The 57,671-nt window shown below is 63.5% G+C and carries 46 protein-coding genes and 2 riboswitches (1 of these 48 cut by a window edge); of the genes, 33 read left to right on the top strand and 13 right to left on the bottom strand.

The window, feature by feature from the left end; genetic code table 11:
- Positions 1-231 precede the first annotated feature (231 nt).
- From GMST_RS00705 to gltX, 14 genes are all read left to right on the top strand, one after another.
- Entirely contained in the window at positions 232-1,272 is a 1,041-nt protein-coding gene (locus GMST_RS00705) for a DHH family phosphoesterase (protein ID WP_246399132.1), read from the top strand.
- A gap of 50 nt (positions 1,273-1,322) precedes the next feature.
- Entirely contained in the window at positions 1,323-2,468 is a 1,146-nt protein-coding gene (locus GMST_RS00700) for an aminotransferase class V-fold PLP-dependent enzyme (RefSeq protein ID WP_183352681.1), read from the top strand.
- 138 nt (positions 2,469-2,606) lie between these two features.
- A complete protein-coding gene (locus tag GMST_RS00695; RefSeq protein ID WP_183352680.1) occupies positions 2,607-3,923 on the top strand; it encodes a PhoH family protein in 1,317 nt (438 codons plus the stop codon).
- Positions 3,924-4,092: 169 nt separating this feature from the next.
- Positions 4,093-5,121 (top strand): tRNA (adenosine(37)-N6)-threonylcarbamoyltransferase complex transferase subunit TsaD, encoded by a 1,029-nt coding sequence (gene tsaD, locus GMST_RS00690; protein WP_183352679.1) that lies wholly within the window; start codon positions 4,093-4,095, stop codon positions 5,119-5,121.
- Positions 5,122-5,946 carry a 16S rRNA (adenine(1518)-N(6)/adenine(1519)-N(6))-dimethyltransferase RsmA gene (gene rsmA / locus GMST_RS00685; RefSeq protein ID WP_183352678.1) on the top strand — a complete coding sequence of 275 codons (825 nt, stop codon included), beginning with the start codon at positions 5,122-5,124 and terminating at the stop codon, positions 5,944-5,946. It abuts the gene before it with no gap.
- 120 nt (positions 5,947-6,066) lie between these two features.
- Positions 6,067-7,416 carry a UDP-glucose dehydrogenase family protein gene (locus tag GMST_RS00680; protein WP_183352677.1) on the top strand — a complete coding sequence of 450 codons (1,350 nt, stop codon included), beginning with the start codon at positions 6,067-6,069 and terminating at the stop codon, positions 7,414-7,416.
- A gap of 169 nt (positions 7,417-7,585) precedes the next feature.
- Positions 7,586-8,521, top strand: a complete 936-nt coding sequence (locus GMST_RS00675) for a UDP-glucuronic acid decarboxylase family protein (RefSeq protein WP_183352676.1) — start codon at positions 7,586-7,588, stop codon at positions 8,519-8,521.
- A 2-nt stretch (positions 8,522-8,523) separates the two neighbouring features.
- Positions 8,524-8,895, top strand: a complete 372-nt coding sequence (locus tag GMST_RS00670; RefSeq protein WP_183352675.1) for an FtsB family cell division protein — start codon at positions 8,524-8,526, stop codon at positions 8,893-8,895.
- 64 nt (positions 8,896-8,959) lie between these two features.
- Entirely contained in the window at positions 8,960-9,133 is a 174-nt protein-coding gene (locus GMST_RS00665; RefSeq protein WP_183352674.1) for a hypothetical protein, read from the top strand.
- Positions 9,130-10,794: an arginine--tRNA ligase gene (gene argS / locus GMST_RS00660; RefSeq protein ID WP_183352673.1), complete on the top strand. Its 1,665-nt coding sequence runs from the start codon at positions 9,130-9,132 to the stop codon at positions 10,792-10,794. The genes GMST_RS00665 and argS overlap by 4 nt, the downstream gene beginning before the upstream one ends.
- A 12-nt stretch (positions 10,795-10,806) precedes the next feature.
- A complete protein-coding gene (locus GMST_RS00655) occupies positions 10,807-11,499 on the top strand; it encodes an SPOR domain-containing protein (RefSeq protein WP_246399130.1) in 693 nt (230 codons plus the stop codon).
- Positions 11,500-11,567: 68 nt separating this feature from the next.
- A complete protein-coding gene (locus GMST_RS00650; RefSeq protein ID WP_183352672.1) occupies positions 11,568-12,410 on the top strand; it encodes a response regulator in 843 nt (280 codons plus the stop codon).
- A 91-nt stretch (positions 12,411-12,501) separates the two neighbouring features.
- Positions 12,502-12,690 (top strand): DNA gyrase inhibitor YacG, encoded by a 189-nt coding sequence (locus tag GMST_RS00645; protein ID WP_183352671.1) that lies wholly within the window; start codon positions 12,502-12,504, stop codon positions 12,688-12,690.
- 140 nt (positions 12,691-12,830) lie between these two features.
- The gene (gene gltX / locus GMST_RS00640; protein ID WP_183352670.1) at positions 12,831-14,234 is read left to right on the top strand and encodes a glutamate--tRNA ligase; all 1,404 of its coding nucleotides are present in this window, start codon (positions 12,831-12,833) and stop codon (positions 14,232-14,234) included.
- Positions 14,235-14,481: 247 nt separating this feature from the next.
- Here gltX and GMST_RS00635 read toward each other — a convergent pair whose 3' ends face one another.
- On the bottom strand, positions 14,482-15,909 hold the full coding sequence (locus GMST_RS00635) for a radical SAM/SPASM domain-containing protein (protein WP_246399128.1): 1,428 nt from the start codon (positions 15,907-15,909) through the stop codon (positions 14,482-14,484).
- 192 nt (positions 15,910-16,101) lie between these two features.
- Positions 16,102-16,494 (bottom strand): hypothetical protein, encoded by a 393-nt coding sequence (locus tag GMST_RS00630; protein WP_183352669.1) that lies wholly within the window; start codon positions 16,492-16,494, stop codon positions 16,102-16,104.
- Between the two features lie 204 nt (positions 16,495-16,698).
- Here GMST_RS00630 and GMST_RS00625 point away from each other — a divergent pair, with 204 nt between their 5' ends.
- On the top strand, positions 16,699-17,061 hold the full coding sequence (locus tag GMST_RS00625; RefSeq protein WP_183352668.1) for an MbcA/ParS/Xre antitoxin family protein: 363 nt from the start codon (positions 16,699-16,701) through the stop codon (positions 17,059-17,061).
- 118 nt (positions 17,062-17,179) lie between these two features.
- Here the strand turns inward: GMST_RS00625 and GMST_RS00620 are convergent, their stop codons facing one another.
- The gene (locus GMST_RS00620; protein ID WP_183352667.1) at positions 17,180-18,451 is read right to left on the bottom strand and encodes an N-acetylmuramoyl-L-alanine amidase; all 1,272 of its coding nucleotides are present in this window, start codon (positions 18,449-18,451) and stop codon (positions 17,180-17,182) included.
- A gap of 34 nt (positions 18,452-18,485) precedes the next feature.
- Positions 18,486-21,095, bottom strand: a complete 2,610-nt coding sequence (gene mutS / locus GMST_RS00615; protein ID WP_183352666.1) for a DNA mismatch repair protein MutS — start codon at positions 21,093-21,095, stop codon at positions 18,486-18,488.
- A gap of 313 nt (positions 21,096-21,408) precedes the next feature.
- On the opposite strand from mutS, the gene GMST_RS00610 reads away from it, so the two are divergent.
- Positions 21,409-22,779, top strand: coding sequence for a putative sensor domain DACNV-containing protein (locus GMST_RS00610; protein WP_183352665.1), 1,371 nt, complete (start codon positions 21,409-21,411; stop codon positions 22,777-22,779).
- Positions 22,780-23,003: 224 nt separating this feature from the next.
- On the opposite strand, the gene dinB is transcribed toward GMST_RS00610, so the two are convergent.
- The 3 genes from dinB to lexA all read right to left on the bottom strand — a co-directional run bounded on the left by dinB (position 23,004) and on the right by lexA (position 25,376).
- Complete coding sequence (gene dinB, locus GMST_RS00605; protein ID WP_246399179.1) at positions 23,004-24,233, bottom strand: DNA polymerase IV; 1,230 nt, start codon at positions 24,231-24,233, stop codon at positions 23,004-23,006.
- A 287-nt stretch (positions 24,234-24,520) separates the two neighbouring features.
- Complete coding sequence (locus GMST_RS00600; RefSeq protein WP_183352656.1) at positions 24,521-24,766, bottom strand: hypothetical protein; 246 nt, start codon at positions 24,764-24,766, stop codon at positions 24,521-24,523.
- 4 nt (positions 24,767-24,770) lie between these two features.
- Positions 24,771-25,376, bottom strand: coding sequence for a transcriptional repressor LexA (lexA, locus tag GMST_RS00595; RefSeq protein ID WP_183352654.1), 606 nt, complete (start codon positions 25,374-25,376; stop codon positions 24,771-24,773).
- A gap of 203 nt (positions 25,377-25,579) precedes the next feature.
- On the opposite strand from lexA, the gene GMST_RS00590 reads away from it, so the two are divergent.
- Positions 25,580-26,899, top strand: coding sequence for a porin (locus GMST_RS00590; protein ID WP_246399126.1), 1,320 nt, complete (start codon positions 25,580-25,582; stop codon positions 26,897-26,899).
- A 120-nt stretch (positions 26,900-27,019) separates the two neighbouring features.
- On the opposite strand, the gene GMST_RS00585 is transcribed toward GMST_RS00590, so the two are convergent.
- From GMST_RS00585 to GMST_RS00570, 4 genes are read right to left on the bottom strand one after another with little or no spacing between them, the layout of a single operon-like run.
- Positions 27,020-30,409, bottom strand: a complete 3,390-nt coding sequence (locus GMST_RS00585) for a CxxxxCH/CxxCH domain c-type cytochrome (protein ID WP_183352652.1) — start codon at positions 30,407-30,409, stop codon at positions 27,020-27,022.
- A gap of 43 nt (positions 30,410-30,452) precedes the next feature.
- A complete protein-coding gene (locus GMST_RS00580) occupies positions 30,453-30,974 on the bottom strand; it encodes a hypothetical protein (RefSeq protein WP_183352650.1) in 522 nt (173 codons plus the stop codon).
- Between the two features lie 20 nt (positions 30,975-30,994).
- Positions 30,995-33,709 carry an Ig-like domain-containing protein gene (locus GMST_RS00575; protein WP_183352648.1) on the bottom strand — a complete coding sequence of 905 codons (2,715 nt, stop codon included), beginning with the start codon at positions 33,707-33,709 and terminating at the stop codon, positions 30,995-30,997.
- Between the two features lie 41 nt (positions 33,710-33,750).
- Positions 33,751-34,989, bottom strand: coding sequence for a CxxxxCH/CxxCH domain-containing protein (locus GMST_RS00570; protein ID WP_183352646.1), 1,239 nt, complete (start codon positions 34,987-34,989; stop codon positions 33,751-33,753).
- Between the two features lie 124 nt (positions 34,990-35,113).
- Positions 35,114-35,189, bottom strand: a riboswitch (cyclic di-GMP riboswitch).
- Between the two features lie 133 nt (positions 35,190-35,322).
- A riboswitch (cyclic di-GMP riboswitch) is annotated at positions 35,323-35,397 on the bottom strand.
- Positions 35,398-35,727: 330 nt separating this feature from the next.
- Here GMST_RS00570 and GMST_RS00565 point away from each other — a divergent pair.
- The 3 genes from GMST_RS00565 to GMST_RS00555 all read left to right on the top strand — a co-directional run bounded on the left by GMST_RS00565 (position 35,728) and on the right by GMST_RS00555 (position 39,260).
- Positions 35,728-37,803, top strand: a complete 2,076-nt coding sequence (locus GMST_RS00565; RefSeq protein WP_183352644.1) for a M1 family metallopeptidase — start codon at positions 35,728-35,730, stop codon at positions 37,801-37,803.
- A gap of 805 nt (positions 37,804-38,608) precedes the next feature.
- The gene (locus GMST_RS00560; RefSeq protein WP_183352642.1) at positions 38,609-38,932 is read left to right on the top strand and encodes a hypothetical protein; all 324 of its coding nucleotides are present in this window, start codon (positions 38,609-38,611) and stop codon (positions 38,930-38,932) included.
- Positions 38,933-39,041: 109 nt separating this feature from the next.
- The gene (locus tag GMST_RS00555) at positions 39,042-39,260 is read left to right on the top strand and encodes a GSU3473 family protein (RefSeq protein WP_183352640.1); all 219 of its coding nucleotides are present in this window, start codon (positions 39,042-39,044) and stop codon (positions 39,258-39,260) included.
- A 146-nt stretch (positions 39,261-39,406) separates the two neighbouring features.
- On the opposite strand, the gene GMST_RS00550 is transcribed toward GMST_RS00555, so the two are convergent.
- Both GMST_RS00550 and GMST_RS22110 read right to left on the bottom strand, forming a co-directional pair.
- Positions 39,407-40,123: a CAAX prenyl protease-related protein gene (locus GMST_RS00550; protein WP_183352638.1), complete on the bottom strand. Its 717-nt coding sequence runs from the start codon at positions 40,121-40,123 to the stop codon at positions 39,407-39,409.
- A 230-nt stretch (positions 40,124-40,353) separates the two neighbouring features.
- Positions 40,354-41,010: a PEP-CTERM sorting domain-containing protein gene (locus GMST_RS22110; protein WP_246399125.1), complete on the bottom strand. Its 657-nt coding sequence runs from the start codon at positions 41,008-41,010 to the stop codon at positions 40,354-40,356.
- A 670-nt stretch (positions 41,011-41,680) separates the two neighbouring features.
- Here GMST_RS22110 and prsT point away from each other — a divergent pair.
- The 13 genes from prsT to GMST_RS00480 form a co-directional block, all read left to right on the top strand.
- Complete coding sequence (prsT, locus tag GMST_RS00540; RefSeq protein ID WP_183352636.1) at positions 41,681-44,329, top strand: XrtA/PEP-CTERM system TPR-repeat protein PrsT; 2,649 nt, start codon at positions 41,681-41,683, stop codon at positions 44,327-44,329.
- Between the two features lie 47 nt (positions 44,330-44,376).
- Entirely contained in the window at positions 44,377-45,756 is a 1,380-nt protein-coding gene (locus GMST_RS00535; RefSeq protein ID WP_183352634.1) for a TIGR03013 family XrtA/PEP-CTERM system glycosyltransferase, read from the top strand.
- 28 nt (positions 45,757-45,784) lie between these two features.
- On the top strand, positions 45,785-46,591 hold the full coding sequence (locus tag GMST_RS00530; protein ID WP_183352632.1) for an XrtA/PEP-CTERM system exopolysaccharide export protein: 807 nt from the start codon (positions 45,785-45,787) through the stop codon (positions 46,589-46,591).
- A 33-nt stretch (positions 46,592-46,624) separates the two neighbouring features.
- Entirely contained in the window at positions 46,625-48,133 is a 1,509-nt protein-coding gene (locus GMST_RS00525) for an XrtA system polysaccharide chain length determinant (RefSeq protein ID WP_183352630.1), read from the top strand.
- Between the two features lie 20 nt (positions 48,134-48,153).
- The gene (locus GMST_RS00520) at positions 48,154-49,029 is read left to right on the top strand and encodes an XrtA-associated tyrosine autokinase (RefSeq protein WP_183352628.1); all 876 of its coding nucleotides are present in this window, start codon (positions 48,154-48,156) and stop codon (positions 49,027-49,029) included.
- A gap of 74 nt (positions 49,030-49,103) precedes the next feature.
- Positions 49,104-50,228, top strand: a complete 1,125-nt coding sequence (locus GMST_RS00515) for an XrtA/PEP-CTERM system-associated ATPase (protein ID WP_183352626.1) — start codon at positions 49,104-49,106, stop codon at positions 50,226-50,228.
- Between the two features lie 2 nt (positions 50,229-50,230).
- Positions 50,231-51,475 carry a TIGR03016 family PEP-CTERM system-associated outer membrane protein gene (locus tag GMST_RS00510; RefSeq protein ID WP_183352616.1) on the top strand — a complete coding sequence of 415 codons (1,245 nt, stop codon included), beginning with the start codon at positions 50,231-50,233 and terminating at the stop codon, positions 51,473-51,475.
- 15 nt (positions 51,476-51,490) lie between these two features.
- On the top strand, positions 51,491-52,321 hold the full coding sequence (locus tag GMST_RS00505; RefSeq protein WP_183352614.1) for a glycosyltransferase family 2 protein: 831 nt from the start codon (positions 51,491-51,493) through the stop codon (positions 52,319-52,321).
- Positions 52,322-52,327: 6 nt separating this feature from the next.
- Positions 52,328-53,407, top strand: coding sequence for a hypothetical protein (locus tag GMST_RS00500; RefSeq protein WP_183352612.1), 1,080 nt, complete (start codon positions 52,328-52,330; stop codon positions 53,405-53,407).
- The gene (locus tag GMST_RS00495) at positions 53,404-54,858 is read left to right on the top strand and encodes a lipopolysaccharide biosynthesis protein (RefSeq protein ID WP_183352610.1); all 1,455 of its coding nucleotides are present in this window, start codon (positions 53,404-53,406) and stop codon (positions 54,856-54,858) included. The genes GMST_RS00500 and GMST_RS00495 overlap by 4 nt, the downstream gene beginning before the upstream one ends.
- Positions 54,858-56,150: an O-antigen ligase family protein gene (locus GMST_RS00490; protein WP_183352609.1), complete on the top strand. Its 1,293-nt coding sequence runs from the start codon at positions 54,858-54,860 to the stop codon at positions 56,148-56,150. Before GMST_RS00495 ends, GMST_RS00490 begins: the two co-directional genes overlap by 1 nt.
- Positions 56,151-56,164: 14 nt before the next feature.
- On the top strand, positions 56,165-57,340 hold the full coding sequence (locus GMST_RS00485; RefSeq protein ID WP_183352607.1) for an ATP-grasp domain-containing protein: 1,176 nt from the start codon (positions 56,165-56,167) through the stop codon (positions 57,338-57,340).
- 26 nt (positions 57,341-57,366) lie between these two features.
- Positions 57,367-57,671 carry the beginning of a phenylacetate--CoA ligase family protein gene (locus GMST_RS00480; protein ID WP_183352605.1) on the top strand. Its footprint extends 1,072 nt past the window's final position, so the window shows 305 of its 1,377 coding nt (coding positions 1-305); its start codon is at positions 57,367-57,369; the stop codon falls past the right edge of the window.

The raw sequence follows: 57,671 nt of genomic DNA, 5'->3' as shown, positions 1-57,671 counted from the left end.
CCCTGCGGTAGCGAACCGCTGCACCGTGGTGCCTTGTCTGCCGCACCCGATGAACCTATCTCATGAGCTTCCGGCCTTCCCGGACAGCAGTAAGGAAGGAATCTCCAACACCTTTTGCGGCCTTCCCCGCCAGCGCACCCCTCCCACTTCCCGTCATAATGAGATTCTTGCCTAAGCTGAATCCCTGGGCTACACTCTCAAATGGTGGATGCAGTTTCGGGGGGTGATTTCTTGACGCTCAATTCTCGACTTCCTGACCTTCTGGCCTATACCGACTCGATGCTCACCTGGGTCAGCGGACGCGGCCGCATCCTGATCGTGGTGCACGACAACCCCGATCCCGACTCGCTTGCCTCTGCCATGGCGCTCAGGCATCTCTTCGCGGTCCGTTTGAACAAGGAGGCGGTGATCGCCTTCTCGGGGATGATCGGCCGCAGCGAAAACCTGGCCATGGCCAAGACCCTGCAGATCCCGCTGACACCGTTTCCCATCATCGACCTCAAGATGTACCAGGTGATCTGCCTTTTGGACACCCAGCCCGGTACCGGCAACAACTCGCTGCCGCCCGGGACCCGGGTCGACATCGTCATCGACCACCACCCGATGCGCGAGACGAGTGCCTCCTGCCGCTGGGTCGATATCAGGCCCGAGTACGGCACCACGGCCACCATCCTCTACGAATACCTGAAGGTGCAGGGGGTGGCGCTGGGGACCAAGCTCGCCACCGCCATCTTCTACGCGATCAAATCGGAGACCCAGGACCTGGGACGCGAGGCGAGGCGCGCCGACCGCGACGCCTACCTCGCGCTGTTCCCGATGGCCAACAAGACCCTGTTGAACGGTATCATCCGTCCCCCCTTGCCGCGCGAGTACTTCGCGTCGCTGCACAGCGCGCTGGAGCACACCGTGCTCTACGGCAACGTGCTGGTGGCCGCCCTGAAGGGGGTGCAGTTTCCCGAACTGGTCTCCGAACTCGCCGACCTGCTGCTCAGGCTGGAGGGGGTCGAGACGGTGCTTTCCATGGGGCACTACAACTCCGAGATGATCCTCTCCATCCGGACTGCCAATGAAAGGATTAACGCCGGCGAACTGATCCGGGCGCTGGTGGTCGGGATGGGGACGGCCGGGGGGCACGGCATGATGGCTGGCGGCAAGGTGGATAACGTGGCGGAGGACGATGCAGCCATCACGCACGTTGAGCAGGAACTCACCGAACGGCTCTTGAAGGAGCTGGGCGTGGCCCTGCGCGACCCGGAACGCCTGGTGCCTTAAATCTCATGAAACCGGTTGCCAAACCTGGGGCAAAGTGCTAGTAATTGGGTATGTCCGTCTTCCTCGATAACGCTGCGACGACCTTCCCAAAACCCGAATCCGTGTACCGGGCGATGGATACAGCGATGCGGGAAGTCGGCGTGGCCCCGGGCCGGGGCGGTTACCAGCAAGGGCTAGCGGCGGCTCGCATCGTGTTCTCGGCCCGCTCCGCACTGGCAGAGTTCTTCGGTGTCACCGATTCTTCCCGCCTCATCTTCACCCACAGCGCAACGGAATCCCTCAACATCGCGGTAAACGGCCTCTTGAAGCCGGGCGATCACGTGGTCTCCAGTACCATGGAGCACAACGCCTTGGTGCGCCCGCTGCACCTGATGCGGGGCCGCGGGGTGGAGGTGACCTTCGTGCAGGGGCAGCCGGACGGCTCGGTCCGGGTGGAGGATATTGCGGCGGCGCTGCGCCCGAACACGAGGCTGGTGGCGCTGGCGCACTGCTCGAACGTGACGGGGACCCTGCAGCCCATCGGCGAGATCGGCCGTCTGGCCAGGAAATGCGGTGCCCGCTTTCTGGTGGACGCCGCGCAAAGTGCCGGTTACTTCCCAATCGACGTTGGGGAACTCGGCATCGACCTTTTCGCCGCGCCGGGGCACAAGGGGCTTTTCGCCCCTCCGGGGACCGGGATTCTCGCACTGGGGCCCGAGGTCGAACTCGACCCGCTTCTCGTGGGTGGGACCGGCAGCAAGGCGAGCAGCCCCGAGCAGCCCGAGGAGCTTCCCGACCGCTTCGAAAGCGGCACCCTGAATACCCCCGGCATCGCGGGGCTGTTGGCGGGTCTCGAGTTCGTCAAGGAGACCGGGCTTGGGCAGATCGCGGAAAAGGAACACCAGTTGGTCGAACAGGTACTGGAGGGGCTGCGCGCCCTGCCGGGAACCGTCGTCTATGGACCGGGGCCGGGGGCCCCGCGCGGCAACGCCATCTCTTTTAATCTTGCCGGTCAGGATCCGGCAACGGTCGGATTTCTGCTGGATCGCACCTATGAGATCAGTGTGCGGGTAGGCCTGCACTGCGCGCCGGACGTCCATCGCACCATCGGCAGTTATCCTGCCGGTACGGTGCGGGTCAGTCCCGGCTACTTCACCAGCGCTCAGGACATCGAGTACTTCTTGAGGGCGCTTAAAGAGATCGCCGACAAAAGGTAAACCGCAGGGCGAACGCCAGATTCGCCCCTGACCAGCGGTCATTCTGGTTGGGGCAGAAATATCATGAGAGCTGCAGAGCAGGCACGGCAGGAGGAAAAGCTGGTTTATCTAAGATGCGATAAGGTAGAGGAGGTGGACATGAAGAAAATCTACGTGCTCGACACCAATGTTCTTCTTTACGACGCCCAGGCCCTCGGCAGGTTCGAGGACAACTCCATCATCATCCCGATCACGGTGATCGAGGAGATCGACCGCTTCAAGAAGGACATGAACGAGACCGGCCGCAACGCGCGCCACGTCTCACGCATCATGGACGCCTTCCGCAAGCAGGGTTCGCTCTCCCAGGGGATCGAGCTGGAAAACGGCGGCACCCTCAGGATCGAGATCTACGAAGAGAAGGTGATGAAACGGCTGCCGCCCGAACTGCGCGAGGAGCGCGGCGACAACCGGATCCTCGCGGTGGCCGTGGACCTGATGGAGACCGAGTCGGTGCCGGTCATCCTGGTCACCAAGGACACCAACCTGCGCATCAAGGCCGATGCCCTGGGGCTTGCCGCCCAGGACTACGAGTCCGACAAGGTCTCCATCGACGATCTCTACACCGGGATCAGCGAGCTCGAAGTCGGCGCCGAGGTGATCGACCGCTTCTACAGCCAGGGGTGGCTGGAACTCGAGGCCGGGCTGCTCCCCAACCAGTACGTGACGCTGACCGAGGCCGGCAACGAGTCGCACTCGGCCATTGCCCGTTACGACGCAGGTTCCAAGCGGATCTTGCCGCTCAAGGGTGCCGGCCAGGAAGGGGTCTGGAGCCTGTTCCCCAGAAATCGCGAGCAGTCGTTCGCCCTCGACGCCCTTTTGGACGACGACATCAAGATCGTCTCGCTGGTCGGCAAGGCCGGTACCGGCAAGACGCTGCTCGCCATCGCGGCAGGGCTCCAGAAGACCGCCGAGGAGAACGTCTACAACCGGCTGCTGGTCTCCCGCCCGGTCTTCCCGATGGGGCGCGACCTTGGCTTTTTGCCGGGGGACCTGGAAGAGAAGCTCACCCCCTGGATGCAGCCGATCTTCGACAACGTCGAGCTCCTCTTGACCGGCCACGAAGGGGAGAAGCGGCACAGCAAGGGGTATAAGGAGCTCATGGCGATGGGGATCCTGGAGATCGAGCCGCTCACCTACATCAGGGGGCGCTCCATCCCGAACCAGTACCTCATCGTGGACGAGGCCCAGAACCTGACCCCGCACGAGATCAAGACCATCGTGACCCGGGCGGGGGAGGGGACCAAGATCGTGCTCACCGGCGACCCGTACCAGATCGACAACCCGTACGTCGACGCCGAGAGTAACGGCCTCACTTACCTGGTGGAGCGCCTTAAGGAGCAGAGCATCTCCGGGCATATCACCATGATGAAGGGCGAGCGCTCCGAACTTGCGGAGCTGGCGGCGAATTTGCTGTAACTTCGGAATCCGTTCTACGTTCTACGTTCTATGTTTCTACGCTGTCGGCTGAACCTTTGGCGACGCGGATCGTAACGAACGTAGAACCTAGAACGTAGAACATAGAACTGTTTTAGCTTTTTTTCCTGGAGGTTAAAGGGCACTGCGGCTTGTGCCCTTTCTATTTTTTATGCTGCTTCTTGCCCTCGAATCTTCCTGTGACGAGACCTCGGCTGCCGTCGTCAGGGACGGCCGCACGGTCCTCTCCAACGTCATCGCCTCGCAGATCGACGTGCACGCCGAGTACGGCGGCGTGGTCCCGGAGATCGCCTCGCGCCAGCACCTGGAGGCCGTTTCCCTGGTCGTGGAGCAGGCGCTACGCGATGCCGGCGTCTCTCTTTTAGAACTGGAGGGGATCGCGGTTACCCAGGGGCCGGGGCTTGCCGGTGCGCTGCTGGTAGGGATCTCGGTAGCCAAGGGGCTTGCCTTGGGACGCCGCATCCCGCTGGTCGGCGTGAACCACATCGAGGGGCACCTCCTTGCGGTGTTCCTGGAGACGCCGGTAGCGTTCCCCTTCATCGCGCTGGCGGTCTCCGGCGGACACTCGCACCTCTACCGGGTGGACGGGATCGGCCGCTACACGACGCTCGGCCAGACGGTGGACGACGCGGCCGGCGAGGCCTTCGACAAGGTGGCCAAACTGATCGGGCTTCCCTATCCGGGCGGCGTCGCCATCGATCGCCTGGCCGCAGCCGGGAACCCGCAGGCGATCAAGTTCCCCCGCCCGCTCATAAACGACGGCAGCTTCAACTTCAGCTTCTCGGGACTGAAAACCGCGGTGCTCACCTACCTGGGGAAGCATCCGGAAGCTGCGACCTCCGGCTTGAACGACCTGGCAGCCTCCTTCCAGGCTGCGGTCTGCGACGTCCTGACCCGAAAGACTGCGGCCGCGGTGGCGGCAACCGGGATCAAACGGGTGGTGGTCGCGGGCGGGGTCGCCTGCAACAGCGGCCTGCGCCGCTCGATGGCCGCCTTCGCGGACCAGCAGGGTGTCGAACTCGCCATGCCTTCGCCGCTTCTCTGCTCCGACAACGCAGCGATGATCGCCGTTCCCGGCGACTACTACCTTGCCCGGGGCTACCGCAGCGGCTTCGATCTCGATGCCCTGCCGGTCTGGCCCCTGGACCGCCTTTCCCAACGACTCATGGAGGCCCCGTAAATGGAGAAGATCCGCGCCAAAAAGGCCTTCGGCCAGAACTTTCTGGTGGACGACAGCGTGCTCACCCGCATCGTCGACTGCGTCGAGCCGACTGCCGAGGACGCCATCCTCGAGGTCGGTCCCGGACGCGGCGCCCTGACCCGGCACCTGGTGGCGAGCGGCGCACGTTTCCTCGCCGTCGAGTGGGACCGCGACCTTTTGCCGCTGCTCGACGCCGAGTTCGGCACCCTCCCTGGCGTGGAGATCGGGCACGGCGACATCCTCAGGGTCGATCTGCGCCAGATCCTAAGCCGCGCCCCGGAAAAGAAGTGGAAGGTGGCGGCCAACCTTCCCTACAACATCTCCTCGCAGGTCCTCTTCAAGTTCCTCGAGTGCAGCGACCGCTTCGAGAGGCTGGTGCTCATGCTGCAAAAAGAGGTGGGTGACCGCCTGGTGGCCCCCCCAAATTGCAAGGACTACGGCGCGCTCACCGTGCTTTTGCGGCTGCACTTCGACATCTGCCGCGAGTTCCTGGTGAAGCCGGGCTGCTTCCGTCCGGTCCCCAAGGTGGACTCCTGCGTGCTGCGCTTCACCCCGCTTGCCGCGCCGCGGGTCGAGGTGGGGGACGAAGAGCTCTTCAGGCGCATCGTGAAAGGCTCCTTCAACCAGCGCCGCAAGACCCTGCTCAACTCTCTGCGCGGCGCGGGGCTCGAGGTGGGCGACGAAGAAGTCCAAAGCGCCCTGGTCGCCTGCCATATCGACCCGAAGCGGCGCGGCGAAACGCTCTCGCTCGATGAGTTCGCTGCGCTCAGCCGCAGTCTCGCTGCCGGGAAAAATCTGGCATAACCCCCTCTTTTTGTGTTATAGAAAAATGCTTAACTTTTCCGGGAAGAAGCCGCGCCCTGGCGCACCGGGCTGACACCGTGAGGAGTACGTACATTTCGCACCCGCGGAGGTAGTTTCGGTATGAAAATCTGTGTTATCGGTTCCGGTTACGTCGGTCTTGTGGCTGGCACGTGCTTTGCCGAAAGCGGCAACAATGTCATCTGTGTCGACGTCGACCAGGAGAAGATCGAAGGACTCAAGCGGGGTGTCATTCCCATCTACGAGCCGGGACTCAAGGAGCTCGTGCTGCGCAACTGCGAGGAGGGGAGGCTTTCCTTCACCACGGACCTGGATGCTGCCGTCAAGGAGTCGCTGGTGAACTTCATCGCGGTGGGAACGCCGCCGGGGGCCGACGGTTCCGCCGACCTGCAGTACGTGCTCAACGTGGCGCGCTCCATCGGCCAGGCCATGGACGGCTTCAAGATCATCGTGGACAAGTCTACCGTGCCGGTCGGGACCGCTGACAAGGTGCGCATCGCCGTGGCCGAAGAACTCGCCAAGCGCGGGGTGGACATCGAGTTCGACGTGGTCTCCAACCCGGAGTTCCTGAAGGAAGGGGCGGCCATCGATGACTTCATGAAACCGGACCGCGTGGTTATCGGGACCGACAACGTGCGCACCGCCGAGATCATGAAGGAGCTCTACTCCGCCTTCATGCGCAAGTCCAACCGCCTGATCACCATGGATATCCGCAGCGCCGAGATGACCAAGTACGCGGCCAACGCGATGCTGGCAACCAAGATCACCTTCATGAACCAGATCGCCAACCTCTGCGACCTGATGGGGGCCGACGTCATGGCGGTCCGGGAAGGGATCGGCTCTGACTCGCGCATCGGCTACGACTTCCTGTTCCCGGGCGTCGGGTACGGCGGGTCCTGCTTCCCCAAAGACGTGAAGGCTCTGGCGAAGACCGCCGAGGAGTGCGATTACGACTTCATCCTCCTCAAGGCGGTAGAAGAGGCCAACACCAGGCAAAAGCGCGTGCTCTCCGACAAGATAGCGGCGCGCCTGGGGAACGGCGAGGCCAAGCCTTTGGCCGGCAAGACCATCGCCATCTGGGGTCTTTCCTTCAAGCCGCGCACCGACGACATGCGCGACGCCCCCTCGGTCACCATCATCAACGCGCTCCTCGAACTGGGCGCCCAGGTGCGCGCGCACGATCCGGAGGCGATCAAGGAAGCCAAGAAGGTATTCGGCGAGCGCATCAGCTACAGCCACAACCAGTACGAGATCCTCCCCGGCGCGGACGCCCTGGTGATCATCACCGAGTGGAACGAGTACCGCAACCCGGACTTCGACCGTATCAAGTCGCTGCTGGTCAATCCGCTCATCTTCGACGGCCGGAACCTGTATCAGCCCAACCGGCTGAGACTCGAAGGGTTCGAGTACCTGCCGATCGGCAGGAACGGCAAAGGGGCCTGCTGCGAGTAAAAATCCAGTTCTGGGTTCTCTGTTCCACGTTCTACGTCTCGCTGACCGGCCTAAGGGCCGTGAGTGAACGCGGACGTTGTTGGTGAGGGGACGACTGGACGTACTGCAGGAAACTCAGAGCCTGGAACCTGCAACGTAGAACGTAGAACATGTTTTTTGGGGGGATGTCATGCGTATGCTCGTAACCGGCGGCGCCGGTTTCATTGGATCACATCTTTGCGAGAGGCTGGTGAACGAAGGGCACGACGTCTTGTGCCTCGATAACTTCTTCACCGGAAGCAAGCGCAACATCGCCGGGCTCTTGGACAACCCGCGCTTCGAGCTGATCCGGCACGACGTGACCACGCCGGTCCTGCTCGAGGTGGACCGGATCTTCAACCTGGCCTGCCCGGCCTCGCCGATCCACTACCAGTACAACCCGGTGAAGACCACCAAGACCAGCGTCATGGGTGCCATCAACATGCTGGGACTTGCCAAGAGGGTGAAGGCGAGGATCCTGCAGGCCTCCACCTCCGAGGTCTACGGCGATCCCCAGGTACACCCCCAGAACGAATCGTACTGGGGCAACGTGAACACCCTGGGACCGCGCAGCTGCTACGACGAAGGCAAACGCGTCGCCGAGACGCTCATGATGGACTACCACCGCCAGAACAACGTCGACGTCCGGATCATCAGGATCTTCAACACCTACGGCCCGCGCATGGCGGAAAACGACGGCCGCGTGGTCTCCAACTTCATCCTGCAGGCCTTGCGGGGGGAGGATATCACCGTCTACGGCAAGGGAGAGCAGACCCGCTCCTTCTGCTTCGTCTCGGACCTGGTGGAAGGGATGCTGCGCATGATGGAGTGCCCCGACTTCACCGGCCCGGTCAACCTGGGCAACCCCTGCGAGACCACCATCCTGGAGTTCGCCGAGAAGATCATCGCCCTCACCGGCTCGCGTTCGCGCATCGTGTTCCGGCCGCTCCCCGCCGACGACCCGAAACAGCGCCGTCCCGACATCACGCTCGCCAAGAAGATGCTGGATTGGGAGCCGACGGTTAACGTCGACGAAGGGCTCAAGCAGACCATCGAGTATTTCTCCTCCGTCCTCTCCGCGGGGTAGGCATGCAAAAACGGTTTTACCTGACCCCTGCGGCGGTCATCATCTTCATCCTGTACTTCACCGTCTTCGGCGACCGCGGGCTCTTGCGCATCAACCACCTGCACCGGGACCGCGACGAGATCCAGCAGAAGCTGCAGGAGCTGAAGACGGAGAACGAGCGGCTCAGGCGCGAGATCACCGCGCTTCAGTCGGACCGCCGGTACCTGGAGAGCATCGCGCGCCGGGACTTCGGCCTGGTGCGCGGCAACGAGGTGATCTACCAGTTCCCGCCCCAGGAGAAGGGGAACCGGTCAGGACAGGCCGATAAGAAGAGCCCCCAGGCCGCGGCGCCGCCCAAGGCGTCCCAGCCGCCCGGCAAACCGGGGCAACCGTAATCTACCATTTCACACCAGGGGGGCGTTTTTCGGCGCCCCTCGTCACATCACTTGAGGTATCCATATGACCGCTTCCGTTGGCAGGCAGCACTGCGTGGTATGCGCCTGGCGCGAGCACTGCGCCAAGAAGTTCTCGGTAGTCGACGGCGGAGCCCGCTGCCCGGATTTCACAAGAGACGTCACCATCAAGGACGTGCCGGAAACGGAAGCTGAAAAGGATAAGGGAGGAAAGCTATGAAGGAGCAGCTGCGCGCATGCATCCTTAAGGGAATCGAGGGGTGTTTCGCCGACGGCACGCTCAGCTCGGGTGTGGTTCCGGCCATCGCCATCGAGAAGCCGGCGCACTCCGAACACGGGGACTTCGCCAGCAACGTGGCGATGCAGATGGCCAAACAGGAGCGCAAGGCCCCCCGCGCCATCGCCGAGATCATCGTGAACAAGCTCTCCGGGGCTTCCGAGCTCATCGAGAAGCTGGAAGTGGCCGGCCCGGGGTTCATCAACTTCTTCATCGAGGACGGCGCCTGGAGAAAGACCCTCACCCAGATAGCCCATGAGGGTGCCGAGTTCGGCAAGAGCACGGTCGGAGCCGGCAAGAAGGTGCAGGTTGAGTTCGTCAGCGCGAACCCGACCGGCCCGCTGCACATCGGCCACGGGCGCGGTGCGGCGACCGGCGATGCCGTCGCCTCGCTCTTGAAGGCCGCCGGCTTCGACGTGCAGAAGGAGTACTACATAAACGACGCCGGCAACCAGATGAACACCCTGGGGCTCTCCGGTCTGTTGCGCTACCGGGAACTCCTGGGCGAAAAGATCGAGTTTCCCGAGAACTGCTACCAGGGGGACTACATCAAAGACATCGCCCGCGACGCCATCGCCAAGGTAGGCGACCGCTTCCTGAACGCCCCGCAGGAAGAGGGCGTGGCCTACTTCGCGAAGCTCGGGGGCGACCAGATCCTGCACGGCATCGACCTCGACCTCAAGGACTTCGGCGTGGTGCTCGATCACTGGTTCTCCGAGCAGTCGCTCTTCGACGACGGCAAGGTCACCTCGGCGATCAAGGAGATGCAGGAGAAGGGGCTCATCTACGAGCAGGAGGGCGCCCTCTGGTTCCGTACCACCGATTACGGTGACGACAAGGACCGCGTCGTGGTGCGCAGCAACGGGGTCACCACCTACTTCGCCTCCGACATCGCCTACCACCGCGACAAGTTCGAGCGCGGCTTCGACTGGGTCATCGACGTCTGGGGCGCCGACCACCACGGCTACGTGCCGCGCCTTAAGGGTGTGGTCCAGGGGCTGGGGAGAAAGGCCGACGACCTGGGCATCATCCTGGTGCAGCTCGTTTCGCTCTTGCGCGACGGGGTTCCGGTCGCCATGTCGACCAGAAGCGGCGAGTTCGTGACCTTGAAGGAGGTCGTTGACGAGGTGGGTCGCGACGCGGCGCGCTTCTTCTTCCTGATGCGCCGCTCGGACAGCCAGCTCGATTTCGACCTGGAGCTTGCCAAAAGGCAGAGCGCCGACAACCCGGTGTACTACGTGCAGTACGCGCACGCAAGGATCAGGAGCATCTTCGAGACCGCCCGGGAGCGCGGCCTGGCCCCCGATTTCAGCGCGCTCAAGCTGGAGCTTCTGGAGAGTGCCGACGACCTCGCCCTCATCAAGAAGCTTTCCGTCTACCCGGAGATCCTGGAGGGGGCCGCGGTCAACTTCGAACCGCACCGCATCACCTATTACCTGCAGGAGCTGGCCGGCGAGTTCCACAGCTTCTACAACAAGAGCCGGGTGATCATCCCGGAGGAGCCGCAGCTGAGCCAGGCCCGTCTGTTCCTGCTCGACTGCGTGGCCACCGTCCTGAAAAACGCCCTTACCGTTCTCGGTATTTCGGCACCGGAGCGGATGTAGGATCGGGAGTGCGTGAACGTGCGTGACTACAGCGAAAAAAGGGGAGGGCGGGAACAGGTCACCATCGAGCGGCGCCCGGTGGCGAAGAACCGCCCGCGGCGCGAATCGGGACCCCTGATCTTCCTGAAGTGGTTTGTCGCCTTCGCGGCGGTTTTCGGGACCGGTTTCGGTGCCGGGTGGTACGTGAAGGGGCTCAGAAAATCGCCGCAGGTGGTGCTGGTCCCCGCGGTGAAGAAGGAGGCTCCGCCGGCTCCGGCTGCCGAGGCGACGGCTCCCCAGCCCGAAGTGCCGCTTACCTTCTACAAGACGCTGCCGGCTGGCGGCAAAGGTGCCATAGGGACCGGCCTCAACCTGAAAAAGGCCGAGCCGGTGTCCCCGCCCCACGAGGCCGCACCGGCCGCTTCGGTTGTACCGGCTGCGCCTGCAGCCGTTCCGGCGCCGGCGACCGCGTCCCCTGCCGCGGCTGAGGAAAAGGGTGACGGCACCCGCTACGTGGTCCAGCTCGCCTCCTACCGCGACAAGCAGGAGGCCCTCTCGGCCCAGGGTAAGCTTACCGAGAAGGGGACGGCGGCCTACCTCTTGGAATCGCGGCTCCCCGACAAGGGTACCTGGTACCGCCTGCGGGTCGGCCACAAGCTCACCAGGGCCGAGGCACTGGAGATGGCCGCCAAGTTCGGCAAGGGCGCCGCGGTGCTGCCAGACTAGCGTTTTTTCACCGGTTTGCACTGACTTTTGCCCTCGGGATGCTACAGTTGTCCCTGACGGAGGGGCTGATGGAAAAACGGAAGAAACTAGGCGAGATCTTTGTCGAAAACGGCACCTTGTCCGAGAAGACGGTGGCCCGGATGTTGAAGGTTTCCCAGCGCCTCGGCAAGCGTTTCGGGACCCTTGTGGAAGAACTCGAACTGGTGACCGGAGAGGAGCTGGCTGCCGCGCTCGCTACCCAGTATGGCTGCCGCGTGGCCAGCAACTTCGCCGGGTTCGCCTTCGCCCCGGAGCTCCTCTCGGTGATCTCGGTCGACGTGGCGATGCAGAATCACATCTTCCCGCTCAAGCTCGATAACAAGCGCCTCGCCCTGGCCATGGCCGATCCCACCGAGTCGCGGATCGTGAAGAACATCGCGGCGAACCACGGGCTGACCATCGTCCCCTTCATCGCCACCCGCAACGAGATCTACGCCGCCATCTGCAAGAACTACCTGCAGAAGGACGTCTCGAAGAGTACCACCACCACGGTGCTGGTGGTCGAGGACGACAAACTGATCGGAACCATGTTCGGCGACTTCCTAAGCCGCCAGGGGTACCGGGTGGTCTTCGCCTCGGACGGGCTCGAGGCGTACAAGGCGGTCCTGACCGAACGCCCCCAGGTGGTGATCACCGACCTCTACATGCCCAAGCTGGACGGTTACGGGCTCTTCGAGGCGCTGCGCAGCGTCCCCGAGTTGAAGGCGATCCCGGTGATCCTCATCTCGAGTTCGGTGCACCCCGAGGACGAGGTGCGCGCCTTCGAGCGCGGCTTCTTCGACTTCATCGTGAAGCCGGTGAAGGAGGGGACCCTGATCACCCGGGTAAAGCGCGCCCTGCAGTTTTACGAGAGGAAGTACCAGCTAAGCTAGCTTTGGACCGCAAAAAGCGAATGAATACACGAAGTACCTACCCTCCAGGCAAGATTGTGCTGGAGGTATTTGTTTAAAGGGGGTAAAAAGGGTGAGCTCCATTCAGACCGTCAAATGTCCGCACTGCCGGAAGGAAGCACCGCTGGCCGGGAACCCGTTTCGGCCCTTCTGCTCGGAGCGCTGCAAGATGATAGACCTGGGGACCTGGGCCAGCGAAGGGTACCGGATCCCCGGCGAGAAGGTGCCGCAGCGCGACGACGAGGAGTCCGGCGAGGAGTAGGGGGCGCAGACCGGCTGCCCCAAAGCCGACAGTTAGCTATCGAGCCGGAGCCCACGACACGGGGGCGCTGCACGCGTCTTTCTCGGGAGGGGACCTGGCTTTGAGAAATGAATACTGCACCAACTTCAAAGGAGTCGCTCATGTCTAATGTACGACTGCGTTTCGCGCCGAGCCCCACCGGTTACCTCCACGTGGGCGGGGCGCGCACCGCACTGTTCAACTGGCTTTTGGCCCGCAAGCTCAAGGGCACCTTCGTGCTGCGCATCGAGGATACCGACGTCCAGCGCTCCACCCAGGAATCGGTTGACGCCATCCTGCAGGGGATGACCTGGCTCGGGCTCAACTGGGACGAGGGTCCCTTCTATCAGACCGACTACTTCCCGCTCTACAAGGAGAAGGTGCAGGAACTGCTCGCCCAAGGGAAGGCGTACAAGTGCTACTGTTCCGCAGAGGAGTTGGAGGCCAAGCGCGAGAAGGCGATGCAGGAGGGTGGCAAGCCGAAGTACGACGGCACCTGCCGCGACCTGCCGCCCCAAGAGAACGACGGGCGCCCCTACGTGGTGCGCTTCCGCACCCCGCTTGAGGGGACGACCCTCTGGAACGACGCCATCAAGGGGAAGATCTCCTTCGAGAACAACGAATTGGACGACCTGATCATCCAGCGAACCGACGGCACCCCGACCTACAACTTCGTGGTGGTGATCGACGACATCAACATGAAAATGACCATGGTGATCCGCGGCGACGACCACGTGAACAACACCCCGCGCCAGATACTGCTCTACGAGGCGTTCGGGGCGCCGATCCCGACCTTTGCCCACGTCCCGATGATCCTCGGCTCGGACAAGGCCCGGCTTTCCAAGCGGCACGGCGCGACGAGCGTCATGGCCTACCGCGACATGGGGTACCTCCCGGAGGCGCTCGTCAACTACCTGGTGCGCCTGGGGTGGAGTCACGGCGACGACGAGATCTTCTCCATCGACGAGCTGATCGAGAAGTTTTCCATCGAGAACGTGGGGCGCTCGCCCAGCGTCTTCAACACCGAGAAGCTGCTCTGGCTGAACGCCCACTACATAAAGACCGGCGACCCGGTGCGCCTGGCCGAGCTGGTGACCCCGTTCCTCAAGGAGCGCGGGGTGGATCCGGCCGGCGGGCCGGACCTGGTCCCCGTGGTGAAGACCCTGCAGGAGCGCGCCAAGACCATGCTCGAACTGGCCGACGGCGCCGTCTTCTACTACCAGGACGGCTTCGCCTACGACGAGAAGGGTGCCGCCAAGAACTTCACCCCGGAGACCCCGGCACTTCTGGAGGCCCTGATTGCGAAGCTCGAGGCGCTCCCTGCCTTGACCATGGACTCGGTGGAAGCGGTGTTCAAGGAGATCTGCGAGGAGAAGGGGATCAAGCTGGGCGGGATCGGCCCCGCGGTGCGCCTGGCTCTCTCAGGCACCACGGCGTCTCCCGGGATCTTCGACATGATCGTGGTCTTCGGGCTGGCTGAAACGAAGAAAAGGCTCGCGCGCGCCATCGCCACCATCAGGGGATAGGTTGCAGCTGAAAAAACTGCTGAACGAGAAAGCCCGCTCCGGATCGAAACCGGGGCGGGCTTTTTTTGAGCTCCATTAAGGAGTTCCGGGAAAGAGTCCCCCCTCCCTTGACGGGAGGGGCCGGGGGGGAGCTGCCCTCGGCCATGCTATGGCACCTTCCCCCTCACCCTGTTGCTCTCCCGCAAGGGGAGAGGGAACCCACTGGAGCGATTTTCCCAAAACGAGCAGTTGAATCCTTTGAGGGGAGCTAGTCCATGCGCATCCCGTCGTCGGCGGCTGCCGGGCAGAGCGGGGGCGGAGCGAAGGCGCTGCCGTAATTGAAGTAGCTGTCCCGGAAACAGTAACCCGCCTTCCTCTGGCAACCCTCCAGATCCGGACAGTCGTAACAGGCGGAACCCGCAAAACGCTCGCGCGGCGGATAGGCGAAGTCCAGGAGCTCCTGGCTGTTCCAGATCTCCGCCAGGGAATCCCTCCCGGCGTCTCCCACCACGAATTCCCCTTCCTGCGGTATGGTGTCGCACAGTACCACCTTGCCGTCCGGTGTGATGGTCATGCTGCTGCGCCCGCCCGAGCAGTGGGTCCGCACCCGCCACTTCTCTTCCTTGATGCTGCGCCTGGTTTCCGGATCGAGGTTCGGCTGCTCACCTTCAGGTAATGCCGGTACTTTTTGCTGCTGCAACTCGGCCGCGGAAGCGAGTCCGGTCAGACGCAGCTTCAACCCGGGAAATTCTGCCTGGACCTTTTGGCACTGCTGCGCTATCGAGGCGCGCTCCACCTCCGAGAGGAACATGTCGTCACGGTGCCGGTACAGGGTGCGGCTGTATGCGGCAACGGAGACCTGTTCGACTCCCGAGACGGCCATGAGCCGTATGAAGTCGTAGACCCGGGGGGCGTTGAACGGGGTCACCACCGCTTTAACCCGCAGGTTCAGGCCGCGGCCTACCAGGTTTCGCACGCTGTCCATGGCGCGCTCGAAAAAGCCCGGGGCACCTGCCATCGGGTCCGCAGTCTCCGGGTCCGGGCCGTCCAGGCTGAGCTGGATCTCGCGGGTGTACTGGTTGATCGGGCGGGCCATACCGATCTCCACCAAACGGTCCGCCATCTCACGGGTGACGTGGCATTTCGTTGAGAGCAGGAACAGCATGTCGAGGCGGATCAGGTCGGCGATCAGGTCGAGGGCGTCGTTGCGGAAGAGGGGATCGCCGCCGGAAAGCGATACCTGTTCGATCCCGAGGGCGTGGGCCTCGCGGAAGATCTCGATCCAGCGCATGCTGCTTAGGTGCCGCTCCGGCGGAACCCGGCGACGCTCGGCGTAGCAGTAACCGCAACTTGTCTGGCAGTCGTTGGAGAACATCAGGTTGAGGGTGAGCGGGGCGACCGGGCGGCACTGCCCCGATTCCTCGGGCGGGGGGACCACGAACTCGAACGGGTCGAGGCACTGGATGAACGGCTTCACCTGGCTGGTCATCTGGACGACCGCATCGTTTTCCTGGTTCGCCGACCGGATCACCTGCGCCACGAACTCCTGTGCCTGCTTAAGCGTCTCGAAATTGTGGGTGTACTGCACCACCATCGACAGGTGCCGGAAACTGAGCTTGCCGTCCATGAGCGAGAGGGTGGCCGCCATCATGGGAGAGAGCAGGGAGTAGTTGATCTGCTCGGCCTCGTACTTCATCAAAAGCGGCTAGTCGCCGGAACGCCTGAGTCTCCAGTTGGGTGCGATCACCGGAATAACCGCATCGCTTATCTCCAGGTCCCTCCCCAGTACCTCACAGTGCAACGACATGCTCACTCCTTTGGCGACTCACTCGCGCTCGGTGAACCACGGGCCCGCTCCGCAGGCACCACGCAAAGCGGGCCCGCTCCCCTAGAAGACGTTGTTGGAACACCCGACGCAGGCCGTGCAACTCGTGACACACTCGGTGCAGCTCGTGACGCACTGGGTGCAGAACGGGCAGCCTGAGGTACCTTCAACCGTGAGCCCGCCGGGGCCACCCCAGGGGTAGCGAATGACCATCCCCGCCACTTTCGAGCGGTACTTCTCGATGAAGTCGCGCTCGATCTCGGCCCCTTCCACCTCAAGTTGGTACAGGATCTCTTTGCGTTTCTTTTCGATGACCGCCATCTGCTCGGGCGTCACCTCGGTGCCGCGGGCATCGAGAAACTCCTTCTCTGCCTTGAACTTCGCGACTCTCAGATTGACGGCGCGCAGCTGTATCTCGATGATGGCCGACTCTTCCTTGGAAAAATGATCTGACATGGTGACCTCCCCTCGTGTTCCTGCCGGTTGTTCCAGCTCTAGGCTTCCCCAACACTGTCAGCTGCCGGATCTCAAACGGGCACACTTCCCGGTGAAATGTCCTCGACAAGTCTACAAATGGGTTGACTGCTGTCAATTAACACCTATTAATATCCTTGGCCCTGATGACGAGTTGGGAAGCAGAGGGAAGCCGGGAGGGGATCCATGCTGGAAGCCATGTATCATGAGGAGGATCGGGCGCTGGAACTGACGCGGGGAGTTCTGGAGACCGCCCGATCCCTGGGGATAGCGCAGGAACAGGTGGCCCAGGTTCTTGCGGCGCACCGTGTGGAAAGTGCTGCCAAGGAGGGGGGCGCGCCGGGTGCGCACGAGGAGGGGCCTGGTTATGCGCGGCAACTGGCGCGGATGTACCGTGCGGCGAGCGTCCTTGGCTGGTCGAAGGAAGATGCCGGGAAGTGGCTTTTGAGTGCAAACGGCGCGCTTGACGGAAAGCGCCCCGTCGAGCTGTTGGAGCACGCGGACGGGGTGGCACGGCTGGTGAGCTACCTGGAGCGTTACCGCGGATAGCTTGCGAACCTGGAAGCGTCAAGCGTTTCGGAGCGGGGGCTGCACCGTCCACAGAACAAGCGAGGCCGACCGGGTTGACCGGTCGGCCTCGCTTTGCGTCGTGCCTGGTGCTGCGGCGTTACTTGAGGGAGGCGATGTACCCCTTGACCCCGGACAGGATACCTTCGGCGGTGATCTCCTGGTACTGGGGGTCCTTGAGTTTCTGCTCGTCCTTCTCGTTACTGACGAAGGCGGTCTCAACGAGGATGCTCGGCATGGTGGCTCCCACCAGGACGTAGAAGGGGCCCTGCTTGACCCCCAGGTTCTTCACGCTCGGGTACCCGGTCAAGGCCTTCTTGTAGAGCGACCTCTGCACCTCCTCGGCCAGGTGCGCCGAGTCGTTCAGCTTGTAGTTCGCCATCAGGTCGAAGAGGACCGCCTGCAAAACGCTCACCTTCTCGAGCGAGGTGCCGTTTTCCTTGGCCGCGAGTTGCGCCACCTTCTCGGTCTTGGCGAGGTTCAGGTAGTAGGTCTCGATGCCGCTGGCCGCGCGGTTCAGTGAGGCGTTGGCGTGGATCGAGATGAAGAGGTCGGCCCCCACCTTGTTGGCGATTGCCGTGCGCTCCTGCAACTCGATGAAGACGTCGGTGGAGCGGGTCATCACCACGTCGATGCCCAGCTCCTCGCGGATCTTCTGGGCCAGCTTGAGGCCGATCTGCAGCACGATGTCCTTTTCCCGGGTGCCGGAAGGGCTCATGGCGCCGGGGTCGTGGCCGCCGTGCCCCGGGTCGACCACGATCCTGCGGATCTTGCCCGGCTTGAACTGGCTGGACTTGGCCGGCTTCTCGGACGGCTTCGCCTTTTCGGGCTCCGCCTTGGGCTTCTCGGCCTTGACGGCGTTCTCCGGTTTGCTGTTTTCCAGCACCTCCCCTTTGGCCGCGGAGATCTCCTGGCGGCGCTCCCCCTTGACGTCCACAATGATCCGGAAGGGTTCCGAGAAGGTGAAGATCTTGTAGTCCTTGATGCTGTCCAGGTCGAGGACCACCCGAACCGTGCTGGCCCGGAACTGGGCGATGCGCACGTTCTTCAAAAGGCCGTCCCCGATGGTGAGATCCTTGATCCCCGGGGGGACTTTGGCGCCGTGGATGTCCAGGTAGAGCCGTCCGGGAATCTTGTGCGACTCGAACTTCACCTCGCGCTCCAGGGTGATCGAGATCCGGGTGTAGTCGGGGGTGGACCAGTGCTTGAGCTCGGTCACCGCGACTGCCCCCTCGGCGCCCCAGGCACGCTGCGGCCAGGGGAGCAACTGGGCGAGGAGCAGGCCGCCCTGGGTCGCCAGCAGCCGGTTCACCATAAGGTGCTGGTAGGGGGTGCTGACCCCGATATATTTGAGAAATTCCCTTCGTTTCATGTGTTATGGACTCCTGTGCCGGCTAGGGACACCACTAGAGCAGCCTCTTTAGTTCATCCACCAGGTTAAGCGCCTCAAGCGGTGTCAGGGTGGTTACCTCGACGTTGCGCAGCCGCTCGCGGAGTTGGTCGTCCGCCGCGCCGAACAGGGAGAGCTGCGGCGACGGGGCGGACTTCTGCTTACCGCGCGCCAGGCGCGGCAGCCCCCCCTCCACGTACTCCCCCTTTTCCAGGTTCAAGAGGATCTCCTTGGCGCGCTCGATGACCGACTGCGGCAGGCCGGCCAGCCGGGCCACCTGGATCCCGTAGGAGTGCGAGGCGCCGCCGGGGACGATCTTCCTCAAAAAGATGATGCGCTCGTTCCACTCGCGGACCGCGATGTTGAAGTTCTTGATCCCGGGGCGGGTGACGGCGAGCTCGGTAAGCTCGTGGTAGTGGGTGGCGAACAGGGTCTTCGCCGCGTGCAGCTTGTTGTCGTGCAGGTACTCGGCGACCGCCCAGGCGATGGAAACCCCGTCGAAGGTGGAGGTGCCGCGCCCGATCTCGTCCAGGATGACCAGGCTCTTGGCCGTCGCGCCGCGCAGGATGGCCGCGGATTCCATCATCTCCACCATGAAGGTCGAGTGGCCGCGGGCGATGTTGTCCGAGGCGCCGACGCGGGTGAAGATGCGGTCCACCAGCGGGATGCGCGACTTCTCGGCGGGGACGAAACTCCCCATCTGGGCCATCAGGGTGATAAGGGCCACCTGGCGCATGAAGGTCGACTTACCGGCCATGTTCGGGCCGGTGATGATGATGAGCTGGTTCTCGCTGTTGTCCAGGAAGGTGTCGTTGGGGACGAAACGCTCCGTCGAGTGCATCTCCTCGATGACCGGGTGGCGCCCCTCGGTGATGGAGAGCTCGCTCCCCTCGTGGATCTCGGGGCGGCAGTAACCGCGGTCGTGGGCCAGCTCGGCGAGACTTACCAGGACGTCGAGCGTGGCCAGCCGGTCCGCGCTGCGCGCGATCCGCTCCCCTTGCGCCGCGGTCGCCTCGCGCACCTCCTGGAACAGGGCGAACTCCAGATCGCGGATCCGGTCCTCGGCCCCGAGCACCTTCTCCTCGTACTCCTTCAGTTCGGGGGTGATGTAGCGCTCGGCGTTGGCCAGGGTCTGGCGCCGGATGTAGTCCTCGGGGATGGCCGAGACGTTGGCCTTGGTCACCTCGATGTAGTAGCCGAAGACCTTGTTGTAGCGGATCTTTAGGGAGGAGATCCCGGTACGGCTCTTCTCCTTGGCCTCCAGGCGCGCGATGAACCCTTTCCCCTCGCGGCTGATGGCGCGCAATTCGTCCAGCTCCTCGTGGTAGCCGTCGGCGATGATGCCACCCTCGCGCAGCACGAAGGGGGGATTCTCCACGATGGCCCGCTCGATCAACGAGCAGATGTCGTCAAGCGGGTCGGTGCCGGCGTTGAGCTCCCGCAAGAGTTTCGCGTTCAAGCCGGCGATCCGCTCCTTCAGGCCCGGGATGCGCGACAGGGATCCCTTGAGAGCAGCCAAGTCTTTAGCGGAGGCGGAGGCGAGGCTGATGCGCCCGTTCAGCCGCTCGAGGTCGTAGACGCCGGAGAGCAGGTCGCGCAACTCGCCTCTCAGCCCCGGCTGGCCCAAGAGCTCCTCGACCGCGTCCTGGCGCTCGACGATCTTCTTCAGATCCATGAGCGGGTAGTTGATCCACTGCTTGAGCTTCCTGCCACCCATCGCCGTCACGGTGCGGTCCATGAGCCCCAGAAGCGATCCCTTGCGCTTCCCCTCGGAGATGGTGGCGGTCAGTTCCAGGTTGCGTCGGGTAGACTCGTCCAAAAGCAGGTGTTCGCTCTCGAAGTAACTGGAGATCGAGGTGACGTGGGGGGCGCTCCCTTTCTGGGTGTCCACCAGGTAGTGCAGCACGGCGCCGGCCGCCAAAAGCGCCACGGGAAGCCCGTCGCACCCAAGGGTCGCCGGCGTGGCCCCCTTGAACTGGTTGGCGATCAGCCGCTTGCAGTAGTCGCTGTCGTAGACCCACTCCTCGAAGTAGGTGAGCGCACGGCCTGCCGTAATGGAGACGAGCGCCTTTGTCTGGGCCGGGTCGCGGTAGCTGGCCGGGAGGATCAGCTCACGGGGACCGATGCAGGTCACCTCGGCGAGCGCCGCGGCCTGGTCGGCGAGTTCGGTTATGCGAAACTCTCCCGTCGAGAGGTCCAAATAGGCGAGCCCGAAGCGCTTCTCCTCCTCGAACAGGGCGAGCAGGTAGTTGTTTTCCTTGGGCGAGAGCGAGGCGTCTTCGACGACGAGGCCCGGGGTCACCACCTTCACCACCTCGCGCTTCACGATCCCCTTGGCGAGCTTGGGATCCTCGGTCTGCTCGCAGATGGCGACCTTCTCGCCTGCCTCGATCAGTTTGGCGATGTAGGGGGCGCAGGAGTGGAAGGGGACCCCGCACAGGGGGATTTCGGGACCGTCGGAGCTCTTGTTGCGACAGGTGAGGGTAATTCCCAGGATGCGGGACGCCTTGACGGCGTCGTCCAGGAACATCTCGTAGAAATCGCCCATGCGAAAGAACAGGATGGTATCGGGGTAGTCGGCTTTTATTTCAAGGTACTGCCGCATCATCGGCGTCAATTCGGACATTTGCAAACCTTTCCAGGGAGAGAAACGGCGCCCATCTTAGCAAAATGATTGTGGCATGTAAAGGTCCGCTGGATGGCACCGCGGCTTTAATGATGTATGCTTTTCCGACAGCGCACTCACCCGGAAGCGGAGCCGCTCTCGGGGAGAAGCCCCGGTGGGATCCTGTGATATGGCTAAGGTTTTGGCGTCTGGGGCCAAGGGGGCCGGGGTCTGAGTTGATGGCACGAAACAAATGAGCTTTACAGGGGGCCGGCAGGCGTTGGATAATTACTCAACTGGTGCAGGCTACCGTTGCGGATAGAGGGAGTGGCAGATGCGCGGACACCGAGTCATGACGAGCTGTTCTGGGGCTACAGGGCATTCCTACCCGAAGGATCTGGTCAGCTTCATTTTCGAGCGCTGGCAGGACCCGGCGTTTGTGGCGAGACTCTGTCCGGCCCAGCCGGACTGCGGCTTCACGCTCCCGGATCGCTCGGTCCTGGAGCAGGTGATTTCCACCTGTTACCAGGCGAGCCTGATGCGCGAGGAAGAGCGTCCGGTCATGTTCCGGCTCATCATCCGCGACTCGCACCTATTCTCGGCGGAAGAGGGGCCGCCTACCGGGATGCACCGGCTCATCTTCTCGAGGCTGCGCCCCTTCAACGAGTACGAGCTGCACCGGCTGGCGCCCGCTGCCGACTTCTACCGGACCCTGATCGGCATCACCCTGCCGCCCAACGACGGGGCCCAGATCTGGGGGCTTTTGCACTCCGGCACCCGGTGGATGCATGCCGTCTACGGCGGGCGCAAAACCTCGCCTCCGCTTCCCGTCTGCCTGGTGGTTTACGTGACCGGGGCCGGGCAGATCTCGGTCTGCATCGGTTCCGAGATCATCGCCTCGTTAAACGGTGGGCAGATCAACTGTCCGAGTCTCGACGTCTTCAACTCCCAGTGGATCTCGAAAAGTCTTGCCATGGTGCACTCCGAGACCCTAGAGATGCACAGAAAGGCACGCGAGGCCTCGGGGCGGGTTTGGGCGAACCTAGATCCCGACTTCGGAAGCTACCTGGGCCAGCAGGCGGTGCGCCGCATTATCAGCGTGATCCGCAACTCGCACCACGGCGGCCTCTTGGTCTACCTCCCCGAGGAGATGACCGCGGAGATCATCAAGGAAAACCGCTACATGTCCATCAAGTACCAGTTTCTCGAGTTCGAGTCGCGTCAGCGCTTCCGGACCCTGACCCTGAAGGTGATGAACACCATGGCCGAGATCCACGGCGACCCGAGGGATCCCGCGAAGATGGTCGGATGGCAGGAGTATGTGACCAGCAAAAACGATTCGATCGCGCTTTTGGACGAGGCGATCTTCGACGTGGCCCACTTCATTGCGGCGCTCTCCGCTGTGGACGGAGCGGTGGTCATCTCGAAGCGGCAGGAGCTGTTGGGTTTTGGCGGGGTGATCTCGGGCGACCTGGACAGTGTGGGGATGGTGGCGCACGCCCTGGACACCGAGGGGACCCGGACCGAACCGGTACTGAGCGAGGCGGTGGGGACCCGGCATCGCGCCGCCTACCGGCTGTGCCAGCGGCTCCACGAGGCGATCGGCATCGTCATTTCGCAGGACGAGAGCGTGCAGATCGTCAAGTGGCATAACGGTGCGGTCACCTACTGGGACCAGGTGCCGACCGGGGTGCCGGGGTTCTAGCGGGCGCTTTGGTTGCGCTGCAAGGTTGTTGCCGAACACAAGGAGGGCCTCGAGAGTGTCACAGCTGCGAGGCCCTTTTTTATCAGACCGATCAGACGGATCTGACTGATTGCCCTGACTAGATTGACCAAGGTCGGTAGGTCCTGGCAAGTTGTCAAAAGCTGGCACAGCTGGCAAGAAACCCGGGCCGCCCAAAGCCTCTGCGTTGCAACCGGGCGCGCCGCCTACTCCACGTCGACGTTGCGCAGCCCCTCGGGTTTCCACGCTGGCGAAATGACCTTGGAACCACCCTCGTTCCCCAGAAGACTCCCGAAAGTAACCGAGAACTCCCCGAACCTGTTGTTGACCTGGTCCATCGCGCTCGCCAGCAGGGCCTTCTTGCGGTCCCCCGCAAACAGCGGGAGCTGCTCCTGCTGCTGGCGCAGGTTACTGATCTTTACCCCCAAAAGGCGGATCGGCTGCTCGAGTTCGATCCCCTCCAGGATCTTGAGCGCCGCCTGAAAGATCTCGTCGCTGTTGTTGGTGTGCCCCGGGCGGCTCTCCTGTCGCGAGAAGGTGGTGAAGTCGGGATAGCGCACCGTTACGGTGACCGTCTTTCCCGCCACCTGATAGCGCCGCGCCCGGCGGCCGACCATCTCGGAGAGCTGCAAGAGGTACATCCTGATCTCCCCGGGATCGCTGATGTCGCGGTCCAACGTGGTGCTGTGCCCCACGCTTTTTACCTCCTCGGACTCTTCTTCGGGCACGACCGGCGCGTCGTCGATGCCGCGCCCCATCTCGCTCAGCCGCACCCCGGTCACTCCGAACTTCCGCTTCAAGATCTCCACCGGAAAACGCCCCAGCTCGCCGCAGGTCCTGATCCCCAGGGCGGCCAGCTGCTTGCCGGTCTTCGCGCCGATGCCGCACAGGTCCCGGATCGGCATCCGCTCCAAGACCTCGGGTGTGTTATCCGGCGTCAGGGTGGTGAGCCCGTCGGGCTTCTGCATGTCGGAGGCGAGCTTGGCGAGGAGCTTGTTGGGGGCAATCCCGATCGAACAGGTGAGGCCGAACTGGTGCCGGATGCGCGCCTTGATCAGGTGGGCGATGCGCTCCGGGGAGCCGAACAGGGAGAGGGAACCGGTGGCGTCGAGGAAGGCCTCGTCGATGGAGAACACCTCCACCATCGGGGTGTATTCCCGCATGATGTTGAAGATCTGGGTGGAGGTGTAGGTGTACTTGCGGTTGTTGCCCACCACGAAGATGAGTTGCGGGCACATCTGGCGCGCTTCCCAGGCGTTCATCCCGGTCTTGACGCCGAAGGCACGGGCCTCGTAGGAACAGGTGGTGATGACGGTCCGTTTGGCGGCGCCGATGACGGCTATCGGCTTGCCGCGCAACTCGGGGTTCGCCTGCTGCTCCACCGAGGCGAAGAAGGCGTTCATATCGATGTGCAAGATGATGCGCTGTGCTTCCACGGTCTGCTCCGGCTCTTCGGGTGCGAGCGATGAGTCGCCGACCGGGTCGGCCTCGCCCTTGAGGGGGGGGGAGAGCCTGTGCTTGTCTGTCAACCTTGCCCGAACCCAAGGATCGGCGGGAGGGCCTCCGCCCGGCGCTCCGCTGGGCACGTGACCCCTCTTAGCTTCGGCCGGTTTCCGAAGAGTACGGCACGCGTCACAAGCTGATCCGATCTCAAGGAGGCGCTGCATTCCGGCTGCCGTGGCAGGGGAGTGCAGCTGTTGGGGCACCCCAGCTGCGGCCCCCTTCAGCGTCCCTCGACCCCTTCGAGGGTCCAGTTCTGGTCGGTGGCGTTGAAGATGAGCTCGAACAGGTTGCTGCCGTCGCTTACCGCGAAGTGCAGCCTGAGTGCGGCGCCATCGTGGCTCTTCCAGAAATAGGACATCTCGGTGACCGCGTGCTTTTGCCTGCGCCACTCGAACCACACCGGCTTGATCTTCGAGCCCGGCGCGAAAATGGCGGCAACTTTGACCCTTTCGGCGACTCTGCGCATCAACCTACTCCATTTGCCGGTAGATGCCAACTACTTTCCCCACAATGGAAAGCTCGCCGTCCTCCTCGCGCACGATGATCGGCTCGTAGTTGGGATTCTCCGGCTGCAGCCTGATCTGGTTCCCCTCCCGGTAAAAGCGTTTCAGGGTCGCCTCGCCACCCACCATGGCTACCACGATGTCGCGGTTCAGCGCGGTGGGCTGCGGGCGCACCAAGGCGAGGTCCCCCTCCTTGATGTGGGCGTGGATCATCGAGTCACCCTTGACGCGCAGGAAAAAGGTGCCGCCGGAGCGGAGCTGGGAGCTGTCGATGGCGAAGTGCCCCTCGACGTCCTCGATGGCCGGGTGCAGCGCGCCGGCGCGCACCACGCCGACGATGGGGAGACTGGCGGCCTGGGCCTGGTTGCACAGCGAGATGCCGCGCGAACTCCCTTCCTGTCGGCGCAGGTATCCCTTCTTTTCCAGGGCCTCAAGGTGCTTCATGACCCCCAGGGTACCGGAAACCGAGAGGCGCTTGCCGATCTCCCTGAGGCTTGGGGGATAGCCGTTGCTGGCGATGTAGTCGGTGACGATCTCCAGGACTTCCTGCTGGCGGGGGGTGAGTTGCTCCATGATGACCTCCTTGGTTACCTGGTGATAACTATATCAGGTGATAACCTGTGGCTGTCAAGGGCCATTTTACCGGGGCAACCGGACCGGGACTCTCAGGGCGGGACTTCGAGGGCGGGAACCGGAGCTGGCGGCCTGACGATTCTTGCTAATTGGGAATCATCAATTATAGTCTGATCTGGCTTTCGTTAATGGAGAAGACCCTCATGGCTATCAGGGGACAACAGCGGCGAAGAAGGTGTGCGGGACGCCCGGTCTTGCCGGTTCCGGCGGCGACCCTGCTGGTCGCACTTCTGGGGCTCGCCCCGCTTCGTTCGCTCGCTGCCGAGCCTGCCCCCTTCGAACCGTCCCCCGTCTACCATACCCCGCTGGCCGGCGAGGCCGGCTCCGCCAACTTCCACGGCTATGCGGTCACGCTTCCCGCCACGGACCGCGCCCACCAGAGCGCCCTTACCCTCGGTGGCACCCTGTTGCTTCCCAGGCAGGGGCGCACCACCGGCGTGCCGATCGCCGCGGGGTACTTCAGGCAGTACTGGCAGGACTCACGCACCCGCGACGTGGTGAGCATCTTCGTGAACGACCTGGAGTACGACCGCACGATCCTGGGGCCCGTGGAGTGGGTGGGGCGCCTGGAAAATTACACCTTGCCGGGGACCCAGGCCGAGCTCGCGCAAAACCGTGAGGTTACGGCGACTACCGTGACCTACGGGAGCGCCTCGCTCGCGCTGGGGCCCGGGCTGCGGTTCCCCGTGGCCCCCTTCGAGGTGGATAACGACCTGAAGCTGCAGCTGCTCGGTGACCTCGGGTACTTCTACGCGGCCCGCAGCCACGAGACCGGGCCGGATCTGCTGCTGCCGCCCAACACGCTCACCTACGGGGCGAGGCTCAGGGTGCGCTACGACGCGCTGCGCCGGAACCTTTTGGAACTGCCGCACCACGGCTTCGCCGCCGGGGGGGATGCCGAATACCGGGCGCGCGGGAACTGGCAGGAACTGGGCACCCGCCAAAGCCCCGAGCCTGCCAACCGCGACTACCTGCTGCTGAGCGGCTACCTGTTCGCAGCCGGCGGGATCCCCGGACTCTCGGAGCGAAACCGCCTGGTGATGAGCGTCTACGGCGGCACGACCTACCACGGCCGCGGCGACCGCTTCGACGCCTTTCGCCTGAACGGCGGCCCCTCCTCGGGGGAGACCGAGGACATCGCCCGGCCGCACTACACCGGCATGGTGTACGACGACGTCCTGGCCACCAACTACGCCATGATCAGCGCGGGGTACCGGCGCGAGCTCTGTTTCTTCATCTACCTGACGTTAGCGGGGGGGTACCTCTGGGCGGACCGGGCCAGTGCGCTTGAGGACGGCAGGGTGGAGTTCCGGGAAACCACCTCCCTCTCGGGGACGGCGAGCCTCGACTTCGCTTTTTTCGGCAACTCCTCCTTCAACGTGGGCTATGCCTGGGATTCCCGGGTGGTGCGTAACGGGAGGTCCGGTGGCGGGGTGAGCTTCACCTGGAACAAGCTCTTCTAAAAGCTACAGGCGATGGAAAAAGAAAGGCCGGGAGTTACCCCGGCCTTTCTTATTTGTACCTGAGCCGTCGAGGTGAGAAGTACCTGCCGGCTCGCTTGAGAGCTCTACTTCGGCGGGCCCTTAGCGCTCGATGCTCCACTTGGGAGTCGGAGCGAAGTGGCAGGCCACGTTGAAGCAGCTGCCGGACCTGTTGGCGCCGCCCGATACCAGGCGTGCGCTGGAGTAGCTCGCCTGCAGGTCGCCTGCGAGGCGCAGCTTCTGGTCGATCTTGACGCTCACGTTCTCCACGTGGCTCTTAAGCGGCTGTGCCGTGGTGTGTGCAGCCGAGCCCCCGTTGTGGCAGGGGGTGCAGTTGCTCCACCCCTGGGAGGCCTTGGCGTTCTTCGGGATGTGCGCCGCCACCAGGTGCGCGCCGCCCCCGCCCGAGTAGTCCTCGAAACGGGCGCTCGACCAGTTCCCCTGCACGCCGAAGGTGAGCGTGCCGGTTACCTTGCGCGGCGCCGGCGGATAGCCGTGGCAGGTGTCGCAGACCCCGCCCGGTTCGAAGGCGAGGTTAGTGCTGCTTCCGGTGTGGCTGTGGCAGGCAACGCAGCTGCCGCCGGGGTTGTGGGTGGTGTCGTAGGAGCCCGCCGTGAAGTGGGCGGTGCTCGTGTGGCAGACCTGGCAGATGCCGTTGAAGGCCGGTCCCGGTTTCACGAAGTCGTTCCAGGAGGGGGCGCCGGGGGCGGCCAGGGTGAAGCTTACCGCGACCGTCTGGCTCGGGGCGCCGGTTGTGCGGTCGGACCCCTTGGCCACCTGGCTGTGCATCATGTAGTCGTTGCCGTCGCCGTGGGCGTCGTGGCAGTCCCAGCAGAACTGGCCGCCGCTGTTACCGGCGCCGTGCTTGGTCCCCAGGTGCGTCGAGCCGATCTTCACGCTCGAGGTGATCAGGGTGCCGTTCACGGTTATCCCGGCGGCACCGGGGGCGTGGCAGCTCTGGCAGACCTGGTTGCGCCCCCAGGCGGCCGAGGAGTAGTTGAGCAGCCGGAAGGCGTTGCCGGCCAGCTTGTGGGGGACGCCCGGATCGTGGCAGAACTCGCACTGGCGCAGGTTGCCGTTGCGCCCGAAGTTCGCCCCCGGGTTGCCGGAGCGGTAGGCGGCGGCCGCGCCGTGGCCGGTCGAGAGCCACTCGGAGCTGTTCACCTTGCCGACGATGCCGTTGTTCCAGAAACTGCCGCTGAAGTTGTCCAGATCGCTCGCCGCGCCGTGGCAGTCCTGGCAGTTGAGGCTCTGGCCCCAGGTGGCAACCGTGCCGGTGCCGCCGTGGCAACTTATGTTGCTGCACTGGGTGGGCGTGGAGGCGTTTCCGGCCACGGTCACCGCGAAGCTCGCGCTGCCGCCTTGGAGCACCTCGTAGACCTGGTCAGCGTGCAGGGAGCGGTTCACGATCGCGCCGGAGGCGTCCACGACCGAGCTGTGGCACAGGTTGCAGGAAAGCCCGTTGGCCACCACGTGTCTCGCGTGGCTGTTCGCCTTGGGGGTGCCGTTGGCGTAGTCCGGGCCGGTAGCGAGGCCGCCGTGGCAGCCGCTGCAGTCCGCGGGAAGGGCCGGACCTCCCCAGGTGACCGCCTTGCCGCCGTGGCAGTAGAGGTTCGAGCACTGGCCGTAGCTTGCGCTGGGCGCGGCCTGGCCGGTGGTCCCGACCGTGAGGCCGCGGTACTGGGGGGCGCCCCCCTGGGAGGCGAGGGGGCTTACGTTCCAGGCGACGCTGCCGTCCACGTGCCCGGTGGAGCCGGGGGAGCCGTGGCAGGAGGAGCAGGCGAGCGCAAGGCCCGTCGTCCCGCTTCCCGCGTGGCGCAGGTGGCCGCCGGTCGTGGGGGGAGTGGCGGCGCTGGCGCCGTGGCAGCTGCCGCAGGCGGCCTGGCTCGTGCCGGTCCACTGCGGGCGTGTGGTGCTGCCGCCGGAAAGCGTGGAGCCGTGGCAGTAGATGCTGCAGCTGATCGCCTGGCCGGGCGCCTGGTTCAGCGTTGTCCCGGCCTGGGCGCTCCAGCTGTAGCCGGCGTTCAGGCTGCTGTTCACGTAGATGGTGCCGGTGGTTACCTGCGAGACGAACCCGTTCCAGGTTTGAGGCGAGACCCCGAAGCCCATCTCGATCTTGCCGTTCCCCATCTGGTTCGTGGTGTAGCCGCTGTGGCAGGCAAGGCACTGGATCGAGCGCGCGGTCACGTGGGTCGCGTGGGCGCCGGCGCTGGCCGGACTGGCGCCGAGCGCACCGGTGGCCGGTGCGGCCAGGCCGTCGGGACCGCCGATCCGGGTGGAGGCGATCGGGTAGCCGTGGCAGGAGGTGCACCCTCCCGAGAAGGAGCCGGCCTGGCTGTTGTGGTTGTGGCACCCGACGCAGTCGCGCGCCTGGGCGCTGGGGAGGTCGTGGGCCGGGGCGACGCCGGCCGGGACCACGTGGCAGGCTTGGCAGATGCCGGTGCCGTTGGGGTCCTTGAAGTTCGCCGAGAGCATCGAGGTGGCGCTCGAGAAGACCGGCTTGTTGCGCACCTTGCCGGCGAAGCTCGAGATGTTCATGTAGCGCCAGATCAAGAAGCCGTTCGGGGCGCTGCCGTCGGCGGGGGTGACGTGGGCGCCGTGGCAGTCGGTGCACTGCACGTCCTGGCCGTGGTTGTTGTGGTTCTTCTTCCCGGCGTGGCAGTTGAGGCAGATGTTGGCGTTATCCGCCGCCCCGACCGCCACCTGGGCCCCGCGCAGGTCGGTGCGCAAGAGGTAGCCGTCCCCCTTTTTGAGCGAGTTCGATGAGCTGAAGGAGTCGAAGGTCGCACTGCTCGAGTCGGCGTAGTGCACCCCGTGGCAGGTGGAGCAGACCAGTTTCCCCCCCTTGAACTTGCTCCCCAGATCCGAGGAGGCGTTGGCCGGGTTCGCGTTCAGCGGCGGGTTGAAGTATTCCGCGGGGCGCAAGACGGCCTTCGAGTCGGCCCCGCCGTAGGCGAAGTTGACCGGGTGGGTGCCGCTTGCCTGGTTTCTCTGGTTGCGGCTTCTGTGGCAGTCCAGGCACATCTGGTCCTGGTCGTTGGCCATCCTCAGAAACGGCGGGAGCGAGTTGTCGTGCTGGTTGTGGCAGCGCACGCAGGCCATCTGGGCCCCGGTGCGCCCGCGCACCCCGGTCATGCCGGCGAAGACCGGCGGCTGTGCGCCGGCCCAGGGGGCGGTGTCGGGGCCGTCCCAGCGGTGCGAGGTCTGGTAGAGCCTCTCCGGGCTCGCCGCGCTGTACAGGCCGAAGGGGTCGGCGGCGTCGCCCGGGGCGAACGGCTTGCGCCCGGATACCGGGACACCTGGGCGGTGGCAGGTCAGACAGATGTTGTTGAACCCGGTGCTCCCCAGCGTGATATGGCCCGTGTGGCAGTTGGCGCAGCTGTACCCGTCGGCGCTGCCATGGGGGGAGTCGACCACCACGGCGCGTGCTGTAGAGGGGGCCAGCAGGCAGAGCATGCCGAGCATCAGAGTCTTTACTATCACGTTGTTCATAACTGCTCCTGAAGACGGTAGCGGGGTGCGCGCCCCGATTTCACTAGTAGCCGAAGGTCACGTCGAGGGAGGGGGTGATCCTCCCTGCCAGGGTGGTGTCGGTCGAGACCACGCCGAGGATCGGGTCGTTGGCGACCGCCTTGAACGCGGGAAACGGCGAGTTCAGCGCCCGGAAGTCCTGGGCGGAGAAGGTGTACCCCGGCTGGACCGTGAGCTGCAGGGTGGCGAAGGTGCCGTAGCCGATGCTCTGGTTCAGGTTGACCACCCCGAGGTCCACCTGGCGGATCCCGGCCGAGTAGCTGCCGAAGGCGAGCCCCTTGGTCGAGGAGAGTCCGGGTTGCTGCAGGGTGTGGCTGGTGCCGTCCAGGGCGACGTTCACCCCCTGGGGGAGCCGCGCCGTGATGGAGACCCCGCTGATCGGGGAACTGTAGTTCCCGAGGATGGCGAAACTCACGGTAGCGGTGCGTTGCGGGCCGGTGACCGCGGCGCCCGAACCGCCGCCTCCGCAGGCGGCGAGGGCGAGAAGGGTAACGGACAACAGTGCGAAACGGATGAACTGGTTCATGTCTTTGATCCTCATGCGGTCTACCAGGGCTTGCCGACGACGCGCATCATGATGACCACGACGTCCTCGATGTCGATCTTCCCGTCGGGAAGGGGGGTGCCGTTGGCCAGGGGGGCCACGTCGCCGTGCATCTTCTCCAGAAGGCCAGCCGGCCGCGCCCCCGTGGCGATCTTGAGCGCCTCGAGCGCGTCGCCGATGGCGGGGACGCCGACCTGCCCGGCGATCGCCGTCGGGGTGAGCACGCCGTTTCGGGTGGTGGCGCCGGTGGGGGTGACCGCGGTGACGCTCAGGGTGGCCGGGTCGTAACTCGCGCCGGAGAGATCCAGGGTGCTGACCCCGTTCTGGGTGGTGACCGCGCCCGCCACCGGCCCGTTTTTGTCGCGGACCACCAGGGTCGCCCCGGATCCGACGCTCAGCTTGAGCGGGTTGGTCGCGTCTAGGGTGACCGGCGGCGGTGTCGGGTCGGCCACCACGATGCTGCGCAGCGCGCTCGCCGAGTTCCCCAGGGCATCGAGGGCGGTGAGCGAGAGGGTGTGGCTGCCGATGGCCAGGTTGCCAAGCGGCACGGCGAAGGCGCCGTTCGCGGCGACGCTCACGGTCAGGTTCGTCCCGTCCAGGGTGGCGAGCAGGCTGCTTCCCGGGGTGGTCGTGCCGGTGACGCTCACCGACTGGGTGGTGCCGGCGGGGAGTACGGCATTTTGCGAGGGCGCGCTGATGGTGAGCGCCGGGGCGCCCGGGTCGTAGCTTACGCTGGAGCGTGCCGTCGAGCTCAGGGAGCCGAGGGTAGCCGTGGCCAGGATGGTGCTGGTCCCCGGGGCGAGGGTGACCGGCGCGCTCCAGCTGGTGCCGCTCACCGTGACCGGGACGCTCACCCCGGCGACGCTCACCTGCACGGTGCTCCCGGCGCTCACGCTTCCGGTGAGGGTGAGTGCCGCGGCGGGGACCGAGGAGCCGTCCGGCACCCCGATGGTGAGCAGCGGTGCCGTGGGGGCGAAGGTGATGCTGGTGCGCACCGTGGCACTCTGGTTGCCGATGCTGTCCAGCGCCTTGACGTCGATGCTGTTGCTCCCCACCTGCAGGAAGACCCCGGTGGAGAAGGAGCCGTTTACCACCGGCAGAGCCGGGAGCGCCTGGCCGTTCACCGTGAGCTGCACCGTCGAGGGGAGCAGGTCGCTGACCGTGCCGGAGATGGTCAAGAGCTGGTTACTGGTGGTGCTCCCGGTCGGCAGCAGGGCGACATCGAGCAGCGGCACCACGGAGTTGAGGGTGATGTTGATGCTGGCGTTCGCGCTGCTGAACGAGGCGTTTGCCGCCGTGAGCTGGAAGGTGTTGAGCCCCTGGGTAAGGGTCGTCGGGTAGCTCCAGGTGCCGCCGCTGACGGTTGCCGGGTTGCCGTTCACCGTCACGGTCGATCCGGGCTGCACGGTGCCGCTCAGGGTCTGGGCCGCGGTCGCGGTGTGGCTGGGGAGCGCGTTCACTGTGAAGGGGGTGACGGCGCTGCCGGAAGAGGTCACGAAGACGCTCACCAGGGTGCTCGTGCTCGCGCCGCTTGCGTTGTCGGTGGCGGTGACGGTGAACTGGTTGGTGCCTGCGACCAGGCCGGTCACCGTAGCACTCCAGGTGACCCCGCCGCTCACCGCGCCTACCGCGGCCGAGGTGCTCGGGGTGATCTTCACCGTGGCGTTGGCTGCCACCGTGCCGCTTATGGTGAGCGAGGTGAGGTTGGTGGCGAGCGGCAGCGTGTTGATGGAAAGCGCCGGGCCGTTGCCGGAGGTACCGGTACCTGCCGGGATCTCGATCCCGAAAAGCGTCAGGTTCCCGAAGCCGTTGGCTACCACCAGGCGCGGGTTGCGGGCGTCGAAGTTGTCAAACAGGAGGTCGGTGGGGACCACCAGCTTCCCGCTCCCCTTGCCGTAGCTCCCGATCACCCTGAGGAAGGTCCCGCTGGAGAGGTCGATCGCCTGGATGTTGCTCTGGAAGGTGTCCACCACGTACATGACGGTCCCCGAGGCGGTGGCCCCGAAGGCGACCCCCTGCGGAGCGCCGAACTTGAGCGACCCAAGCCCCGCGGAGCCGATCGACTTCACGAAGCTCCCGGTGGTCGTGAAGAACTGCACCCGGCTGTTTAGGGTGTCCACCACGGCGAGCTGGCCGCTTGCCGGCTCGAAGGCGATGGCACTTGGCTGGGAAAACTGGCCGTTACCCTTGCCGGCCGAGCCGAAGCTGTTCAGCGGCTTCCCCGCGCCGGCGCCCGAGAGCGCCACCGGGGCCCCCTGTGAGGTGAAGACCTGGACGCAGTTGTCCAGGCTGTCCACCACGTAGAGGTAGCCGGCGTTGTCGATGGCGATGCCGTTGGCCATCTTGAACTGCCCCGCTCCCGCTCCCAGTTTGAACTTCTCGACCCCCAGGGGGGAGAGTACCGATACCGAGGTTCCCTGGCTCACCACCAGGTCCCCGGCGGCGGTCACCGCGATCCCCTGGGGCTTTTTCAGGGTGGCGATACTCCGCAGCAGCTTGCCGTCGTTGCCGAAAACCAGGATCCCGCCGGCCCGCGGGTCGGTGAGGTAGAGGTTGCCGCTCGTGTCGCCGGCCAGGCGCACCGGGGTCCCGACCCGGTCCGTGACCGGCGGGAGGTTGGTCACCGTCGGAGCGGTGACCGCCCGGGCCGCACCCGTGCCGAGGGCGCCGAGCAAAACGAGGCTGACAAATAGGGATCTGAGACGTTGCATCTTCATGTAAGGCTCTCCGTGCTCTCTCGATGCGCTTCTGGCCGCGCCTACCAGGACCTGCGGTCGCTGTGGCAGGCGCCGATGGTGTTGCCGTTGGGCGCCAGGGAAGGGGGCATGCAGCTTTGCTGGGTCGCATTGTAGCTCAGGTAGCTCCTCATGGTCGCGGCGGGAGCCAGCTCGAAGCTGGTGGTGGCGAAACCGCTGAAGTGGGAGGCACCCTGGACGGTGACCGTCATGTCGTGGCAGTCGGTGCAGGCGAGGCCGATGGAATTGTGAAAGGCGTGCTGGCCACTGCGGAAACTGTTGTACTGCGGCGGGTTGTTCGGGGTCGCCGTACCGTCGGTGTGGCATGTGAGGCAGTCGGTGGCGAGATTGATGCTCCCCGCGCTCCCCCAGGTGGGGGTGGCGATCCCACCGTGGCAGCTGACGGCGCTGCAACTCTTGGTGCCGGTAACCGCGGCGCTGCCGGACTTGGCGTTGAGCGTGCCGGGGAAGGCGAGGGTGACCGTGCCGCTTCCGTGGTTGGCACTCCCGGAGCCGCCCCCCGAGTGGCAGCTGGCGCAGCTGATCGACGCGATGGCGAGGTGCACCGCGTGGGACCCGGAGGCCGGCGGGTTGCCGTGGCAGGAGACGCAGGTCCCCGGCACCGGGAGGTTACCCAGGGCGAGCGAGGTGTGGCAGCTGCGGCAGGCGGGACCCACACCGCCCGAGGCGGTGCCGCCAAAATCGGCGCCGTGGCACAGGGCGCAGGCGTTGATCTGGTTACCGGAGCTTGCGTGACCGCTCCACGGTACCGGGTGCGCGGCGTTGGGCTCCGGTTGACCGGGGTTGTTCAGGTTGTGGCAGCCGGAGGTCTCGCACCCGGCGCTCAGCGAGCCGAGCACGACGTTGAAGCGCGGGTTGGTCCCCGGGCCACCCGCCTCCCCGTGGCAGACCTGGCAGTCCACCAGGTTCAGCTTGGCGACCGGGCCGTGCAGGCTCCCGGCCGTGAAGGGGAGCGCGTGGGGCACGCGCCTGGGACCGTGGCCGCCGGCGTGGCAGGTAGCGAGCCCCCCCTGGTTGAAACAGTCGATCTTGGTGATGCCGCCGGTCAGGTCGGCGCCGTGGCACTCGGTGCAGGAGGCCGGGGCCTGCTGGTAGGCGCGCCGGTGCTCGACCAGCCAGTTGGCGGTGTGCTTGCCGACGGTGCTCACGGTGGTTGCCTGGGTGTTTGCCTTGCCGCAGGCCCAAAGGGCGAGGCAGCAGCCGGCGAGGAGTAGGCGCTTCAGGTGGATCGTATGGGGCATGTGGTTCTCCCTGGTCCGGACCGTCCTGGTTGCTTGCCTAATCAAGCGAAATGACAGCCGGAATCTCGGTACGTGGTAGAGCGCGAGGTACAAAAAAAGCCGGGGCGCGAATATCTGGTGATAGTTCGGCATCCCGGCTGTCTCGGTGAGACCCTTAGGCTTTCCGCCCCATCCTCGCGGATGGTTGAGTATTGTCGTGTATCCAAAACGGGGTCCGCTCCCAAGGGGGGAGCCTCGGAGCGAACCGGTATTTCCGAAAGTTGAGCCGTGCCTGGTCGTTATTCTCCGTGTTCAGAACGCAAAAAAGCCGGGGCGCAAAATATCTGATGATATTTCGGCATCCCGGCTGTCTCAGTGAGACCCTAGGCTTTCCGCCCCATCCTCGCGGATGGTTGAGTTTTCTCGACTATCATTGGTGCGCGGGCAAGAACGCAGCCCTGAATCGTGCTATCTAACTGCCGCCAATCACTGAGGAAATTAGGATTGGCAGCGATGTAACTGTCGGTAAAATAGGGGTAATTCAAAAGCGTTCTATTTATACATTAACAAAAACGAAAAAGTCAAACAAATATTTCGATTATCGGATGGGCTATGAGACAGAAATTGTCCTTTTTGACGCCTTACTGACAGTGGAGGTCTCCGCCACTGTCAAGGGACGGCGTCTTGCGCCGTGCCGGATACTCTGGTAGAAGCAGAGGATCTAAAAGTTCATACCTTTCATACTTCGAGGTGATCGTGATGAGGACACTCTTTCTTTTGCTGCCGTTTGCCGTGCTTTTGGGCGGGGTAACCGCCTGCGAGGCGCGCACTCCCCAGGTGGTGCGTCAGGAGGTTTCGGTCCGCCTGGATCCCCCCCAGCACGAACTCTCAGGCTCGAGTAGCGTCAGGTTCGCGGCCGGAGCCGGCAGCGTGGCGTTTAGGCTCTCCAGCGGCGCCCGGGTAAGCGAGGTGACCCTCGCAGGACGGCCGGTTCCCTACCGCTTCACGGGGGGGCTTCTGGTTGCCGAGCTCCCCGGGACCGGCGCGGCGCAGACCCTGACCATCGTCTACCGCGCCCGCTTCAACGATCCCGTCTCCGCGAGCCCCGGTGCCGGCGAGGATCCCAGTTACGGGGTGAGCGGCACCATCACCAGCCAGGGGACCTTCCTGGGGGATTCCGCCCACTGGTATCCCGTGCCGGAGGAGGTCCCGGCCCAGCGCCAGGTCGCGGTGACGGCCCCGGCGGGGATCGAGGCGGTGAGCTTTGGCCGGCGCGTCTCCCGCGAGACCCGCGACGGCGTCACTCGCTCCGTCTGGCAGGAGTCCCACCCGGTCGGGGCGCTCTCCCTGTGCGCCGGCCCCTACCGGGTCGAGGACCGCACCGTGGACGGGATCGAGCTGCACAGCTACCTCTACCCCGAAAACGCCGGGCTTTCCGGGCGCTACCTCGATGCCGCGGCCCGCTACCTCAGGTTCTACAGCGCGCTTTTCGGGCCGTATCCGTTCGAGAAGTTCGCCGTGGTGGAGAACTTCTTCCAGACCGGTTACGGGTTCCCCTCCTTCACCCTCCTGGGGGGGGCGGTGCTCAGGCTCCCCTTCATCGTCGACACGAGCTTCCCGCACGAGATCGCCCACTCCTGGTGGGGCAACGCCATCTCCATAGCGCCCGACTCCGGCAACTGGTGCGAAGGTCTGGTGACCTACCTGGCGGACTACTACCTGAAGGAGCGGCGCTCAGCTGCCGAGGCGCGCGACTACCGCGAACAGCTGCTCATCGACTACGCCTCGCTGGTCTCCCCGGAGCAGGACTTTCCCCTGACCCGCTTCGAAAGCCGCAGCGACCCCGCCTCGCGGGCTATCGGCTACGGCAAGGGGGCCTTCGTCTTCCACATGGTGCGCCGCCGCATCGGCGACGAGGCCTTCTTCTCGGCTCTGCGGCAGGTGGTCGGTTCCCGCCTTTACCAGAGCGCCTCCTGGCGTGATTTCGCCGACGCCTTCTCGAAGAGTTCGGGAAAGGACCAGCGCGCCTTCCTCGAACAGTGGCTGACGCGTCCCGGTGGCCCGCGGTTACGATTGGCCGGGGTGACGAACCGCCGCGAAAAGGGGGACTGGAGCGTTTCCGGGAGCGTCGCGCAGCAGGGGGCCGGCTACCGCCTTGAGGTGCCGGTGCGCCTGGAAACTCAGGCGGGGCCGCTGGAGACCCGGGTCGCGCTGGCGGGGGAGGGTGCCCCTTTTCGGCTTTCCGCAGCAGCCGCGCCCACACGGGTGGTGCTCGACCCGGACGCCGAGGTGTTCAGGATCCTCTCGCGTGAGGAGATCCCGGCGACCGTGAACAGCGTGAAGGGGTCCCGCGAGCTTCTCGGGGTGCGCACCGCCAACTGCCGGGCCGGGGCACAGGGGTTCGAGGACCTGCTGGCCTCGCTTTCCCAGCAGGATGCCCGGGTGGTGAGCGAGGAAGAACTGGCAAAGGGGGAGTTCGCGGATCGGGACCTCATCTTCTGCGGGGTCCCCGGCGAGCGCCGCCTTTTGCCACACTGGCCTGACGGGGTGCAGGTCGAGCGGGAAGGGTTTAGCGTGGCAGGGGAGCGCTATTCGGGTCCTGACGCCGCGCTCTTCCTGGTGCTCCCCCGGCCCGGCACGGCGGGGCGGGTAACGGCGCTTTACCTGCCGCTCTCCGAGGCTGCCGGCGCGCAGTATGGCATGAAGATTACCCACTACGGCAAGTACGCGGAGCTCGTCTTCGCCGGGGGGGGCAACCGGCAAAAAGCGCGCCTGGCAGTGCCGGAGAGCGCCGCGGCGGTGGTCTTGAACCCCCTGAATCAGGCCGGCCTCTGACGCGGCCAACGCCCCCGTATCCGCGGCTCGGACACGGGGGCGTTTTTGCTCGACCGTCCGGTGGTTTAAGCTGTACGAATGGGGTCCGAATTGGCCTACCTTTCTTGACAGTGCTGACTTATCTAGTAAATTTACACTTTGGAGTCGGCACCTGTTGTCTTTCAGCGGAGGCGTTGTGAAACTAGTGGTGTTCGGCATAGTCTTAGTGTGGCTCTTAGTGAGCCTGATAGCTCTTTTTCGCAAGCGCGGCTAGCTCCGGTCCGACACTGGTGCCAGCGCGGCGCCAAATACTGACAGTGCCAAATTTAGGATCACCCCTCTAACTCTTTCCCCACCTTTCTCCCCAAGCGTATGTCCCGGTTTTCCACTTTGTTGAACTTTGTTGAACTTTGTTGAACTTTGTTGAAATATGCCGATACGTTTGCTTTCCCGTTGTTAGACCCCTTCCTTGGTAACGCCGAGCTTCTTCCCGCCGCGATGAGCCCAGCGTCCCTTCCTGGCACCCGAGCACCCGTCGGATCTCGATCCGCTCATCTGAAAAAATTTATAAATAATAATTAAAATACCTAAAGTATCATGTGCTGTGGCCGATACCTTTTGCAGGTGTGCAGGAAAACAGGGAGAGAAGCCGGCCGCGAGGTCACCTGTCTTTTCGTCGCACAGAAGGGGCCAACCTGCAAATGCTGCAGACCTGGAACCAATTCCTTGAGTCTTTCCTCTCAGGGCGCCCAGTCCATCCTCAAACTGTTCAAGAAACCGAGCGGCGGTGTGCTGCGCTCCACCGCATCCTCCAGGAGGCTACCCTATGACCCAACTCCTCGAACCCCTGCCGGAAACCCTCGATGCAGCTGCAGGCGCCCCCATTCCCGCATCGGCTCCGGCAGGCGCAACTGCGGAACTGGGCAGCACCGTGGCGGAGTCCGCCCCCCGCAACGGCACCGAAACCTCAGCCCGAAACGACGTGTGCGCGGTGCACGGTTGCGCGGCGCGCTGCGCGAGGCGGGAACTCCCCCTGGACCTCTTTCGGGAGGGGGCCAACATCTCAGCGTTCAGCCTGCGCCAGTCCCGCTGCCTTACCCCGCTCACGCTCTCCTCGCGGGCTGCCCGGGACCTCTTGCGACAGTTCTAGTGCTGCGGCTTGCGGTTTTCTCATTAGCACTCCGGCATCGAATTTGCACGAGGTGGGTGCTGCCCGTAGCAGCGGGGCGGGTGAACGACCAGAGCATCAGGAGGGGATCATGCTTGTTCAGGTGAATTGGACCAACAGCAGGTACGACTACGTGAAGGACTTCATGCTCGACAGCCTGATCGAAGCGGGGGTGGTTGCCAGATTCTTGCGTAGTTCCGGATGGGTGACGGTCGGCGTCGACCCTATCAGGACCAGTTCTCAGAACAACTCGTACGATGGGGTGGAACGGCGCACGGTGCACCGTGCCCAACAGGCGGGGTGGCCTTAGGCAGGAGACCCGTGTTGGATTCCTTTACACGGGGCACCGACGGCTGTCGGTTAAATTTACACTGCTTGACGACAAGGGGGTGGCGCCAGGGATGGCGCGACCCTTTTTGTTTTTTTCGGGTACGGGGGACCGGGGAGTGCGGGGGGCTACCAGAAGTACCACCTGCCGGTGCAAAGGACGTAGGCCGCCAGGGCGAGGTTGGTCACGGCGTGGCACAGCACACACTGGGAGATGCTGCGGGTCGTGTAGTAAAGCGCGTTGTAGATGGCCCCGGCGATCATGCCGGCGATGATGAAATGATGCTCCAGGCCGAAGAGTAGCGTGGTCGCGGCAAAGGAGAGCCAACTGAAACGCCCCACCGGCACCTTCTCGAAGTCGGGGTCGATGAGGTAGCGCAGCATGAAGGAGCGCCAGAAGAGTTCCTCCATGAGCGGCACAACCAGGACCGCCCCGGCCACCCGGACCGCGGTCATCAGGAGACGGACCGCCCCTCCCGGGAGCAGCCCGGGGTTGAAGCCGGCGGGGGTGCCCGATACGGAGAAGACCCAGTCGGTCCAGACCCAGATGGTGCAGGTGATAAGGGCGACCAGGACGCTGAGGGCACTTTGGCGCGGGTTCCCCAGGTCGCGCCAGCAAAACTCCCGGTAGTAGTGCCGGTTGGCGTAGAGCAGCGCCGCCACGGCTCCGGCCTTCACCGGGTAGAGGTAGTAGAGGGTTGCGGGCTCCAGGGCGATCAGGCCGCGGCGCCCGAGAAGTTCCAGCGCTTCGCCGGCCCCGATGAAGAGCATGAACAGGACAAAGGGGAGGGCGCGGGCGTACAGGGCCTGGTTGTTCGGCGCTGCAATGGTGGGGGACGCGGGCATGGGGGCTCCGTGGCGCTTGCTGGGTCCGGGTGCCGCAGGCAGCCACACGCCGCCGCGCACTGCTGCCGTGGATGCAAGGCAGGTGCCATACGGGGGAGGGGCGCTGCCGCAGGGGCCGCGATCCGGAACGTATCCGGTGTCGAGATTGTTTACACCATTTTCGTAGCGGCAGCAAAAAAAAAGCGGCACCGAAGTGCCGCCAGATTGTTTCTTTTTATCAGGTAACCCTGCTAGGCGTTTCTGCGGCGTTTGCCGTAGATCGCCAAGCCGAGGAAGCCGACACCCAGCAGCATCATGGTGCCCGGCTCGGGTACCGGGGTCACTGAAAGAGACGCAGTGGTCAGCGAGGTGACCCCACCGCCCTGATTGATCATCAGGAACTCGGTAAGCGAAAACGGATCGCTGAGCCCAGGGATCACGGTGCTGACCTCGCTGGTGGCAAAGCTCGGGATGTCCATATCCGCGATCTGGTTTGCCGGCGCCATGTCGAAGAGGGCGGTCCCGTAGAAGGTCTCCAGGTCGACGTTGGTTCCCAGTTGGTAAGTAAGGCCGGTCCTGGCGCTGGCTCCCAAGCTAGCGGGCAGGTTGTAGGGGGTGTCGGAGACCTGGATCCAGAGGGTGCCACCGGCACCTGCAGCAGTAGTTGTCTCGATGCTCGTCATGAAGAGCGACGCGAGGCTCGAGGTGTTGGTGGTTAACGCGGAGATGTTGATGAAACTGAACGGTCCCGCGGATGATGTGAGTGAGATGCTACCGGTCCCGCCGTCGGAAACCGTGGTGAACGTGGCTCCCAGGTCTGTCGAGTATCTCACCGATAGTGCGTTTGCGGTGGTCGTCATGCCGACCAGCAGCATTGCCCCTGCCAATAGTGCCGCCAACTGTTTCATGTCCGCCTCCTATGTATTGAGTAACTGGTGCCTCTCGAGCTGTGTTTGTCTTATAAAAGCAAATCATGTGCCATTTCTAAAAAAGACGTAATTGTAGAGGGTTCCGTATTTTTGCCCAGTGGCGCGCCGCGCCGGCTGTAAAGGAGTCCGACAGGAGAACCGTGAGGGGGCAACGCACTCCCCAGAGTGGCCTAAGGTGCTATCTGTCCGGTATAAGGAAGTTTTTTAGCTCTCCTGCAGTTCGGGCCCCGCGGGTACCCCCCCCCGGGAGATCCCCCTGCCGGGGCGGTACCCGGCTGTAAAGAAATCCTACAGCCGATAGCTCCGTTGCCGGGGCTGGCGCGGGCGGCAGCGCCGGCAGAGCAGAGTTCTTGCATGCCGAGACTGGCTAATTAAAATACGTGCACCATTGTTCTGTATTCATTATCAACTCGGGAGAGTTCGGGGGAAAACCGCAGGGTGGCGCGTCCCGGCAAGTCAATTCCCGCACTTGGCGGGTTTATTGGGTAGGCTCAATATATCAGGGAGATAAATCATCAGCTTGACGCAGACTCGATGCGAATTTTCTTGAAAAGTATTTACGTATCTGTTAAGAATTCCGACAGCCTTCTCTCATTTTCTAACCTTAACCCAGTTGAATGTACGTTGAACTGCTTTGGGGGTATACATAATGAAGAAATTATTATGTCTGGTTCTGGCCGCCTGGTTAGCCTGTGCGGGTTGCGGCAGCAAGTCAAAAGAATCCCTCTATGAAGAGGGGGTGAAGCAACTCAAAGCGTCCAATCCTGCGTCTGCGGTGGTGTACTTCAAAAACGCCCTCGAGAAAGACAGTAACTACAGCGATGCCCGTTACCAGTTGGCCAAGGCCTATGCGGAACTGGGCAAATACGAGCAGGCCGAAAAAGAGTTCACCAAGGTTTTGAAGCAGGAACCCTCCCGGGACGAGTGTCTTCTCGATCTGGCCAAGATCTACAACGCCACCGACAAGGGAACCCAGGGATTCGCCCTGGGCGAGCAGTACCTGGCCAAACACCCGGGTGCCGTGGAAGGGCTCGAGGTGCTCGGTATCTCCTGCGCCGCCCAAAAGAAGTACGGCGAGTCGCTCAACTACCTGAACCAGGCGCTCAAGGCGCAACCGACCCGCAGTTCCACCAAGATGGAGCTTGCGGCCGTCCTCTCGGCGACCGGCCAGGTAGACCAGGCGCGCGGCTACCTAAACGAGGTCGTGCAAAACGAGGCGAAGCCCCTAAAGGCTCTCTACATGCTGGCGGCCCTCGAGAAGACCGCGGGCAAGACCGACCAGGCGGTAACCCTCTACACCAAGATCCTGCAGCTCGACCCCAACCAGACCCAGGCCCAGTACAAGGTAGGCCTCATCCTCATCGAGAAGGGGGAACTCGCCAAGGCGGCCGCCCGTGCCGAGGAGATGATCAAGTCCCATCCCAAGAAGGGGGAAGGCTACCGGCTCAAAGGGTTGGTCAGCTACTTCTCGCGCAACTACGGCGAGGCGATCACCGCGCTGCAGCAGTCCGTCAAGCTGGCACCGACCCTGGATGCCTACCAGTACCTGGGGCTTAGCTACTACAACAAGGGGGAACTGGAGACCGCGTTGAGCCAGTTCCGGATCATCCTGGACCGGGTCCCCACTTCGCGTGCCGCCCGGCTCATGGTGGCCCAGACCCTGCTCACCCAAAAGCGCACCGACGACGCCATTGCCGAGATCAAGAAGGCCCTGGCGGTCGACGACAACGACGCCGGGGCCCACAACCTGCTGGCCAGCGCCTACCTGGCCCAGGGGCTCTTCGACGACGGCATGCGCGAATTGAACCGCGCCACCCAGATCGACCCCAAGCTGGTCTCGGCCCACTTGAAGAAAGGGGCGCTCTACTTGAGCAAAGGGAGAAGCGCGGAAGGGGAGTCCGAGCTCGCCGCCGCGGTGCAGGTCGCTCCCAACGTCCTGAACAGCCGGCTGTTGCTGGCCTCCTACTACCAGCGCCAGGGAAACAGCGCCAAGGCCGTCGCCACCCTGAACGCGGGACTCAAAGGTGGCAAGGACGACGCGCCGCTGTTAAACGCCCTGGCCGCGCTCCAGTTCGCCTCCGGCAAGAAAAACGAAGGGGTGCAGTCACTGGAAAAGGCCAAGCGGCTCGATCCCGCCTTTGTCGGTTCCTACCAGAACCTCGCCGGTTTCTACGCCGCCTCCGGTGACTACCCGAAGGCGATAGCCGAGTTCTCGGCCCAGCTCAAGCAGACCCCGGGCAACGTCCGCGCCCTCTTCGGCCTCGCTGCCTTAAGCGAATTGAGCGGCAAGGACGCCGACGCCCTCGGGTTCTACCAGCAGGCGGCTCAGACCAAGGCGCCGGAGGCTCAACTCGCCCTGGCGAGCTACCTGCAGAAAAAAGGGAAGCCCGACCAGGCACTGGAGGGGATCGAACAGGCGCTCAAGCTGGACCCGCGCTCCCTGGCGCTCTGGGAGGCCAAGGGGCGGCTTTTGTTGGCCCAGAAGGAGTACCGCAAGGCGCTCAAGGCCTTCGACGAGGTGGAGGCGCTGAACGAGGCCCAGGGGATCGGGCTCAAGATCGCCGCCTACCTCGCCATGCACGAGGGCCCCAAGGCGATCGAACAGGCTGGCCGGCTGGTCTCCCGGCGTCCCTCCTCCCCCGACGGCTATTTGGTGCTCGCCTCGGTCTACCAGCGCCTGAAGGATCTCCCGATGGCGATCGGCGAGGCGAACAAGGCGATCAAGGCGGACCCGCAGCATGTCGAGGCGCGCCTGGCCCTGGGTGGGCTGTACCTCGAGCAGAAGGACATGGCGAAGGCCCAGGCCGTGTACCAGGAAGCGCTCAAGCTGCACCCCGATTCGGCGCCGGTGCAGTTCGCCCTCGGGAGCCTGTGCGACCTGACCGGCAAGAAAGAGGAGGCGCTCAGGCGCTACCGCAGCATCGTGGCCCAGCACGAGAATTTCGCCCCCGCCCTCAACAACTTGGCCTACCTCTGCGCCGACGGCTACGGCAACAAGGAGGACGCCTTGCGCTACGCGATCAGCGCCTTCAGGCTGCAGCCCGGCAACGCAGGTGTGATGGATACGGTGGGGTACGCGCTATTGCGCAACGGCAAGACCGCCGAGGCGGTCAAGGTCATGGAGCGGGCGGCTCAGCTGCTCCCCCAGGACCCCTCGGTGCAGTACCACCTGGGGCTCGCCTACCACCAGGCTGGCGACCGGGGCAAGGCTCAGCAGGCGCTGCAGAAGTCGCTGTCGCTGGGGGAGGGTCCCGACAGCAAGGCGACCCGGCAATTGCTGGCACAGCTTAAGAAGTAACTGCGGCCCTTTGCCGTAGCGAGCAAGCGTAAGAGAAGAGAACTGCCATGGAATTGCGTACTGCATTGATGCTCGTTTCCGACGCCCTGCTGGCCCTGGTCGCGCTCATCTGCGCGCTGGTGCTGCGCTTTGGCTCGCTCAGCTTTCCCGAGGAGTGGGGGGCGGACGGCGGGCTCAAGCTCTTTTCCATCTTCATCGTGGTGACGCTCTTCTCCTCCTACCTCATGGAGGTGTACAGCCTCCCCAGAGCGAGCCGCAAGCGCGAGATCTTCGTCACCTGCCTGCAGTCGGGCGGCGCCGCCTTCTTCCTGCTTTCCGTGGTCTACTACCTCGACCCGGGCGTCATGCTTGGGCGCGGCATCATCTTCATCTCGCTGGGTCTTTTCATCGTCCTGCAGTTCGCCTGGCACGCGCTCCCCATTTCGGGGGTGCACCGGGCCCCCTTCGCCCAAAGGGTGCTCATCCTCGGGACCGGAGATCTCGCCTGCCAGTTGGGCGGGCTCTTGAGCGCCCACGCGAGCTCCTTCGAACTGGCCGGCTACCTCGAATGCGACGGCAACCGGCCCCAGGCGACGGTGCACCAGCCCGAGTTGTTCCAGTCCCAGGTGATCCGCAAAGAGGGTGAGCTCCTGGAGATCGCCCAGACCAACAGGGCCTCCATGATCGTGGTGGCTCTCGCCGAGCGGCGCGGGGTGCTCCCTCTGCAGGAGATGATGCGCTGCAAGCTTGCCGGCATCGAGGTGGTGGACGCCCCGACCTTCTACGAGATCGTCCAGGGCAAGCTCATGCTGGAGCAGATCACCCCGAGCTGGATCATCTTTTCCAGCGGCTTTCACCGCACCGCCCTCGTCAACATCTACAAGCGCTTCTTCGACCTGCTCCTCTCGCTTATCGGCATCCTCCTGACCCTGCCGTTTTTCCCGCTCATCGCCCTGGTCATCAAGCTCGACTCCCCCGGCCCGCTCTTCTTCACCCAGGTGAGGGTCGGCAACAACGAGATGCCCTTCCTGCTTTACAAGTTCCGCTCCATGCGCCAGGACGCCGAGACAAACGGTGCGGTCTGGGCCCAGAAAAACGACACCAGGGTGACCCGGGTGGGGCGCTTTCTGCGCAACTCGCGCATCGACGAGCTCCCCCAGCTCTGGAACGTGCTCAAGGGGGACATGAGCTTCATCGGTCCGCGTCCGGAGCGTCCCGAATTCGTCGAGAACCTCAAGCGCGATATCTACTACTACTCGAAGCGGCACACCATAAAGCCGGGGCTCACCGGCTGGGCCCAGGTGCGCTACCCGTACGGGGCCACGGTGGAAGACGCCATCGAGAAGCTGCGCTACGACCTGTACTACATAAAGAACCTCTCGTTTTTGTTGGATACCCAGATCATCTTCGAGACCGTGAAGGTCGTTTTGTTCGGTCGCGGCCGCTAGGTCGGGGCTCAAGGTAAAGGAGTGCGCGATGCGACGTGGGATGCTTTTTTGCTGCCTGTTGGTGTGGCTTGGGAGTGTGGCCTGGTGTGGGGCCGCCGACTACGTGATCGGCGAGGGGGATACCCTCGAGGTGGCGGTCTGGGGTGTTAAGGACTTAAACGTCACGGTGAAGGTGCGACCGGACGGCAAGATCACCGTCCCGGGTCTTGGGGACGTGGCAGCCAGCGGCGTCACCCCGAGTACCTTGCAGGAACAGCTGGCGGTGCGCCTCAAGGACCTGGTGAAAAACCCGATCGTCACGGTGACCGTCAAAGAGATCACCAACTCGAAGGTCTACATCTTCGGCTCCGGCGTCAAGTCGGGGGTGCTCGACCTGTCGCGGCGCACCTCGCTTTTGCAGGTGCTCTGCACCATCGGCGAATTGAAGACCGCCGACCTGCACCGCGCCTACCTCCTGCGTAACGGCAAGAAGATCAAGGAGGACTTTCACCGTCTCTTCATCTCGGGGCTGACCGAGGACGACCTCTTGCTCGAATCGGGCGACGCCCTGTTTCTCCCGCTATTGCTGGACAAGAGCGTGTACGTCCTCGGCGCGGTGAACGCCCCCAAGGCGATCGAGTACCGCGAGGGGATGCGGGTCATGGAGGCGATCCTCGAGTCCGGCGGTTTCACCAAGTTCGCCGACCAAAACGACGTCGTGGTGCGCCGCAAGAAGGGAAACGATGCCGTCTCGCTGGAGGTGAAGGCGAAGCGCCTTTTCAAGGACGGGGACTTAAGCCAGAACATCGAGCTGCAGGCGGGAGACTACATCTTGGTGAAGGAAAGCTTCTTCTAGGTTTTGCAACGCATCTTTAACCAGAGGTATGTTATGCAGTCACCGTCGTCCGATCATGAATACCGCAGGTACCTGCAACTGATAGTCAGGCACAAGGAAGCTTTCGTTGTACTGGCGCTGGTCATCACGACCGCTTTTTTTGCCGTGAGCTTTTTGCTGCCGCGCAAGTACGAGTCCACCAGTACCGTGTTCATAGAGAAGAACGTGATCTCGGAACTGGTCAAGGGGATCACTGTCACCCCATCCATGGAGGACACGATCAACGTCCTCACCTATGCCATCACCAGCCGGACCCTGCTTACCAAGGTGGTGGACAGTATGGACCTCAACATCTCCGGCAAGAGCGACCTCGATCAGGAAACCCTGATAAAGGAGCTGCAGAAAAACACCAAGGTGAAGGTGAAGGACAAAAACCTCTTCACCATCTCGTTCACCCATAAAAACCCGCGGGTCGCCCGGGACTTCGTGAACACCCTGGTGCGTCTCTACATCGAGCAGAGCGTCTCCTCCAAGCGCGGCGAGTCCTACGACGCCACCAAATTCCTCACCGAGCAGATCGACACCTTCAACCAGAAACTCAAGAAAGCCGAGGACGAGGTCAACACCTACAAGCGCGACAAGGGCGGCATCATCGCCATCGACGAAGGGAAGCTCTTCGAGGAGATCAACATCGCGCAGCAGAAACTCTACGACCTCGAGCTCAGGCGCCGCCAGCTCGAAGGGATGCGTCAGGTGACCCAGAAGAGCAACGACCCGCTGCTGGCCCGGCTGAACACGCTGGAGAAACGCCGCGACGAGCTTTTGATGCAGTACACCGATAACTACCCCGACGTCCTCAAGGTCAAAAACGACATCGAGGTCGTGAAACAGCAGCTCTCCGACCGCAAGGGGGGCCAGAGCCATCCGCTCGAGCCCCAGGAACTCGCCAAGATCGAGTCGGAGATCGGCGCCATCAAGGTAACCGAGGCGGGGCTTAAGCGCTATATCAGCACCAACAAGACGCTTCTGCAAAGTATCCCCACCGCGAAGGCGGGTCTCGACAAGCTCGAGCTCGAGAAGAAGAACCAGAAGAACATCTACGACCAGCTCTTCGCGCGTCAGGGCCAATCGGAGGTGTCCAAGCAGATGGAGGTCCAAGACAAATCCACCACCTTCCGGGTTGTGGACCCGGCGGTCTTGCCGCTCAAGCCCTCGAGCCCCAACCGCCTGCGCATCATGCTCATGGGGCTTTTAGGTGGCGTTATGGGCAGTTTCGGCATCCTGGTGCTCCTCGACTATGCGGACGGCTCGGTAAAGGATCTTGGCTTTGTGAAGGAACTCGGCCCGCAGGTGCTCGCCGTCATTCCGCGGCTGCAGGACAAGGATCTGATTGCCCGCAAGCGTCGCCGTTCCCTGCGCATCTTCACTGTTGCAGCCGTATACCTGCTGTTCTTGATGGTTTTTCCGGCTATGGAGCTTTTAGAGGTGCGCTACATGGATCGCCTGCTCGACCGACTGCAGCCCACCGATATCGCCCAGGGCCTGCGGGGACTGTTGCGCTGATACTACCGGGGAGGGTACCTATGAGCAGGATAGAGATGGCCATGGAAAAGGCGGCGCAGCTCAGGCAAACGGGGGGAGAGGCCGCCCCCACGCCTGCCGAAGCGCTGCAGCCGGAGAGACCGTTTAGCGCCGCGACAGAAGACCGCCATGAACTGCGTGCACCGGTATCCCCGCAGTACGGCAAGCTGGAACCCGACAACCCTTTCCTGGTAAACCTGTACGACCCCCACTCCCCGGCCGCGGAGGAGTACCGCAAGCTGAAAAGCGTCCTGGTCAAGATGACCACCGGGGAGACCTTCCGCAATGCCCTCATGGTGACGAGCGCGCTTCCCAACGAAGGGAAGAGCCTTACCGCCGTGAACCTGGCACTGAGCCTCGCCCAGGAACTGGACCACACCGTGCTCTTGGTGGATGCCGACTTGCGCCGCCCGTCGGTGCACCACTACCTTAATGTAGAGCAGGGGGTAGGGTTCAGCGAGGTGCTAAGCGGCGAGGTCGGACTGGGCGAGGCGATTATTCCCACTGGCATGGGGAAACTCTCCATCATCCGGTCCGGGCGCACCATCGACAACCCCTCGGAACTCTTCACCGCCCAGCGGACCCGGGCGATCATCCAGGAACTGAAGACACGCTACCCGGACCGCTACATCATCTTCGATACGCCGCCGGTGCTTCCTTTCGCCGAGTCGCGCTCCCTTGCCCACCTCGTGGACGGAGTGCTCTTCGTGATCATGGAGCGCTTGGCCTCGCAGGTAAACATCCGAGAGGCCCTGGACTCGCTCAAGGGGTGTCCGGTGCTGGGCACCATTTACAACGCAGCGGCCGTGGACCGCGCTGACGGCCGTTATTCCTACTACCGTGACTACTCGCGCGGCAAGCAGGCGGTGGCCCCTTGAGGCCGTCGCCGGTTGCAGAATCCGCCGTGCGCCAGCGGGGCGCGGCACAGCAGTAACGTCTATCGGAGTACTCAATGTACGAGGCATATTTCAACCTGCGCAAGAAGCCGTTCGAGCTGGTGCCGGACCCGGATTTCATCTACCTGAGCCGGGCCCACAAGAAGGCGCTCACCTATCTCGATTACGGCATCCGCGAGCGGGCCGGGTTCATCCTGCTTACCGGCGACGTCGGGTCGGGGAAGACCACCCTCATCCGCAACCTGCTCGCCAAGCGTTACGAGCGGGTTACCGTTTCCAAGATCTTCAACACCCGGGTCACTTCGGAGCAACTCCTGGCGATGATCAACGACGATTTTGGCCTCGACGTCGCCGGGAAGGATAAGATCACCCTGATTCGCGAACTCAACGACTTTCTGTTGGAGCAGCACGCACTGGGCAAGCATCCGATCCTCATCATCGACGAGGCACAGAACCTGGCCGCCGACCTTTTGGAAGAGGTGCGCATGCTCTCCAATCTCGAGAGCTCGCACAGCAAGCTGCTGCAGATCGTCCTGGTCGGCCAGCCCGAACTGCGCGAGACCCTGGCTGCGCCCGAACTCATGCAACTGCGCCAGCGCATCAGCATCAACTGCCACCTAAAGGGGCTGTCGCGCCAGGAGATGGCCGACTACATCGTGCACCGGCTCAAGGTCGCAGGGAACGCGGAGGCCCTCGCCTTCTCAAGCGGTGCGCTGGACGTGGTCTACCAGTACAGCCGCGGTATTCCGAGACTCGTGAATATCATCTGCGATTTCCTCATGCTTTCCGCCTTTGCCGAGGAGGTTGCAGCCGTGTCCCCGGAGATGGCCCACGATGTGGTGGGGGACCTCGATTTCGAGCACCACTTTTGGGGGGGGGCGCAGACGCCGGCTCAGGTAGAGGTCGCCGCGGGCGCCTTAGAGCAGACGGTCGGGCTTGATCCAGCCACCGCGCAGCAGTTGCTGGCGACCCTGGGGCAGTTGTCGGACGGCATGGCCGCCCTGCGCGAGGAGTTCGGCGCGCGCCTGGAACGCAACGAGCAGGCCTTTACGAAGCTCGATCTCACGGTGACGAGCCTGGGGCTCGGACTGCAGCGGCTTGAGAAACGAACCACGCCACCTGCTGCCGAGCCGGGGCTCATGCGCCGGCTTTTCGGCCCCGCGGCGGGGGGGGAGAAGTAGCCATGGCGCCAATCCATCCCGCGGTGCGTTTTTTGTTTAGCCTCGGCCTGTTGGCTGCTGCGACCCCCTGCACCTGGGCCGCAGACTTCCAGTTCGCCCCGGCGCTCACAGTGTCGGAGGAGTACAACGACAACGTCCTTGGCACCGAAGGGGCCAAGCTCACCGACTACATCACCAGGGTCCAGCCGGGGCTGGGACTGGTCTACCAGGGGCCGAAGTTCAAGGGAGACCTCCGCTATAGCTTCGACTACCGCACCTATGCGCGCGCGACCCGCAAGGACGAGACCTACCACTACCTGAACCTGCACGGTTCGGCAGACCTGAAGGAGTTTCTCTACCTCGACATCTCCGACTCGCTGAGCCGGGTCTCGCTCGATTCCAGGCGCCCGGATGTGATTACCGAGAGCTCCTTTCTGAATCAGGTCACCCAGAACGTGGCTTCCGGGTCGCCCTACCTCGTCTGGCATCCCGTGGACAAGGGGGTGCTGCGCACGGGGTACCGCTTCACCGACACGAGCTACTGGGGGGGCGGCACCGTCGAAAAACGCTCACACCTGCTCTTTACCGACCTGACGCACCAGACAAGCGAACGCCTGGGGCTCAACGCAGGCTACACCTATGCGCGGGTCCGCACGAGCCTTGGCGGCTATCAGCAGCACGATGTCACTGCGGGGGCGAGGTACGAGTACGCCGCCAAGTCCTTTCTTTTCGGCGGCCTGGGTAACAGCTGGCAGGAGCTTAACGGGGGGGACGAGGTAAGTAGCCTCACCTGGAATGCCGGCCTCACCCACACCTTCGGACAGGCGGTGGCCACCGTGGAGACCCGGGTCTCCTTCATCGAGGACCCGCAGAGCATTTCGACCAAGGAGACGGGGTACTACGCCTCGCTGAGCCGGACACTGGAGCACGGCGCCCTCGCGCTGGGCGCCTCCTACAGCGAAGACCGCGAGATGCGGACCGGGGTGCTGCGCAAGAAGGGCGCCCTTAACGCCTCCGGGAGCTACGAGGTGTCGCCGCACCTGATGGCGAACCTGGCGCTCACTGCCGACCGTGTCAACCGGGTAAGCCTCGACGACCTCCCCTACCATCTGAACGCGAACGCGGGATTGAGTTATGCCTTTAACTACGGCCTCACCCTTGCGCTCGGCTATTCCTACGTCGAGTACCGCAAATCCATCGACGACGTCAGCGGGGCCAGGCAGACCAACCGGGTTTCTCTGGAGCTTAGGCAGGTGCTACCCAAGTAATCGAGGAGGCCCGACGTGGACCTGGACCGGGGAGACCAACCTCTCATCTCCTTCATCATCCTGAGCTGGAACTCGTCGCACTACCTGGCGCGCTGCCTGGAATCGATCGCCTCACGCTGTGGCGAAGAGGAGATCCCTTTCGAGACCATCGTAATCGATAACGGCTCGAGCGACGGCTCCGTCGAGCTGCTGAGCGGCTTCGCGAAGCGCTCCCCGGATCGCTTCCGCGTGATCCCCCTTTCCTTCAACAGTGGCACCACGTATTCCCGGAATCTGGGACTGCGCCAGGCGAGGGGGGGGTATCTCTGCATCCTCGATTCCGATACCGAGCTCGGAGAGGGGAGTCTGCGCGGCGCACTGGACGAACTCGGGAACCGGCCGGGGGTAGGGGTGCTGGCCCCGCGTCTCGTGCTCCCCGATGGGAGCGTGCAGCACTCGGTGAAGCGCTTTCCGACCCTCATGCACAAACTCGCCAAGCTGCCCCGGATACTCTTCGGCGCGCCCAGCAAAAACCGTGACTTCTACCCCGATTTCCCGTTCTGCGCCACCCGCGAGGTGGACTCGGCGATCTCCGCCTGCTGGTTGTTTCGGCGCGCGCTGCTCGATCGGGTGGGTTACCTGGACGAGAAGATCTTCTACGCACCGGAGGACCTCGACTTCTGCCTACGGGTGTGGCGGGCCGGGCTGAGCATCCTGTACTGGCCTGCGCTCACCGTGCTGCACCACACCCAGCAGATCACCCACAGAAGTCCCTTTTCCCGGACTTCGCTAAGCCACCTGGCCGGCCTTTGGTACTACTACCGAAAGCACGGCGGCTGGCTGTTTCCGCCACAGGCAAGGAGCTGAACCGGCATGCTCAGAAAAGCCCTCGCCACCGTCAACTGGCTTCCCCATTACCTCGCTCGGGAGGCGCGCCGCTCCCTGTCGGGGGATAAGAGCGTCCGGCCTCGGGAGGTCTATTTCTGTATCTGCGACCATTTCGAGCCGTACTGGAACAACGCCGACCGGACCACGGCGCGCAAGAGGATCGCGCGTTGGCTCGATTGCTACCCTCGCATCGCCGACCGGTACCGGGACTGCGCGGGAAACGTCCTTAAGTACAGCTTTTTTTATCCGGAGGAGGAGTACCAGGCGGAGGACCTCGACGCGCTCGCCGGTCTCTGTCATGCCGGTTACGGCGAGGTTGAGATCCATCTGCATCACGACAACGATTCCGCCGAGAACTTGCGCCGTACCCTGCTCGACTACAAGAAACGCTTGCACGAGCGGCACGGGTTGCTCTCCATCGATAAGAACAGCGGCGATATCGTCTACGGCTTTATCCACGGCAACTGGGCGCTGTGCAACTCTCGCCCCGATGGCCGCTGGTGCGGTGTGAACGAAGAGATCCGCATCCTGCTGGAAACCGGTTGCTACGCCGACTTCACCATGCCCTCGGCACCCTGCACGACCCAGACCCGCAAGGTGAACAGTCTCTACTATGCGCTGGACCGCCCGGGGCGCCCAAGGTCTCACGACTCGGGGATCGACCTCGCTGTGGGGCGCAGCGGTCAGGGGCTTTTGATGGTGCAGGGACCGCTCTGCTTCAACTGGCAGCAGCGCAAATTCGGGGTGCTTCCCCGCCTGGAAAACAGCGGGTTGCTCCCAAACCTCCCGCCGAGCCGGGATCGGGTGCGTCGCTGGGTGGAAACCGGTGTCAGTGTCGCCCACGCGCCGGAACGCGTGTTCGTGAAGCTCTACACCCATGGCACCCAGGAGCAGGTGATGCGCATGCTGTTCGATGCGGGAGGGCTTGCCTGCCTTTTGGAGGAAGCCGCAGGTTTCGGAGCGGAGCTGGGGGCGGAGATCTATTTCGTCAGCGCGAGGGAAATGGTGGAGCGGATTGTAGAGACAGCGAGGCAAAGGGGCGATGCCGGGTCGGAAGGGCAATGAGCGAGCACATCTTCAAACAGACCTTCAAAAACATAAGTTACAACGCCTTGGGGAAGGTTCTGTCGTTCGCTTTCCAGTCCTTTGCAAGCGTGGTACTGAGCCGCGAACTGGTGGCGGCGGATTATGGCGTTGCGGGCTTCGCCATGATCTGGGTCACCTTCATGAAATCCTTTTCCGGGTTCGGTATCAACAAGGCCGCCATACGGTCGCAGCTCTTCAGCGAGGTAGCTGCGGACACCGCATTTACGCTCCGTCAGATCGTCGGCATTATTGCCTTTGCCGTCACCATCGCAGGTGCAGAGGCGGCCAGGCTGTTCTTTCCGCATCCCGCCATCGCCACGGTGATCCGGGTGCTTGCCTGGGCGATCCTCATCGACAACTTCAGCCTGGTTTCCACTATTTATCTCGAGCGCGAACTGCGCTACGGGGCGCTCTCCACCGCCGAGACGGCCTTGACCGTTGCCAGTTCCCTGACAGCCGTCTGTCTGGTCTACAACGGGTTTACCTACTGGAGTATCGTCTACGCCTACCTGGCGGCGAACCTTACCTTCGTTGTCGTGGCCTTCTGCTTTCGTCCCTATCGGCCACGATTTCGCCTGGACGCCGGCATCGCCCGGGAGTACCTGAAGTACGGGTCGACCGTATTTCTCACCGGGCTGCTGACGTTTGTTCTTTACAACTTCGACAATTTCGTGATCGGGGCAGTTGCTGGTGCCGAGCGTTTGGGTTTTTACTCCATCGCGTTCAACTGGGGAGCGATGGTCTGCTCCGTCATGGGCGCGGTGGTCTTCGGGGTCTTGTTCCCCACGTTTGCGCGCCTGCAACACGATCCGGCCCAGATGAAAACGGCCTATCTGAAGATCCTGCAGTTGGCGGCGTTCGTAAGTGTCCTCTGTAACATCGGGCTTTTGTGCGTCGGGGAGAACTTCCTGGTGACCGTGCTCGGCAAGGGGGCGGACAAGTGGCTCCCGTCGCTGGTCGCCTTGCGCATCCTCTGTCTCTACGGCGTGGTGCGCTCTCTCATCGAACCGGCTGCTTCGTATCTCATGGCTTTGAACCGGGCGGAGGCGGCCTTGAAGGCCACTATGCTCGTTGCCGCTGTGGAACTGAGCCTGGTGTACCCCGCCGTCCGTTTCTGGGGCATCGAGGCGGTCGCCACTGTGGTGCTATTCTCCTTTAGCTGTCAGTTGCTGGTGCTGCTGCCGGCCCTGCGCCGGGCAAGCGGTATCCTGCTGCACGAACTGTGGCGTGCGGTGCGGCCGGCTGTCTTCGCCGGTACGGCGATGGCTGGCCTCTACTTCTCGGTGGCGCGGTACCTGCCCCATGGCCCGTTCACCCTGGCTGTCAGCATCGTGCTGCTCACCGCTGCCTATCTCGTCGCCTACGGCGCCCTGACCGGCTGGCAGGACTATGCGCGCCTGCTCTGCCAGGTGCAACGCCCGGAGGCGTGATGTTGGCGTTTTTGGTGTACGGTTACCTGCTCATCTATTACCTGCGCCCGGCCGAGTGGGTACCGGGACTCCTGGGCGCCCCCCTGCAGCTTGCCGCCGGCATCCTTGCCCTCGGCTATCTCGGCCTGGGAGCCTGCACGGGACGCTTCCCCCACCTCAAAGGGGGGGAGAGCGAAAAAATGATGTGGGGGCTGTTGCTGGCTATCTGGATGTCGCACCTCAGCCATTTTTACTTTGGGGGGATGCTCAATTCCTTTAGCACCTTCCTGCCCACCATTACCGGTTTCTTGCTCATCGTCTGCTACACGGACAGCCGGACGCGGTTCAACAGGATGATGACCTTCCTGGTCTTGCTGACCGCGTTTCTCGCCTATCAGGGGTGGCTGCAGGAAACCACCGGCGTGGCGGCGGGGGGGCTCGGGCCCATCGTCGAAAGGCACGCCGGACCCGACGGCGAACCGGTAGTGGTGAGCCGGGTGCGCTGGTACGGGGTGTTCAACGATCCCAACGACCTGGGGCTTTCCCTTGTTGCGGTGCTCCCTTACCTGTTCGATCTTCTGCTCAAGCGGCGGTTCCTGCTTCCGTTGCTCACGCTGCCGGTAATCTGCGCCTCCATTTACTTCACCAACTCCAGGGGGACTGTACTGGCGGGGATCGTCGGGCTTGGCAGCTATTTCATCTTCCGTTATCGAAGCCTCAAGGGGGCCGCGATCGGTGCAGGACTTGCCGTGGCCATCTTCCTGGTGGGGCCGAGCCGCATGGGGTCTATTTCGGCCTCGGAGGAGTCGGCCTATGGGAGAATCGACGCCTGGTACCAGGCGTATCTCATGTTCATGAGTAACCCGGTGTTCGGTGTGGGGCAGGGGATGTTTACCGACTACCACCCTCTGACCGCCCACAACTCCTTCGTGCTGGTCATGGCGGAATTGGGATTTTTCGGGCTGTTCTTCTTTATCGGGGTGTTCTACTTCCCCTACGCCTGGCTGCTGGCCAACGTGATGCGCCGGGATACGGCCGTAGCCGACTCGGACCTGGGACAGGTAAGCGCCGTCTTTGCCTGCCTGACCGGGATGTTGGTAGCCATGTTCTTCATAAGCCGCTCCTACGTCTTGGTCCCCTACGTCCTGGTTGCCTTGAACATCGCCCTCATTCGAATTCTTGCCCGGGAGCGGGAGGGGGAGGGGGGGAGAGCTTTTCCGCCGGAAGCGTACCGGCACGGTCTTGCCAGTATTTTCAAGATCACCGTAGGGCATATCGTACTCATCTACCTGGTCGTGAAGGTTCTTCTTTGATCGCAGGGGGCATAATGAACAAAGCGTTAGTGAGGCTCGCAAGGTCGCTGCCACAGGCCGCCAAGAGGTACCTCAAGACACAGTACGACCCTTACAAGTACTTCGCCTCGGTGTGGTGGGAAAAGTACGATAAAGTGCTGTCCGGAGCGCGGGTTGTCCCTCTCAGGACCGGGCGGAAGGCCTGCATCGTCATAGATCCGATGCTGCGGCACTGCTATTTCGAGGCTGCCTGTCGCGAACTCGGCGTCCCCTACGACCTGCTTGACGTGGGTTCCCCGGGGTGGATCGCCCAACTGGAGGCCAACCATTACGAGGTCGTGTTCCTGCGCCCTTTCGTGCTCGCGAGCTACGGCAAGAAGTTCTTCGACGAAGTGGCCTTTTTCCTGACCAGGATCAAGCAGCTGAACATGTTCCCGCCTATCAACGACATCTGGTTTTACGAGAGCAAGATCCGGTGCTCCTACGTCTTGGAGAACTTCAAGATCCCCCACCCAAAGACGTACGTGTTCAACGACCGGGAAAAGGCGGCGAGGTTCCTGCAGGAGACCCGGTTTCCCCTTCTTTTCAAGACCGACATCGGCTCGGACGCCTCGGGCGTGATGATCCTCAAGGACCTGAGCCAGGGGAGAAAGGTGCTCTGCTCCTGTTTTAAGAGCGGGTTCACCAACTATTTTTTCGACACCAACGACAAGCAACTGGGCTACGTCCTATTTCAGGAGTACCTGCCGGGGGTGCGTGAGATCCGGGTGATCAGGATCGGTGACAGCTTCTTCGCCTACGAAAAAGGAAGGAAAGGGGATTTCCACAGCGGCTCCAAAGTCGCACTTTTCCTCAATCCCGATCACGAGATCCTCGATTTCGTCAAAGGGGTCACCGATCTCATCGAGACCCGGTGCATGTCGGTCGACGTTTTTGTGACCCCAGGCGGTCAGTTCCTGGTCAACGAACTGCAGACCTTCTACGGGGCCAACGAGCCGGGGTGTTACTACTTCGAAGACGGCAAGCCGGTTGCTCTCGGACCGGGTGAGACTCACGAAATGCGCGTGAATGGGGTGAATGGCAGGTACTTCCATGGCGAAGATGGCTGGTCGTTCCAGGAAGGTGATTTTGCCCGGAATGCTGGGTGCAATTTACGGGTCATGCTGGCTTACCAGGCCCTTGGGGTGCGGTTGGCCGATTTCACGGCGTAACCCATGACATGTACCGTGAGGTGACTATGTTGAATCGTTTGTACCAGCAAGCCTACGAAAAACTGTACTTCCCCGTATTTGAGGACGTGATCAAAAGGCGGGAGACCTGCGCCTTTTACCGCCGCTCCCTGGAAAGCCAGTGGTTTCCGCAACCGGTCCTGGAGGCCCAGCGCAAAGAGCAACTGGCGGTGCTGCTGGGCCACGCCTACAGGTACTGTCCCTATTACCGGGACCTGTTGGAAGACGCAGGTTTCTCGCCGCAGCGGGGCCTGGACGACACGCAGTTCAGCAGGCTGCCGCTGCTTACCAAGGCGGTCATTCGGGAAAATTT

The sequence above is a fragment of the Geomonas silvestris genome, assembly GCF_014193515.1.
Taxonomy (GTDB): Bacteria; Desulfobacterota; Desulfuromonadia; order Geobacterales; family Geobacteraceae; genus Geomonas; species Geomonas silvestris.
The sequence above is the reverse complement of the archived record's forward strand: the minus strand, read 5'-3'. Positions and strand labels throughout refer to the sequence as shown.

Coding starts and splice junctions, on each gene's coding strand:
- lexA (WP_183352654.1), bottom strand. CDS start 25,376: ATGGAGCAACTCACCCCCCGCCAGCAGGAAGTCCTGGAGATCGTCACC.
- GMST_RS00625 (WP_183352668.1), top strand. CDS start 16,699: ATGCTGGAAGCCATGTATCATGAGGAGGATCGGGCGCTGGAACTGACG.
- GMST_RS22110 (WP_246399125.1), bottom strand. CDS start 41,010: ATGAAACAGTTGGCGGCACTATTGGCAGGGGCAATGCTGCTGGTCGGC.
- GMST_RS00610 (WP_183352665.1), top strand. CDS start 21,409: ATGCGCGGACACCGAGTCATGACGAGCTGTTCTGGGGCTACAGGGCAT.
- tsaD (WP_183352679.1), top strand. CDS start 4,093: ATGCTGCTTCTTGCCCTCGAATCTTCCTGTGACGAGACCTCGGCTGCC.
- GMST_RS00525 (WP_183352630.1), top strand. CDS start 46,625: ATGCAGTCACCGTCGTCCGATCATGAATACCGCAGGTACCTGCAACTG.
- GMST_RS00680 (WP_183352677.1), top strand. CDS start 6,067: ATGAAAATCTGTGTTATCGGTTCCGGTTACGTCGGTCTTGTGGCTGGC.
- GMST_RS00650 (WP_183352672.1), top strand. CDS start 11,568: ATGGAAAAACGGAAGAAACTAGGCGAGATCTTTGTCGAAAACGGCACC.
- GMST_RS00695 (WP_183352680.1), top strand. CDS start 2,607: ATGAAGAAAATCTACGTGCTCGACACCAATGTTCTTCTTTACGACGCC.
- GMST_RS00570 (WP_183352646.1), bottom strand. CDS start 34,989: ATGCCCCATACGATCCACCTGAAGCGCCTACTCCTCGCCGGCTGCTGC.
- GMST_RS00495 (WP_183352610.1), top strand. CDS start 53,404: ATGAGCGAGCACATCTTCAAACAGACCTTCAAAAACATAAGTTACAAC.
- GMST_RS00530 (WP_183352632.1), top strand. CDS start 45,785: ATGCGACGTGGGATGCTTTTTTGCTGCCTGTTGGTGTGGCTTGGGAGT.
- GMST_RS00485 (WP_183352607.1), top strand. CDS start 56,165: ATGAACAAAGCGTTAGTGAGGCTCGCAAGGTCGCTGCCACAGGCCGCC.
- GMST_RS00565 (WP_183352644.1), top strand. CDS start 35,728: ATGAGGACACTCTTTCTTTTGCTGCCGTTTGCCGTGCTTTTGGGCGGG.
- GMST_RS00575 (WP_183352648.1), bottom strand. CDS start 33,709: ATGAAGATGCAACGTCTCAGATCCCTATTTGTCAGCCTCGTTTTGCTC.
- GMST_RS00630 (WP_183352669.1), bottom strand. CDS start 16,494: ATGTCAGATCATTTTTCCAAGGAAGAGTCGGCCATCATCGAGATACAG.
- GMST_RS00665 (WP_183352674.1), top strand. CDS start 8,960: ATGACCGCTTCCGTTGGCAGGCAGCACTGCGTGGTATGCGCCTGGCGC.
- GMST_RS00670 (WP_183352675.1), top strand. CDS start 8,524: ATGCAAAAACGGTTTTACCTGACCCCTGCGGCGGTCATCATCTTCATC.
- GMST_RS00675 (WP_183352676.1), top strand. CDS start 7,586: ATGCGTATGCTCGTAACCGGCGGCGCCGGTTTCATTGGATCACATCTT.
- prsT (WP_183352636.1), top strand. CDS start 41,681: ATGAAGAAATTATTATGTCTGGTTCTGGCCGCCTGGTTAGCCTGTGCG.
- GMST_RS00635 (WP_246399128.1), bottom strand. CDS start 15,909: ATGAAGTACGAGGCCGAGCAGATCAACTACTCCCTGCTCTCTCCCATG.
- GMST_RS00620 (WP_183352667.1), bottom strand. CDS start 18,451: ATGAAACGAAGGGAATTTCTCAAATATATCGGGGTCAGCACCCCCTAC.
- GMST_RS00490 (WP_183352609.1), top strand. CDS start 54,858: ATGTTGGCGTTTTTGGTGTACGGTTACCTGCTCATCTATTACCTGCGC.
- GMST_RS00560 (WP_183352642.1), top strand. CDS start 38,609: ATGACCCAACTCCTCGAACCCCTGCCGGAAACCCTCGATGCAGCTGCA.
- mutS (WP_183352666.1), bottom strand. CDS start 21,095: ATGTCCGAATTGACGCCGATGATGCGGCAGTACCTTGAAATAAAAGCC.
- gltX (WP_183352670.1), top strand. CDS start 12,831: ATGTCTAATGTACGACTGCGTTTCGCGCCGAGCCCCACCGGTTACCTC.
- GMST_RS00535 (WP_183352634.1), top strand. CDS start 44,377: ATGGAATTGCGTACTGCATTGATGCTCGTTTCCGACGCCCTGCTGGCC.
- rsmA (WP_183352678.1), top strand. CDS start 5,122: ATGGAGAAGATCCGCGCCAAAAAGGCCTTCGGCCAGAACTTTCTGGTG.
- GMST_RS00510 (WP_183352616.1), top strand. CDS start 50,231: ATGGCGCCAATCCATCCCGCGGTGCGTTTTTTGTTTAGCCTCGGCCTG.
- GMST_RS00555 (WP_183352640.1), top strand. CDS start 39,042: ATGCTTGTTCAGGTGAATTGGACCAACAGCAGGTACGACTACGTGAAG.
- GMST_RS00515 (WP_183352626.1), top strand. CDS start 49,104: ATGTACGAGGCATATTTCAACCTGCGCAAGAAGCCGTTCGAGCTGGTG.
- GMST_RS00520 (WP_183352628.1), top strand. CDS start 48,154: ATGAGCAGGATAGAGATGGCCATGGAAAAGGCGGCGCAGCTCAGGCAA.
- GMST_RS00600 (WP_183352656.1), bottom strand. CDS start 24,766: ATGCGCAGAGTCGCCGAAAGGGTCAAAGTTGCCGCCATTTTCGCGCCG.
- GMST_RS00500 (WP_183352612.1), top strand. CDS start 52,328: ATGCTCAGAAAAGCCCTCGCCACCGTCAACTGGCTTCCCCATTACCTC.
- argS (WP_183352673.1), top strand. CDS start 9,130: ATGAAGGAGCAGCTGCGCGCATGCATCCTTAAGGGAATCGAGGGGTGT.
- GMST_RS00550 (WP_183352638.1), bottom strand. CDS start 40,123: ATGCCCGCGTCCCCCACCATTGCAGCGCCGAACAACCAGGCCCTGTAC.
- GMST_RS00585 (WP_183352652.1), bottom strand. CDS start 30,409: ATGAACAACGTGATAGTAAAGACTCTGATGCTCGGCATGCTCTGCCTG.
- GMST_RS00700 (WP_183352681.1), top strand. CDS start 1,323: ATGTCCGTCTTCCTCGATAACGCTGCGACGACCTTCCCAAAACCCGAA.
- GMST_RS00590 (WP_246399126.1), top strand. CDS start 25,580: ATGGCTATCAGGGGACAACAGCGGCGAAGAAGGTGTGCGGGACGCCCG.
- GMST_RS00580 (WP_183352650.1), bottom strand. CDS start 30,974: ATGAACCAGTTCATCCGTTTCGCACTGTTGTCCGTTACCCTTCTCGCC.